The 57,671-nt window shown below is 59.0% G+C and carries 50 protein-coding genes and 1 pseudogene (1 of these 51 cut by a window edge); 26 read left to right on the plus strand and 25 right to left on the minus strand.

Going from position 1 to position 57,671, the window contains the following annotated elements; all coding sequences use genetic code 11:
- Positions 1–134, minus strand: the beginning of a protein-coding gene (locus ACYSTU_RS13845) for a MurR/RpiR family transcriptional regulator (RefSeq protein ID WP_016775096.1). 775 nt of this gene lie to the left of the window's left edge; only the first 134 of its 909 coding nucleotides appear in the window; it begins with the start codon at positions 132–134; its stop codon lies beyond the left edge, outside the window.
- A 405-nt stretch (positions 135–539) separates the two neighbouring features.
- On the opposite strand from ACYSTU_RS13845, the gene ACYSTU_RS13850 reads away from it, so the two are divergent.
- From ACYSTU_RS13850 to ACYSTU_RS13860, 3 genes are all read left to right on the plus strand, one after another.
- A complete protein-coding gene (locus ACYSTU_RS13850; RefSeq protein ID WP_016775095.1) occupies positions 540–944 on the plus strand; it encodes a TraR/DksA family transcriptional regulator in 405 nt (134 codons plus the stop codon).
- Between the two features lie 609 nt (positions 945–1,553).
- On the plus strand, positions 1,554–2,777 hold the full coding sequence (locus ACYSTU_RS13855; protein ID WP_498999767.1) for a methyl-accepting chemotaxis protein: 1,224 nt from the start codon (positions 1,554–1,556) through the stop codon (positions 2,775–2,777).
- A gap of 109 nt (positions 2,778–2,886) precedes the next feature.
- Positions 2,887–3,090 (plus strand): hypothetical protein, encoded by a 204-nt coding sequence (locus ACYSTU_RS13860; protein ID WP_016775093.1) that lies wholly within the window; start codon positions 2,887–2,889, stop codon positions 3,088–3,090.
- A gap of 6 nt (positions 3,091–3,096) precedes the next feature.
- On the opposite strand, the gene ACYSTU_RS13865 is transcribed toward ACYSTU_RS13860, so the two are convergent.
- Both ACYSTU_RS13865 and ACYSTU_RS13870 read right to left on the minus strand, forming a co-directional pair.
- Positions 3,097–3,336 (minus strand): DUF2789 family protein, encoded by a 240-nt coding sequence (locus tag ACYSTU_RS13865; RefSeq protein ID WP_016775092.1) that lies wholly within the window; start codon positions 3,334–3,336, stop codon positions 3,097–3,099.
- Positions 3,337–3,386: 50 nt separating this feature from the next.
- Positions 3,387–3,599, minus strand: a complete 213-nt coding sequence (locus ACYSTU_RS13870) for a hypothetical protein (protein WP_498999770.1) — start codon at positions 3,597–3,599, stop codon at positions 3,387–3,389.
- 457 nt (positions 3,600–4,056) lie between these two features.
- Here ACYSTU_RS13870 and ACYSTU_RS13875 point away from each other — a divergent pair, with 457 nt between their 5' ends.
- From ACYSTU_RS13875 to ACYSTU_RS13890, 4 genes are all read left to right on the plus strand, one after another.
- Positions 4,057–4,527 (plus strand): hypothetical protein, encoded by a 471-nt coding sequence (locus tag ACYSTU_RS13875; RefSeq protein WP_125926955.1) that lies wholly within the window; start codon positions 4,057–4,059, stop codon positions 4,525–4,527.
- A complete protein-coding gene (locus ACYSTU_RS13880; protein WP_016775089.1) occupies positions 4,524–4,721 on the plus strand; it encodes a hypothetical protein in 198 nt (65 codons plus the stop codon). The genes ACYSTU_RS13875 and ACYSTU_RS13880 overlap by 4 nt, the downstream gene beginning before the upstream one ends.
- 125 nt (positions 4,722–4,846) lie before the next feature.
- Positions 4,847–5,863, plus strand: a complete 1,017-nt coding sequence (locus tag ACYSTU_RS13885; RefSeq protein ID WP_024013250.1) for an ABC transporter substrate-binding protein — start codon at positions 4,847–4,849, stop codon at positions 5,861–5,863.
- A gap of 92 nt (positions 5,864–5,955) precedes the next feature.
- A complete protein-coding gene (locus tag ACYSTU_RS13890) occupies positions 5,956–6,396 on the plus strand; it encodes a DUF3995 domain-containing protein (protein ID WP_016775087.1) in 441 nt (146 codons plus the stop codon).
- 115 nt (positions 6,397–6,511) lie between these two features.
- Here ACYSTU_RS13890 and ACYSTU_RS13895 read toward each other — a convergent pair whose 3' ends face one another.
- The 7 genes from ACYSTU_RS13895 to ACYSTU_RS13925 form a co-directional block, all read right to left on the minus strand.
- The gene (locus ACYSTU_RS13895; RefSeq protein WP_071172758.1) at positions 6,512–6,874 is read right to left on the minus strand and encodes a Na+/H+ antiporter subunit G; all 363 of its coding nucleotides are present in this window, start codon (positions 6,872–6,874) and stop codon (positions 6,512–6,514) included.
- Positions 6,871–7,149, minus strand: a complete 279-nt coding sequence (locus tag ACYSTU_RS13900) for a K+/H+ antiporter subunit F (protein WP_016775085.1) — start codon at positions 7,147–7,149, stop codon at positions 6,871–6,873. The genes ACYSTU_RS13895 and ACYSTU_RS13900 overlap by 4 nt, the downstream gene beginning before the upstream one ends.
- On the minus strand, positions 7,146–7,634 hold the full coding sequence (locus ACYSTU_RS13905) for a Na+/H+ antiporter subunit E (protein ID WP_071172756.1): 489 nt from the start codon (positions 7,632–7,634) through the stop codon (positions 7,146–7,148). Before ACYSTU_RS13905 ends, ACYSTU_RS13900 begins: the two co-directional genes overlap by 4 nt.
- Complete coding sequence (locus ACYSTU_RS13910) at positions 7,631–9,310, minus strand: monovalent cation/H+ antiporter subunit D (protein ID WP_498999366.1); 1,680 nt, start codon at positions 9,308–9,310, stop codon at positions 7,631–7,633. Before ACYSTU_RS13910 ends, ACYSTU_RS13905 begins: the two co-directional genes overlap by 4 nt.
- Positions 9,307–9,651, minus strand: a complete 345-nt coding sequence (locus ACYSTU_RS13915; protein ID WP_016775082.1) for a Na+/H+ antiporter subunit C — start codon at positions 9,649–9,651, stop codon at positions 9,307–9,309. Before ACYSTU_RS13915 ends, ACYSTU_RS13910 begins: the two co-directional genes overlap by 4 nt.
- A complete protein-coding gene (locus tag ACYSTU_RS13920) occupies positions 9,651–12,569 on the minus strand; it encodes a monovalent cation/H+ antiporter subunit A (RefSeq protein ID WP_498999370.1) in 2,919 nt (972 codons plus the stop codon). The genes ACYSTU_RS13915 and ACYSTU_RS13920 overlap by 1 nt, the downstream gene beginning before the upstream one ends.
- 170 nt (positions 12,570–12,739) lie before the next feature.
- Positions 12,740–13,675, minus strand: a complete 936-nt coding sequence (locus tag ACYSTU_RS13925) for a DMT family transporter (protein ID WP_110601058.1) — start codon at positions 13,673–13,675, stop codon at positions 12,740–12,742.
- 85 nt (positions 13,676–13,760) lie between these two features.
- Between ACYSTU_RS13925 and ACYSTU_RS13930 the strand changes: the two genes are divergently transcribed.
- Both ACYSTU_RS13930 and ACYSTU_RS13935 read left to right on the plus strand, forming a co-directional pair.
- Positions 13,761–14,324, plus strand: coding sequence for a helix-turn-helix domain-containing protein (locus ACYSTU_RS13930; protein ID WP_024013243.1), 564 nt, complete (start codon positions 13,761–13,763; stop codon positions 14,322–14,324).
- Positions 14,325–15,728, plus strand: coding sequence for an FAD/NAD(P)-binding protein (locus ACYSTU_RS13935; RefSeq protein ID WP_498999375.1), 1,404 nt, complete (start codon positions 14,325–14,327; stop codon positions 15,726–15,728).
- Positions 15,729–15,930: 202 nt separating this feature from the next.
- On the opposite strand, the gene ppnN is transcribed toward ACYSTU_RS13935, so the two are convergent.
- Complete coding sequence (ppnN, locus tag ACYSTU_RS13940) at positions 15,931–17,304, minus strand: nucleotide 5'-monophosphate nucleosidase PpnN (RefSeq protein WP_073471165.1); 1,374 nt, start codon at positions 17,302–17,304, stop codon at positions 15,931–15,933.
- A gap of 222 nt (positions 17,305–17,526) precedes the next feature.
- On the opposite strand from ppnN, the gene ACYSTU_RS13945 reads away from it, so the two are divergent.
- The gene (locus ACYSTU_RS13945; RefSeq protein ID WP_498999378.1) at positions 17,527–18,054 is read left to right on the plus strand and encodes a DUF3087 domain-containing protein; all 528 of its coding nucleotides are present in this window, start codon (positions 17,527–17,529) and stop codon (positions 18,052–18,054) included.
- Here ACYSTU_RS13945 and ACYSTU_RS13950 read toward each other — a convergent pair.
- Entirely contained in the window at positions 18,051–18,437 is a 387-nt protein-coding gene (locus tag ACYSTU_RS13950; RefSeq protein ID WP_041480792.1) for a DUF2784 domain-containing protein, read from the minus strand. The genes ACYSTU_RS13945 and ACYSTU_RS13950 overlap by 4 nt on opposite strands.
- Before the next feature lie 129 nt (positions 18,438–18,566).
- Between ACYSTU_RS13950 and ACYSTU_RS13955 the strand changes: the two genes are divergently transcribed.
- A complete protein-coding gene (locus tag ACYSTU_RS13955) occupies positions 18,567–18,710 on the plus strand; it encodes a hypothetical protein (protein ID WP_164488351.1) in 144 nt (47 codons plus the stop codon).
- Positions 18,711–18,754: 44 nt separating this feature from the next.
- On the opposite strand, the gene ACYSTU_RS13960 is transcribed toward ACYSTU_RS13955, so the two are convergent.
- Both ACYSTU_RS13960 and ACYSTU_RS13965 read right to left on the minus strand, forming a co-directional pair.
- Positions 18,755–19,027, minus strand: a complete 273-nt coding sequence (locus ACYSTU_RS13960; protein ID WP_016775076.1) for a hypothetical protein — start codon at positions 19,025–19,027, stop codon at positions 18,755–18,757.
- A 263-nt stretch (positions 19,028–19,290) separates the two neighbouring features.
- Entirely contained in the window at positions 19,291–19,971 is a 681-nt protein-coding gene (locus ACYSTU_RS13965; protein ID WP_498999384.1) for an SOS response-associated peptidase, read from the minus strand.
- A 197-nt stretch (positions 19,972–20,168) separates the two neighbouring features.
- Here ACYSTU_RS13965 and ACYSTU_RS13970 point away from each other — a divergent pair, with 197 nt between their 5' ends.
- Entirely contained in the window at positions 20,169–21,068 is a 900-nt protein-coding gene (locus tag ACYSTU_RS13970) for a polysaccharide deacetylase family protein (protein ID WP_498999386.1), read from the plus strand.
- A gap of 105 nt (positions 21,069–21,173) precedes the next feature.
- Positions 21,174–21,416, plus strand: coding sequence for a DUF1652 domain-containing protein (locus tag ACYSTU_RS13975; protein WP_016775073.1), 243 nt, complete (start codon positions 21,174–21,176; stop codon positions 21,414–21,416).
- Positions 21,417–21,419: 3 nt separating this feature from the next.
- Here ACYSTU_RS13975 and ACYSTU_RS13980 read toward each other — a convergent pair whose 3' ends face one another.
- Positions 21,420–21,782, minus strand: a complete 363-nt coding sequence (locus ACYSTU_RS13980) for an NUDIX hydrolase (RefSeq protein WP_498999773.1) — start codon at positions 21,780–21,782, stop codon at positions 21,420–21,422.
- A 218-nt stretch (positions 21,783–22,000) separates the two neighbouring features.
- Between ACYSTU_RS13980 and ACYSTU_RS13985 the strand changes: the two genes are divergently transcribed.
- The gene (locus ACYSTU_RS13985) at positions 22,001–22,198 is read left to right on the plus strand and encodes a hypothetical protein (RefSeq protein ID WP_016775071.1); all 198 of its coding nucleotides are present in this window, start codon (positions 22,001–22,003) and stop codon (positions 22,196–22,198) included.
- Between the two features lie 56 nt (positions 22,199–22,254).
- On the opposite strand, the gene ACYSTU_RS13990 is transcribed toward ACYSTU_RS13985, so the two are convergent.
- Positions 22,255–22,494 (minus strand): hypothetical protein, encoded by a 240-nt coding sequence (locus tag ACYSTU_RS13990; protein WP_038862200.1) that lies wholly within the window; start codon positions 22,492–22,494, stop codon positions 22,255–22,257.
- A gap of 184 nt (positions 22,495–22,678) precedes the next feature.
- Between ACYSTU_RS13990 and ACYSTU_RS13995 the strand changes: the two genes are divergently transcribed.
- Entirely contained in the window at positions 22,679–23,014 is a 336-nt protein-coding gene (locus tag ACYSTU_RS13995) for a hypothetical protein (protein ID WP_024013232.1), read from the plus strand.
- Between the two features lie 189 nt (positions 23,015–23,203).
- Positions 23,204–23,809, plus strand: a complete 606-nt coding sequence (locus tag ACYSTU_RS14000; RefSeq protein WP_498999391.1) for a DUF6338 family protein — start codon at positions 23,204–23,206, stop codon at positions 23,807–23,809.
- Positions 23,810–23,949: 140 nt separating this feature from the next.
- Here the strand turns inward: ACYSTU_RS14000 and ACYSTU_RS14005 are convergent, their stop codons facing one another.
- Positions 23,950–24,849: a LysR family transcriptional regulator gene (locus ACYSTU_RS14005; protein WP_016775066.1), complete on the minus strand. Its 900-nt coding sequence runs from the start codon at positions 24,847–24,849 to the stop codon at positions 23,950–23,952.
- 119 nt (positions 24,850–24,968) lie between these two features.
- Between ACYSTU_RS14005 and ACYSTU_RS14010 the strand changes: the two genes are divergently transcribed.
- Positions 24,969–26,336, plus strand: a complete 1,368-nt coding sequence (locus tag ACYSTU_RS14010; RefSeq protein ID WP_016775065.1) for an MFS transporter — start codon at positions 24,969–24,971, stop codon at positions 26,334–26,336.
- 30 nt (positions 26,337–26,366) lie between these two features.
- Positions 26,367–27,641, plus strand: a complete 1,275-nt coding sequence (locus ACYSTU_RS14015; RefSeq protein WP_122700333.1) for a glucarate dehydratase family protein — start codon at positions 26,367–26,369, stop codon at positions 27,639–27,641.
- Positions 27,642–27,680: 39 nt separating this feature from the next.
- On the opposite strand, the gene ACYSTU_RS14020 is transcribed toward ACYSTU_RS14015, so the two are convergent.
- Positions 27,681–28,565, minus strand: coding sequence for a LysR substrate-binding domain-containing protein (locus tag ACYSTU_RS14020; RefSeq protein ID WP_498999396.1), 885 nt, complete (start codon positions 28,563–28,565; stop codon positions 27,681–27,683).
- Positions 28,566–28,722: 157 nt separating this feature from the next.
- Here ACYSTU_RS14020 and ydiJ point away from each other — a divergent pair, with 157 nt between their 5' ends.
- Positions 28,723–31,749 carry a D-2-hydroxyglutarate dehydrogenase YdiJ gene (ydiJ, locus tag ACYSTU_RS14025; RefSeq protein WP_498999776.1) on the plus strand — a complete coding sequence of 1,009 codons (3,027 nt, stop codon included), beginning with the start codon at positions 28,723–28,725 and terminating at the stop codon, positions 31,747–31,749.
- Here ydiJ and ACYSTU_RS14030 read toward each other — a convergent pair.
- Positions 31,682–32,368: a paraquat-inducible protein A gene (locus ACYSTU_RS14030; RefSeq protein WP_016775061.1), complete on the minus strand. Its 687-nt coding sequence runs from the start codon at positions 32,366–32,368 to the stop codon at positions 31,682–31,684. The two genes, ydiJ and ACYSTU_RS14030, sit on opposite strands and share 68 nt — an antisense overlap.
- Positions 32,365–32,961 (minus strand): paraquat-inducible protein A, encoded by a 597-nt coding sequence (locus tag ACYSTU_RS14035; protein ID WP_476309122.1) that lies wholly within the window; start codon positions 32,959–32,961, stop codon positions 32,365–32,367. Before ACYSTU_RS14035 ends, ACYSTU_RS14030 begins: the two co-directional genes overlap by 4 nt.
- Before the next feature lie 170 nt (positions 32,962–33,131).
- On the opposite strand from ACYSTU_RS14035, the gene ACYSTU_RS14040 reads away from it, so the two are divergent.
- Positions 33,132–34,301 carry an acetyltransferase domain-containing protein gene (locus ACYSTU_RS14040; protein WP_476309125.1) on the plus strand — a complete coding sequence of 390 codons (1,170 nt, stop codon included), beginning with the start codon at positions 33,132–33,134 and terminating at the stop codon, positions 34,299–34,301.
- 250 nt (positions 34,302–34,551) lie between these two features.
- Here ACYSTU_RS14040 and ACYSTU_RS14045 read toward each other — a convergent pair whose 3' ends face one another.
- Positions 34,552–35,943 carry an aldehyde dehydrogenase family protein gene (locus ACYSTU_RS14045; RefSeq protein WP_498999400.1) on the minus strand — a complete coding sequence of 464 codons (1,392 nt, stop codon included), beginning with the start codon at positions 35,941–35,943 and terminating at the stop codon, positions 34,552–34,554.
- Positions 35,944–36,046: 103 nt separating this feature from the next.
- Here ACYSTU_RS14045 and ptrR point away from each other — a divergent pair, with 103 nt between their 5' ends.
- A complete protein-coding gene (gene ptrR, locus ACYSTU_RS14050; protein WP_130887855.1) occupies positions 36,047–36,925 on the plus strand; it encodes a putrescine utilization regulator PtrR in 879 nt (292 codons plus the stop codon).
- Positions 36,926–36,937: 12 nt separating this feature from the next.
- Here the strand turns inward: ptrR and ACYSTU_RS14055 are convergent, their stop codons facing one another.
- Together ACYSTU_RS14055 and ACYSTU_RS14060 are read right to left on the minus strand one after the other, a co-directional pair.
- Entirely contained in the window at positions 36,938–37,561 is a 624-nt protein-coding gene (locus ACYSTU_RS14055; protein ID WP_498999403.1) for a glutathione S-transferase family protein, read from the minus strand.
- 116 nt (positions 37,562–37,677) lie between these two features.
- Positions 37,678–38,496 (minus strand): alpha/beta fold hydrolase, encoded by an 819-nt coding sequence (locus ACYSTU_RS14060; RefSeq protein ID WP_476309133.1) that lies wholly within the window; start codon positions 38,494–38,496, stop codon positions 37,678–37,680.
- 223 nt (positions 38,497–38,719) lie between these two features.
- Here ACYSTU_RS14060 and ACYSTU_RS14065 point away from each other — a divergent pair, with 223 nt between their 5' ends.
- The 3 genes from ACYSTU_RS14065 to ACYSTU_RS14075 are packed head-to-tail and all read left to right on the plus strand — an operon-like array spanning position 38,720 to position 53,781.
- Entirely contained in the window at positions 38,720–40,426 is a 1,707-nt protein-coding gene (locus tag ACYSTU_RS14065) for a ShlB/FhaC/HecB family hemolysin secretion/activation protein (protein ID WP_498999406.1), read from the plus strand.
- Positions 40,427–40,450: 24 nt separating this feature from the next.
- On the plus strand, positions 40,451–53,290 hold the full coding sequence (locus ACYSTU_RS14070; RefSeq protein WP_498999409.1) for a two-partner secretion domain-containing protein: 12,840 nt from the start codon (positions 40,451–40,453) through the stop codon (positions 53,288–53,290).
- On the plus strand, positions 53,287–53,781 hold the full coding sequence (locus tag ACYSTU_RS14075) for a hypothetical protein (protein ID WP_133336492.1): 495 nt from the start codon (positions 53,287–53,289) through the stop codon (positions 53,779–53,781). The genes ACYSTU_RS14070 and ACYSTU_RS14075 overlap by 4 nt, the downstream gene beginning before the upstream one ends.
- Positions 53,782–53,789: 8 nt before the next feature.
- Here ACYSTU_RS14075 and ACYSTU_RS14080 read toward each other — a convergent pair whose 3' ends face one another.
- Positions 53,790–54,398: a DUF4291 domain-containing protein gene (locus tag ACYSTU_RS14080; protein ID WP_498999412.1), complete on the minus strand. Its 609-nt coding sequence runs from the start codon at positions 54,396–54,398 to the stop codon at positions 53,790–53,792.
- An 84-nt stretch (positions 54,399–54,482) separates the two neighbouring features.
- Between ACYSTU_RS14080 and ACYSTU_RS14085 the strand changes: the two genes are divergently transcribed.
- A complete protein-coding gene (locus tag ACYSTU_RS14085; protein WP_498999414.1) occupies positions 54,483–55,034 on the plus strand; it encodes a hypothetical protein in 552 nt (183 codons plus the stop codon).
- Positions 55,035–55,088: 54 nt separating this feature from the next.
- Here ACYSTU_RS14085 and ACYSTU_RS14090 read toward each other — a convergent pair whose 3' ends face one another.
- The gene (locus ACYSTU_RS14090; RefSeq protein ID WP_498999417.1) at positions 55,089–56,132 is read right to left on the minus strand and encodes an LLM class flavin-dependent oxidoreductase; all 1,044 of its coding nucleotides are present in this window, start codon (positions 56,130–56,132) and stop codon (positions 55,089–55,091) included.
- A 359-nt stretch (positions 56,133–56,491) separates the two neighbouring features.
- Here ACYSTU_RS14090 and ACYSTU_RS14095 point away from each other — a divergent pair.
- A pseudogene (locus ACYSTU_RS14095) lies at positions 56,492–57,376 on the plus strand (cache domain-containing protein); the annotation flags it as partial.
- Between the last annotated feature and the right edge of the window lie 295 nt (positions 57,377–57,671).

Here is a 57,671-nt window from a genome sequence, read left to right on the forward strand (position 1 = left end):
TAGCTGGCTACGCGTTTGAGCTGGCGCGGCAGCGCGTCGTACTCTTCGCTGATCATTTGCAGCAGGCGCTCGGCGTTGACCGGCGGGCCGGCGAAGGAAATTTCGTCTGTGGCCGGCAGAGCGGGGCGGGGCATGGGCAGCATCCTTCAGGCGAGTTGAGCACGCGGTGGGCCTGATAATAGAAGGGCTGCGTAAGCTCTGCCGGGCTGAAACGATGCACCTTGCGAGAATAATCCCGGCTGTCGCTGGCGGGATGGTTAGCCGTTTGTCTTCTATATACAGCCGCTGGACTGAATTTCTTGCTATAAACGCACTCCGATGGCCGTGTGAAGCCTGTGTCAGAGCAGTTTCCAGGTCCTGTCGGACAAATTCCCTGTATTTACAGTTGCTGAGGTCTTGATCGGGCCTTAGACTGCCGCCCCTCGTAAATTGAGTGCCGGGTGGCGTTTGCAATAAAACGATGCCTTTTCGACGGCCGACACGGTTCGCCGAAACGCTCCCTTATTCGCCTTAATGCACGTTTTTTTATAGAGATATCAATGACAAAGGACAAGTTGCTGGCTATGCCGGCAGATGACTACATGAATGCAGAGCAACACGCTTTCTTCACTGAGCTGTTGCAGAACATGAAAGTCGAAACCCACGAGCGCATTGAGCAAAATCGTATCGCCATCGAAAGCCTGGATACCCCGGCTGACCCGGCGGACGCGGCTTCGGTTGAAGAAGAGCGCACTTGGCTGGTCAACGCGATCGATCGCGACCAGCGCATGCTGCCGCAACTGGAACAAGCCCTTGAGCGCATCAAGGACGACAGCTTTGGCTGGTGCGACGACAGCGGCGAGGCCATCGGCCTGAAGCGCCTGCTGATCAGCCCCACCACCAAGTACTGCATCGAAGCTCAAGAGCGTCACGAGCAGATCGACAAGCACCAGCGTCAGGCCTGATTCCATGGCGGCCCCTTGAATAGGGGGCGCCTGCAAGAGATCGCAGCCTTCGGCAGCTTCTACATGGAGTTGCGGGAGGCTGCGATCTTTGTTTTTGCTCGTCTGCGCTATTTCCCCCGTTGTTCCATTGACCTGCCACAGACCCCACGACTAACGGACCATGGATAATGGCGTTGTAGTGGCGTTTAATGCAGTCACAACAATGAGAACAAACGTGGGGTGATCAAGATGACGAGAGATGGATCTCTGGTTGCGGCGCTGCCCGCACCAGTGCTTTTGCCGAAAAACCGCTGGATCGCGCCGACCCTGCAAAGCATCGCCCTGATGCTGTTGCTGGCCGGCATGGCTATGGCCGAGTGGTCGCTCTACCTCGGCATGCCGCTGGCGGTGCTGATTGTCTGGCTGCCGCGCCTGCGTTCGCGCAACGTTCCTGTTGCTGTCCCGGTCGATAGTGCGAGCGCATTGTCCGCACTGACTCGCGATCTCTCCTACACCACCAGTCACAACGCACTGTCTGCCGCCGGCGTGGCGTTTTCGGTCAAAGCGCTCGCCAGCAAACTTGAATCGCAACTCGACGCGGCAGCGCAGATCGTCAGCAATGCCGAAGTGATGATCGCCACCGAACAGGCGACTTCACAGCTCAGTCGCGACGCGCTGGACGCCGCCAGCCAAGCGCATCACAGCAGCGCGGCGGGGCGCAGCGAACTGCTCGACTCGATTTCGCGCATGCAGCAACTCAGTCAGCGCGCCAACGCCAGCCGCGAATTGATCGAGGCCCTGAGTGTGCGCAGCGACGACATTCAACGGGTGACGCTGGTGATCCAGTCGATTGCCAGCCAGACCAATCTGTTGGCCTTGAATGCTGCGATTGAAGCAGCCCGGGCCGGTGAGCATGGTCGCGGTTTCGCTGTGGTCGCCGACGAGGTGCGCGGATTGGCGGCGCGGACGGCGGCGGCCACGGGCGAAGTCGGTGAGATGGTTGCAGACATTCAGCAACGCACCGCGCAAGTGGTGGCGCAGATTCGCGAGTTGTCGAGCGATCTGCACACCGGCGTCGAACAGGTCGAGCATACCGGTCAGCATCTGGAAAACATCGCGCGACTTGCCGCTGGAGTGGAAACCCAGGTCAGCGAAATCGCCCGTGGCGCGCAAACCAATCGCGAGCAGCTTGACGCGCTGTTTATCGCTATCGAGCAAATGCGCAGCGATCTGGCAATCAGCGATCAGCAGACCCGCCGCCTCGCCGAGGCCGCTGTGCAGATGGAAGGACAGGCGGAAACCATCAGCGAACGCCTGGCCGAGGTCGGCCTGGATGACTATCACCAGCGCATTTATGACTTGGCGCGCGAAGGTGCGAGCCAGATCGCGGCGCGCTTCGAGGCGGATGTCGAGCAGGGGCGGATCAGCCTGGATGACCTGTTCGATCGCAGCTACCAGCTGATTTCGGGCACCGAACCAGCCAAATTTCAAACCCGCTTTGATCGATACACCGATCAGGTCTTGCCGGCGATTCAAGAACCTTTATTGGCGCGTCATGAAGGGCTGGTTTTTGCGATTGCCTGCACGCAGCAGGGTTATGTACCGACGCACAACCAGGCATTCAGCCAGCCATTGACCGGCGATGTGCAGGTCGACACGGTAAATAACCGCACCAAACGCAAATTCGCTGACCGCACCGGTATCCGCTGCGGCAGCCATCAGCAACCGGTGCTGTTGCAGACTTACATGCGCGATACGGGTGAGCTGATGCATGATTTATCGGTGCCGATCATGATCAATGGCCGACACTGGGGCGGGTTGCGTCTGGGCTATAAACCTGAGAATCCGCGCTGAAATTATTACCGGTGACGCAATGAATCTGTGCACGGCGGTTGCTGTTTACTCTCGACGGAAAGCATTAATCTGACGACTTAGTTAGGTAGCTAATTATTTCGGAGGGCACATGCAGTGCAGGGTAGACGTGGCAGTGATGATCGGCAGCGGTGTTCCGGCCGGCTTACGCGCGATGGGGCGCAGTGTTTGCTGGGTAGTTTTGCTCAACGGTGAGCGACGCGGCACAGCCTTCGCCAGTCGCGATGAAGCGGAGGAGTGCAAGGCTGCCTGGCTCGAACAATTGAACATCGAGCCCGGCGACAGCCTGCACTGATCGTACTTACTTGCCGCGATGCAAACGTACGTTCAGCTCATCGACGATCGGCGCTTCTTCGCCATCGGCCCGCAGCCATTCCTTGAGTAATTGCGCCTGCTGGGGTGACCAGAAGTCGGCATCGATGAGTTTAGTGTCCGGATCCAGCGGATGTGCTTCGACAAAGTCATTGATCGACGCCTCATCCGAGGGCAGGCCCAGCTGTTCGAAAAGGGTGGTCAGGTTAAGCTCGGTTGGCAGTTCCATCATCTACTCCTGGGTCGGTGCCGGTGCGGCTTGTTCGTTCACTCCCCTTATCAGAGGCAGGCGCTGGCGCGGAGTTCGATTTTTGATTCAAGCGAGCGGGCAAGGGCGCAGGCTTCGTTGTGATTGCCGCGGAAACCTCTGACACGTCCCGTGGATATCTCCTTGATGTGAAAGAACGCAATACCCGCTGGCACCACTTGAAAGTGTGTGGTTCGATGATTGTTAGAAGATGTCGGAAGGTTGTCGAGGTCGGCAACCTTCATCGTCAGAGGTGTGTTGATTCGCGCGTCGGCCGACGTGGCAAAATGAGTCAAAGTGCACATATGAAGTCCTTTTCATCAGTCGGCCGGGATTTAACGGCCGTTGCGGGTAGTCGTAATGAGCATCGCTGCTCTAGAATCGCCAGTACCTGTTGACGACCGGGCTTATCTAAAGCAATTTTTCGCCAGCGATATGTCGGAAAAGTGCTTTTTTTCGTGAGAAATTTCCCTGAAGTTCGTAGTCAGATTTGCTCCAGTCGCACTTGAGGCTTTTTCCTTCAAGGTTTGCCGATTTCGGAGCGGGTTTCACTAATGACAATCCAGTAGTCTACGAACCTTGCGATCAAGAGCGCTTCGCTCGCTCCGGGTTTTTGAGTGATTTTGCAGTTTTCATCGGCATTGCCGTTTTTTGCCGTGCGTGTTTTCCGCTGCACGGTTTTTCAAATGTGGGGATGTTTCTTTGGCAGTCAGTAACCTCGATATGCATGCTTTGTTCGTGCTGGGTGATTTGCGTGCAAAGCTGGTCAAGCAATTCCAATCACGTTTTGTTTACATCACCGAGCAAAACGCCGAAGGCATTTACATTGCCGAAATCGACACCGAAAGTGCATTGGTGGTCGATGACAAACCGGGGCTCAAGCTCAAGGTCGGCGACCATTTCATCGCGTCAGTGTTGCCCAGCCGTGAAGGCGGCAAGATGGACATTCGTTTTCGCGACATCAAACTCACGGTTTACGGCTTGGGCGACTACGCATTTGTCAGTACGGCCGACGGTCACGCGATTCTGTTCAAGGAAGGTCATAGCGTCGTCACGGTGTTCGCCGCCAGTGAACAATTGCAGGAAGGCCTGACCAAAACCTTGAAAGCCGTCACCGCCAAGGCTGCCAAATGGCGCAAAGGTGAACTGATTTCCTTCAAGGCCAGCGAGTGAGCCGCGCGCACTTCCATTCGCAAAATCTCGACAGCGCACGCGAAGACGCTCAGCGCCTGTTCGCCCGCAAGGCCGAACTGCAAGGTGCCTGGCTGAGTTGGGTGGCGTCGCAGCTCTACGCATTGCAACCGGCGGCATACGCCAGCATGGTCAGACGTGAGCTGCAAAGCCTGCAGGAAAAGTCTGAAACGTAACCTCGCGCACGGTAGACCCCGGAAAAAGCAGGAACCTCGGCTAAAGTCAGTTGACTGAGTCATTCAGAGGCTTGCGTTTCTGTCAGGCCAACTGCCATTGCTGTGAACAGCACGAGGTGTGATGCATGAACGGATTTCGACGGTTACTGGCCGCCAGCGTGGCCACCTTTGGTTTGCTGACGTCAGCGCAATCGCTGCAGGCGGCACAGGCGCCGATCCACTTTGCCGACCTGAACTGGGAAAGCGGCAGCCTGATCACCGAGGTGCTGCGGGTGATCGTCGAGAAAGGCTACGGCTTGCCGACCGATACCTTGCCGGGTACCACTATCACCCTTGAGACCGCGCTGGCCAACAATGACATCCAGGTGATTGGCGAGGAGTGGGCCGGGCGCAGTCCGGTCTGGGTCAAGGCCGAAGCCGAGGGCAAGGTCGTCGGTCTGGGCGATACGGTAAAGGGTGCCACTGAAGGCTGGTGGGTGCCGGAATACGTGATCAAGGGCGATCCGGCCAAAGGCATCAAGCCACTGGCGCCGGATCTGCGCAGTGTCACTGATCTGAAGAAATACAAGGACGTGTTCAAGGACCCGGAAAGCCCGGGCAAAGGGCGTTTCCTCAACAGCCCGATCGGCTGGACGTCGGAAGTGGTCAACAAGCAGAAGCTCACGGCGTATGGCTTGCAGGACGACTACACCAACTTCCGCAGCGGTTCCGGCGCTGCGCTGGATGCCGAGATCAGCTCTTCGATTCGTCGCGGCAAACCAGTGCTGTTCTATTACTGGTCGCCGACGCCACTGCTTGGCAAATTCAAACTGGTGCAACTGGAAGAGCCGCCGTTCGATGCCGAGGCGTGGAAGACGCTGACAGACGCCGATAATCCCAATCCGAAACCAACCCGCTCGCTGGCATCGAAACTGTCGATTGGCGTGTCTACGCCGTTTCAAAAGCAGAACCCGCAAATTGCCGAGTTCTTCAGCAAGGTCGATTTTCCCATCGAGCCGCTGAACAAGGCACTGGCGGATATGAGTGACAAGCACACCGCGCCTCGTGAGGCGGCGGTCGCGTTCATGAAGACGCATCCGGATGTGTGGCAGGCGTGGCTGCCCAAGGATGTGGCCGACAAGGTGACGGCTGATCTGAAATAACGCGGTCAATGCCGTGCACCGCCGACCGGTCGTGCACGGCCAAAAAATCCGACTACGATGGTTTGTTCAAATCCCTTTGAAGGATTTCAACCATGACCTTTGTGTTGGCTCAATGGCTGGTGACTGTGTTCGCGGCAATCGGCCTGATGCATGTGTATTGGGCGTTGGGTGGGCAATGGGCGGCGGCGGTGGTGGTGCCGCAGGTGCCGGTGTCAGGCTTCGTCGCCACGGTACGCCCGGCCTTCAAGCCCTCAGGCTGGCTGACGCTGGCAGTGGCGGCTGTGCTGCTGATAATTGCGGCGCTGGTTTGTATGCGGGTCGGTTGGGGCGTGCCGGCGGTGCAGCACAAGGCACTGCAATGGGTGATCAGCGCGATCGCGTTGCTGATGTTCGCTCGGGCGATCGGTGATTCGAATCTGGTCGGGTTCTTCAAGGAAGTGAAGGATTCGCGATTTGCGCGGCTGGATACCTGGGTGTATTCGCCGTTGTGTGCGCTGCTGGGCGCGGGGCTGTTGGCGGTGGCTTGGGTTTGAGCTGATCCGGAGTTTGCGACGCCCCGAGAGGCCTCTTCGCGAGCAGGCTCGCTCCCCACATGGGAGAGCGCATTCCTACTGTAGCGATGGCGCCATCACGGGCGCCACATGATCATCAGTTACCACTTTCAGTCTGACGACTGCTCACCTCGGCCGGCACATCATCCCCGGCCATCCGCTTGCGGAACAACGCCGCCCGCGCCAGCAGCAGGGTGGTCACCGGCACGGTGATAGCCAACAGGACCGGAATCAACCAGGCATGCACCACTGGTGCGGATTTCAATGCCGAAAAGCAGATGATCGACGCCAGTGCCACACACCAGGCACCGAGTGTCGAGGCCAGCGCCGGCGGGTGCATGCGCTGGAAGTAATCCTTCATGCGCAGCAATCCGGTTGCGCCCAGCAGGGTAAACACGCCGCTGAGCACCAGCAGCACCGCCACCGGAATCTCGACCCACAAAGACAATTCGGCATTCATTCGATCACCTCGCCACGCAGCAGGAATTTCGCCAGGGCAAAGGAGCCGACGAAGCCGAACAGCGCGATCAGCAGCGCCGCTTCGAAGTAGGTATCGCTGGCGTAACGAATGCCCAGGGTCAGCATCATCAGCATCGCGACGATATAAAGGTAATCCAGCGCCAGAACCCGATCCTGAGCTGACGGGCCTTTGAACAGGCGCACCAGGGTCAGCGCCATCGCCACGCAGTACAGAAACAGCGTCAGCAGAATCGCATTCGACAGCAATGGGCTCATTCGAAAATCTCCATCAACGGTCGCTCGTAAGTGCTTTTGAAGTGCTCGATGAACTGCGCTTCGTCGTGCAGATCCCAGACGTGCAGCAACAGAACGCTGCGGTCCAGCGCCAGCTCCGACCATACCGTGCCGGGCACCACGGTGCAGATCATTGCCAGTGCCGCCAGACCATGAGCATCGCGCAGATCCAGAGGCACTTTGATAAAGCATGAGTTGGGCGGACGACGTCCGGCGTTGACTACGCCCCAGGCGACGATCAGGTTTGACATGATGACGTCGCGGCCGACCAGGAAGAACAGACGCAGGATGGCGATGGGGTTGCGGATGCGCGCACGTTTCGGCCGCAATTTGCGCATCATCAGCGGCGCAGCGAAACCCAGCGCGGCACCGAGCAGCAGATTGCCCGGGCTGACGGACAGGTTCAGGGTCAGCCACAGAATCCACAGGGCCAGCGATAACCACGGAGCCGGGAACAGTCGATTCATGGCTGCACCTCGAGCATGTCGGCTCTGGCTTGCGGGCTCGGCACCGCCCGAGTGCCTAGAACTGCGAACACATATTGCTGCGGATTGTTCAGCGCATCGGCCGTGGCCTGGGTGTAGCGCAGCAGCGGTTCAGCCTTGAACGTAAGGGCAATGCCCAGCCCGAGCAGCAGGAAAATCGGCGCGCATTCGAGTTTGCGCAGCAATGGTGACGGGCGCTCTTCCGGCGTCCAGAAGCGCTGAATGCCGAGGCGCGAGAAGGCCATCAGCGAGGCCAGACCGGTCAGGATCAACAGGGCCAGCAATCCCCATGCGCCGGGAGACAGCGGCGCCGCAGTGCCAAGTCCCAACGGGTTGAGCAATGCCCCGATCAGGCTGAGCTTGCCGATGAACCCGGACAGCGGTGGCATGCCGATGATCAACAGCGCGCAGGCAATGAAGCTCAAACCGAGAAAGGCCATGGTCCAGGGGATGACTTGGCCGACCACGGCTTTCTGCTCGTCGTCGAGGTTGATGCCCTTGGGCGGTTGCAGCGATTCCTGTGGACGCGGCAGCAGTTCGCTTTCGTCTTCCAGCGGAATTTCGTTGGCCGAGCGCGAGCGCTCGATCAGTTCGGCGAGCATGAACAATGCGCTCAGCGCCAGGGTCGAGCTGACCAGATAGAACAGCGCAGCGCCGATCAGGTTCGGCTGGGCGAAGCCGATCGCCGAGAGCAGGATCCCCGCCGACACCAGAATGCTCAGGCTGGCCATGCGCTCCAGGCGTTGCGCGGCGATAATCGCCAGCCCTGCGCAAGCCATGGTCGCCATGCCGCCGTAAATCAGCCAGTCGCCGCCGAAGAATGCCGAGGCGCCGGCCTGGCCGGAAAACAACAGGGTCCACAAGCGCAGCAGGGTGTAGATGCCGACCTTGGTCATGATGGCAAACATCGCCGCCACCGGCGCGCTGGCCGAGGAATAGGCCGGCACCAGCCAGAAATTCAGCGGCCACATGCCAGCCTTGGCCAGAAACGCTACCGCTAGAATCCCTGCCCCAGCGTGCAGCAAGCCACGGTCGGCTTCCGGCACCAGCGGGATCTTCATCGCCAGATCGGCCATGTTCAGCGTGCCGGTCACCCCGTAGATCAACGCAGCGCCGATCAAAAACAGTGACGATGCCAGCAGGTTGATCGAAATGTAATGCAACCCCGACGACACCCGCGCCCGGCCTGAGCCGTGCAGCAATAAACCGTAGGACGCGGCGAGCAACACTTCGAAGAACACGAACAGGTTGAACAGATCCGCGGTCAGGAACGCGCCATACAGGCCCATCAGCTGGATCTGGAACAGAGCGTGAAAGCTTGAGCCGGCGCCGTCCCAGCGGGCCATGGCAAACAGCAACGCGCTGACGCCGATAATGCCGGTCAGCACCAGCATCAGTGCCGACAGGCGATCTACCACCAGGACGATGCCAAACGGTGCCTGCCAGTTGCCCGGCAGATACACGCCGATGGAGCCGGGTACGCCGGTGGTCTGCGTCCATTGCAGCAGCATCACTGAAATGAACAGGCCGAGGAGGCTGGAGAACAAGTTGATTTTCGCCTTCAGCGGCCGGTGCTTCTCGCCCAGCATCAGCATGATCGCGGCGGTCAGCAGCGGCAGCAGGATCGGTGCGGCGATCAGGTGAGTCATCGCCATCATTCTTTAGGCTCCCGGCCGTCGACGTGGTCGGTGCCGGTCAGGCCGCGCGAGGCGAGCAATACGACGAGGAACAGTGCGGTCATGGCGAAGCTGATGACGATCGCCGTCAGTACCAGCGCCTGGGGCAGCGGGTCGGTGTAATGCAGCAAGTCCTGGGTCACGCCGTCCTTGATCACCGGTTCCTTGCCGATGAACAGGCTTCCCATGCTGAAAATGAACAGGTTGACTGCATATGACAGCAGGCACAGGCCCATGACCACCTGAAAGGTTCGCGGGCGCAGGATCAGCCAGACCCCGGACGCGGCAAGGATGCCGATGGCGATTGCGATGACTTCTTCCATCAGACGGCTCCTTTGCTGGCGACGGACTTGGGCAGCGAGGCCGTCTTGTGGCCGCGCACCGATTGGTGGGCGAGGGCGGTGAGGATCAACAACGTCGATCCGACCACCACGGCGTACACGCCGACGTCGAAGAACAGCGCACTGGCAATATGGATATCACCGAGCAACGGCACGCTGATGTGCCAGGTATGAGTGGTCAGGAACGGATAACCGGCGACTAGCGCACCGAGACCGGTGGCAATGGCGAACAGCAGCCCGGTGCCCATCCAGCGCAATGGCCGCAGGCTCATTTGTGCTTCGACCCACTGCGTGCCGGCAACCATGTATTGCAGGATAAAGGCCACCGACATCACCAGCCCGGCGACAAATCCGCCGCCCGGCTGATTGTGCCCGCGCATGAACAGATAAAACGACACCACCAGAGCGACAGGCAGCAGCAGGCGAACCAGTACCGCCGGCACCATCATGAAGCCGAGCGCGGTGTCGCTGGCCGATCGCGGGTTGACCAGATCGGTGACCACGTCGGGCGCGAGCAGGCGTTGCTGGGCCGGCAATTGCAGGCTTTCCTTCGGCGGACGGAAGCGCCGCAGCAGGGCGAATACGGTGAGCGCCACGGCGGCCAGCACGGTGATTTCGCCGAGGGTATCGAAACCACGGAAGTCCACCAGCATCACGTTGACCACGTTGCTGCCGCCGCCCTCGGGCAGGGCGCGGCTGAGGTAGAAAGAGGAAATGTGGTTCGGCGTCTGCCGGGTGAGCATGGCGTAGGACAGCAGGGCCATGCCGGCGCCGACGGCAATCGACAGCAGCAAGTCGCGCAGACGACGAATACGCGCCTTGCGCAGGCTGCTCGGCAATGGTGAGACTTCTTCGATACGTCGCGGCAACCAGCGCAGGCCAAGCAGGATCAACACCGTGGTCACCACTTCGACTGCCAGTTGCGTCAGCGCCAGATCCGGCGCGGAGAACCAGACGAAGGTCACGCAGGTCATCAAGCCACAGACGCTGACCATCGTCAGGGCGGCGAGACGGTGATATTTCGCCTGCCAAGCGGCGCCAAGCGCACAGGCTATCGCCAGCAGCCACAGGGTCACGAAGACAATGGATCCTGGGATTTTCGGCCGGTCGCCCCAGGTCAGCGTGCTGTGCAGCATCGGGATCAGACCGGCGAGCACGGCGGCCGAAACCATCAGGAACAACTGCATCTGCAAACGCTTGGTGCCCAGGCGCCGCTCGACGCGCCGGGCGATGCGCATCATTACGACCAGACTGCGCTCGAACAAACGCTTGCCGTTGAAGCGGCCCACCAGCGGCGGGTACTTGAAACGGCCCAGCTTGAACTGCTTGCGCAGCAGCAGATAGAGGAGGATGCCGCCGGACATGGCGATCAGGCTCATGATCATCGGCGCGTTCAAGCCGTGCCAGATGGCCAGGCTGTATTCCGGCAACTCCCCGCCAACTACCGGCAGCGCTGCAGCGGCGAGCAGTGGCCCGACGATCTGCGCCGGAAAAATCCCCACCAGCAGGCAAGTGAAGACCAGCAACTCGACGGGTGCGCGCATCCAGCGTGGCGGCTCGTGCGGCGTATGCGGCAGGTCAGTGGCGGTGGGGCCGAAGAACACATCGACGGTGAAACGCAGGGAGTAGGCCACGCTGAACATGCCGGCGATGGTCGCGACGATCGGCAGACTGGTTTCGACCCACGCGGTGGCGTTGATGAACACGGTTTCGGCGAAGAACATTTCTTTCGACAGGAAACCGTTGAGCAGCGGTACGCCGGCCATTGAGGCGCTGGCGACCATGGCCAGCGTTGCCGTATAGGGAATCAGCTTGATCAGGCCGCTGAGTTTGCGAATGTCACGGGTACCGCTTTCGTGGTCAATGATGCCGGCGGCCATGAACAGCGAAGCTTTGAACGTCGCGTGATTGAGAATGTGAAACACCGCCGCCACCGCGGCCAGTGAACTGTTCAGGCCCAGGAGCAAAGTGATCAGACCGAGATGGCTGATGGTCGAGTAGGCCAGCAAACCTTTGAGATCGTTCTGGAACATGGCGCAGTACGCGCCGAGCAACAGCGTACAGGCGCCCGCTCCGCTGACGATGTAGAACCATTCCTCACTGCCGGACAGCGACGGCCACAGACGTGCCAAAAGGAAAACCCCGGCCTTGACCATGGTCGCCGAGTGCAGATAGGCCGACACGGGCGTCGGTGCCGCCATGGCGTGGGGCAGCCAGAAGTGAAGCGGGAATTGCGCGCTTTTGCTCAGCGCGCCGATCAGGATGAGTGGCAGAAGAACGGGGTAGAGGGCATGTGCGCGAATCAGATCGCCGGCGGCCAGGACCTTGTCCAGGTCATAGCTGCCGACGACATGGCCGAGAATCATGACCCCCGCCAGCAGACATAATCCGCCGGCACCGGTGACCATCAGCGCCATATAAGCACCGCGCCGCGCATCGGCGCGGTGGTGCCAGTAGCCGATCAGCAGAAACGAGAAGAGGCTGGTCAATTCCCAGAAGAACACGATCTGAATCAGGTTGCCGGAGATCACCAGCCCGAGCATGGCGCCCATGAACGCCAGGAAAAATGCGAAAAAGCGCGGCACCGGGTCGTCCGGCGACATGTAATAACGGGCATATAAAGAGACAAGTGTACCGATGCCGAGCACCAGCATCGAGAACAGCCAGGAGAAGCCGTCCATGCGCAGAACGAAGTTCAGCCCCAGACTCGGCAACCACATGAATTCTTCGCGGATCACGCCACCGTGGGCGATTTGCGGGTACAGCATCGCGACCTGAACGGTGCCGATCAGAGCGACCAGGCCCGCCAGCAGGGATTCGGCATTACGCGCATTGTGCGGCAGCACCGCTGCCAGACAGCTGCCAATGAACGGCAGAAGCAGTAGAACTATCAGGGACATAGGCTTCTAATCTGCGGAAGTTTGTGAAGCATCATACGTGCCAGCTCCCTGATCACCAAACGCGAGGATGTCTCAGAATCCTACAAAGTAGTCTGGAATTGTGTGTTTGGCGCTGTTTCAGGGGCAACGATGGTGCGGCGCTTTCGCGAGCAGCCAGAAGAGATTGCGGGTCACCCCTGCGTTTCCCGCTCCAGCTCAGCTTCTGCCTCGGTGGACCTTCCCTTGGTCTTCAGCTCACTGATAATCACCGCCGCAACAATCAATCCTGCGCCCACCAGCGCAATTGCCGGCAAGCGCTCCCCGGCAATCCGTCCGACAATCCCGGCCCACACCGGTTCACCGGCATAGATCAACGTCGCCCGAGTCGGCGAAACACTCTTCTGTGCCCAGTTCATCGCTACCTGAATCGCCGCACTCGCTGCGCCCAGGCCCAAAGCCGTCGCCAGCAACAACCAGGAAAAATCCGGAATCACTTCACCGGTCGGGACTACCAGCAAGAACGACAACACCGCCGTCACCGCCAGTTGCACCACCGTCACTCGCCGCACATCCACCTGCCCGGCGAAAGTGCTGATCAAAATGATTTCAGCAGCAATCGCAACGGCGCTGATCAATGTCGCAATTTCTCCGGGACTGAAATTCAGCGCCGCCCCTGAAGGACCCGACAACAACATCAAACCGGTAAACGCCAGCATGATCCCGATACTTGGCATCAACCCCGGACGCCGTCCCAGCACCAGCCATTGCAGCAGCGGCACAAACGGCACGTACAGCGCGGTAATGAACGCCGACTGACTGCTCGGAATGCTTTGCAGCCCGACCGTCTGCAAGCCATAACCAAGCATGATCGCTACACCGATGAACGACCCTGCCTTGACTTCGAACAAGGTCAACTCGCGCAAGTGCCGCCAGGAAAACATCGCCACGATCGCCGCCGCTGCGGCGAAGCGCAGGCCGACGAAAAACATCGGGCCGCTGACCGTCATGGCATGTTGCACAATCAGAAATGTGCCGCCCCAGATCATGGTGATCAGCACCAGCACGCACTCGGCTTTGCTGAAGCGGGAGAAGCGGATTCGGGACGCAGAATTGTTTGGCGACATCATGACCTTGCGCACATTAAAAGGGAGGCCGCACAATGCCGCCAATGTTGCGCAGTATACTGCCCAACCCCACTGAGTGAGCAATATAGTGCACAAAGATTTGACTCAGCGAGCCTCCGTTCTGCAACACGTCAGCCAGAACGTTCGACGCTTGCGCCATGCTGCGGATATGAGCCAGACCGCACTGGCGGAAAAATCCGGGGTGAGCCGACGGATGCTGGTAGCAATCGAGGCAGGCGAAAAGAATGTCAGCCTGACCACGCTTGATCGCGTTGCCGAAGCGCTCGACGTTGCCTTCAGTGATCTGATCCAAGCGCACGATGCGCGCGACCCGAGCCGGATCAATGAGGTTGCCTGGGCGGGCACGATTCCCGGCAGCAGAGCCGTGCTACTGTCCAAAGCCACCGCGAGCCGCGAAGTCGAACAATGGGAATGGTGTCTGCAACCGGGCGAGGTCTACCCGTCGCAACCGGACGCCGATGGCTGGAGCGAGCAGATTTACGTATTTGAAGGATGCCTGACACTGATGCTCGGCGATCAGGCGCAGCACATCAATAAAGGAGAGTTTTTCATGTTCGCCAGCAATCAACCGCATGCCTACCGCAACGATGGCGATGTGGCTGCGCGGTTCGTGCGTAATGTGGTGATCTGAATGGAGCAGCCTGCGGACATCCTGATCATCGGCGGCGGCCTCAGTGGCACCATGCTGGCGGTGCAATTGTTACGCCTGCCTGGGCAACGAAGAATTGCGATTATCGAGCCGCGTGCTGAACTGGGACGTGGTGAGGCTTACAGCGCAGTTGAGTTGGGACATACGCTGAACGGCAACGCGGCGCGGATGAGCGTCGACCCGGATAATCCTGATGATCTGACGCAGTGGCTGACCGCGCATATTGCCGGCGGCGGCTGGCCGGAATCGGCTGAGCAGGACGTGCCGGTCAGTGAGCTGTTTCCGCCGCGTGGCCTGTTCGGGGTCTATGTGCAACAGCGTCTGGCTGAGGCCAGGGCAGTGGGTACGCTGCAAGGTTCGACCGTTGAACATTTCTGTGCTGAGGTCGTCGACCTGCAAGTTGATGCTGGTTCAGTGCAGCTCACCTTGAGCGATGGCCAGACTCTGCGTGGATCGCAGGCGGTGCTGGCCACCGGCATGTTTCCCGCCGCTCGCACGCCGCAGACGCAGTCCAGTGGCCTTAACGCCGCAGCGCTCGATCCCTGGGATGCGGCGGCCATGCGCGAACTCGACCCGCAGTCCACCGTGCTGATCATCGGCTCCGGTCTGACCATGGTTGATGCCGTGGTATCGCTGGAGCAGGCCGGGCATCGCGGGCCGATTGAGGTGTTCTCCCGGCATGGCCTGCTGCCGCACGTGCGCCGTCAACCGCCGGCGTGGGTGGATTTTCTGGCAGCAGATCACAACATTCGTACGCCCCGCCAGTTGCTGCGCGAGTTGCGTCGACATTGTCGCGACGCAGTCGCCCAAGGCATCGACTGGCAGGCGCCGCTGGATACGGTTCGCGCGCACATCGCGCGGTTGTGGAGTCAGGCGACTGACGTGCAGCGTCGACAATTCGTACGGCATGTACGGCCATGGTGGGAGAGTCATCACCATCGTTCGCCGCCACTGAGTGCCGAATTGATCAAACGGCTGCACAATGAAGGGCGCTTGCGCATTCATGCAGCGTCGTTCAAGGGCATTGAGCCCGGCGCGGGCGATGCTCTGACCATTCGCATCCGTCCGCGGGGTGAGACTGAAACAGGCGTCGTCAGCGGTGCGGCGCTGATCAATTCCAGCGGTATTGAATACGACTGGCGGCGCGTTGCTCGGCCGTTGCCGCAGCAATTGCTGGCGCGGGGACTGGTGCAACCGGGGCCGCTGGCGCTGGGGATCACCGCAAAGGACGGCGCAGTGGTGGATGCCGAGGGGCAGGTGAGCGCTCGGTTGTTCGCCATGGGCCCGCCGTTGCGCGGGATGTGGTGGGAAAGTACGGCGGTGACGGACGTCGCTGCGCAGGCTAAAGCGTTGGCTCGGCGGTTGGTAGATAGCCCGAAAGATTGATGTGTTCTTTCGGGCTTCTTCGCGAGCAGGCTCGCTCCCACAGGGGGATTGAGGTTGTGACTCCAATTTGCGCCACACCATAAATCCTGTGGGAGCGAGCTTGCTCGCGAAAAGCGTCATCTGATTCAACGTCTCTGTTGAATGAAAGACCGCTATCGCTGGCAAGCCAGCTCCCACATTGGGTGTGCGTTACGACTTGAAATTACGCGACGACGCGATAGCACGGCACATACGCCGCGCCACCCGGCAACTTCATCCGGTGCTGGGCGACGAAGGCCTTTAGCAGCGCATCAAGCGGCTGCATGATCGCCGCATCACCACGGATCTGATACGGCCCGTGCTCTTCGATCAGGCGAATGCCTTTGTCCTTGACGTTACCGGCGACGATCCCGGAAAACGCCCGACGCAGATTGGCCGCCAGTTCATGCGGTGGCTGGTCGCGATGCAGTTTCAGATTGGCCATGTTTTCGTGGGTTGGATCGAACGGGCGCTGGAAGCCCTCATCGATCTTCAACAGCCAATTGAAATGGAACGCATCGTTACGCTCGCGGCGGAACTGCTTCACCGCTTTCAGGCCTTGAGTCATCTGCCGCGCCACTTCGGCCGGGTCGTCGATGATGATCTCGTAATGCTGCTTCGCCGCTTCGCCGAGGGTCGCGATGACGAACGCATCCAGCTGTTCCAGATACGGCGCGGCATGCTTCGGCCCGGTGAGGATGACCGGGAAGGGCAGGCCTGCGTTGTCCGGGTGCATCAGGATGCCGAGCAGGTACAGGAACTCTTCGGCCGTACCGGCGCCGCCCGGGAAAATGATGATGCCGTGGCCGACACGGACGAAGGCTTCCAGACGCTTTTCGATGTCCGGCAGAATCACCAGCTCATTGACGATCGGGTTCGGCGCCTCGGCGGCGATGATGCCTGGCTCGGTCAGGCCGAGGTAGCGACCGCCGTGAATGCGTTGTTTGGCATGGGCAATGGTCGCGCCTTTCATCGGGCCTTTCATCACGCCAGGGCCGCAACCGGTGCAGATGTCGAGGCTGCGCAGGCCCAGTTCGTGGCCGACTTTCTTGGTGTATTTGTATTCTTCGGTGTTGATCGAGTGGCCGCCCCAGCACACCACGATTTTCGGCTCGACGCCCGGGCGCAGGGTGCGCGCGTTGCGCAGCAGATGGAACACGTAGTCGCTGATGCCTTGGGAATTGCTCAGGTCGATGCGCTGGCTATCGAGTTCGTTCTCGGTGTAGACGATGTCGCGCAGGGCGCTGAAAAGCATTTCGCGGGTGCTGGCGATCATCTCGCCGTCGACGAACGCGTCGGCCGGAGCGTTCAGCAGCTCCAGGCGTACGCCGCGATCCTGCTGGTGAATACGGATTTCGAAGTCCTTGTAGGCTTCGAGGATGGTCTTGGCATTGTCGACATGCGCGCCGGTGTTGAGGATGGCCAGGGCGCACTGGCGGAAGAGGGTATAGGTGCTGCCGGATCCGGCTTCGCTCAGTTGCTGAACTTCACGTTGAGAAAGGGTTTCCAGACTGCCTTTCGGGCTGACCGAGGCATTGATTACGTGTCGTTGGGTCATGCAGTGATCCTTAAAACGATGTCATCCACAACGCAGCGGATGGCATCCGAATAGTGTGTATCCATGAATGAAGATGGCACGATCTGCCTTATACCGCCATGTCCCGTTGGACTTTGAAAAGATGAAAAGGAGCCCCAGCATAGCTAAAACCCGGTGCGATGCGATAATGCGCTGGCGAGTTTTTTCCGTTGCGCGTTTTGTCACTCAAGGAAGTCATTTTCGATGTTCGAGATTCAGCCGATGGACCCCGCTACCTTTCGTCAGCAGACCCGCCGCAGCACGATCATCATCGCCGTGCTGTTTCTGCTGCTGGCCATGCTGTTTTCGTCGGTTGCGGTGGCAGTGTTCGGTGAACCCGACGGGGATAACCTGCGTTTCAATGTCGGCGGCGTATTCGTGGCGTTTCTGCTGACGGCGGCGCTGTTGCGCGGGCGTTTCTGGCATCAGACCTGGATGGCCCCGGCGGTGTACAGCTGGCGCCTCAAGCGCAATCTGATGAGCATCACCAATGTCATGCATCAGGTGACAGCGGCGGTGCAGAACAACGATCCGACGGCGATGAAGGTGTTGCGTTTCTATCACCTCGGATTGCTGCAAATGCATGAGCTGGACGGCAACTCCAGCGATCATGGACTACTGCGTGACGAAGTCGAACAGCACAAGGCGCGGATGCAGGCGCAGGGACTTGATTCTGACCAGCCACGCTTCGATCCGCAGTGGCTGGAAACGTTGAAACCGGCCTCGCGTTAAAACGGAATGCGCCGGGCCCGGCGCAGTTTCCATGAGCGCAGCAGTCGTGCGTACACCAACAGGTTGACCGCCAGCACCACGCTGCCGAGGGCCAGTTGAATCTGCGGCGTCAGACCGGCCGGGTAGATGATCGGCCAGATGTAATGCTCAATGAAGCCGCCGGCGTATTCGGTCTGCCCGGCCGCGTGGCGCATGAGGTTTTCCCAGTAGGTCAATGGACAGGTCAGGTGCAATACCTCGACCGCCACGCCCCATGCGGCCGCCGGCAAGTGCAGCCACATCAAACGTGGCCAGCGCAGCACCAGCAGCCCGCCGAACAGCACGAACAAGATGAAACACAAGTGAAACAACACCAGCCCGTCGGCGGCGATTCGGTAGAGCATGGCGTCTTCCTGACGTAAGGGTGGATGGCGCTATGGTACGCCGCGCGGGATAAAATTCCTTGGTGAATTCGGGCGCGCAAAAGTGTTCTACCCTTTAACGATCATCAACTGTTCTGAGGTGAGGTGCACATGGCAACTGAGCAAACGCGTGCGGAAGATGATGAGCCAACAGAAGAAGAAATCGAGCAGCAGAAGAGGCAGGAAAAAACCTGGAAGCACGATGACAGCCGCGAGCTGTCGGACCGCGATCAGGAGCGTCCGCTGAAACCTTGAACAACGCATACGAAGAGCCCCGCAGCAGCGGGGCTCTTCGCGTTTCAGAGGTCTGCCAACTGCGTGAAATCCGGGTAGGTCGCGCGATACCCCAACGTTCGATCGATCCACGCATTGAGCTCATTGACCATCACCGGCGGATGGCCGGGATAACCCTCGAGGGTGCTGCGCAGGGTGCGTTCGATATCGGGCACGCTGTGCAGGTTTCGGGTCTTGATGTAATGGCCGATAAAACAGTCGAGTTCCAGGCGTTCTGTCTTGGACAGATGGACACACTTCAGGCCGCTGACCTGTTTGATTGCAAAATCGTCGCTCACTTATTTCTCTGCAAGGCTTGAAAGTTGTTGATGGATTCCTGATTTCTTTGACTCTTTGGTCAACTGGTATACCAATCGGAAAGGCGGCGCGCATGCTATCCGCAGCGCGGGAAAATGTATGTATGACTGTCGAAATGTCTGACAGGCGGTTGATTCGCTCAAACGGCTGTTTTACGGGCGTTGTATCGCGGTTGAAACACTTTTTGTAACGCAGGGGACTCAGTGGCGGCGTTGCTTGATTAACGCAAGGATGGACGGATTATTTAGTCGACTCGTTCTATCAATTGCGCACCTTGATTACGCGTATTGCCGACCGCTTTGCCGACTTTGTACCATTCGAAGGCATCACTGGGCTCGCCTTCAAACAGCAGCATCTGCTCGGCGCGCTCCACTGGCGTAGCCGGATCAAGCCATTCCCGAGCTCGCGCCGAATCGAAGACCACCGGGCGGCGGTCGTGAATATCGAGCAGGCCGCCCAGGCTGTCAGCGGTGATGATGACGAACCCGTCGTCCTCCCTCGGCGCAACCCCCGGTGCCGGAAACTGGCCGATACCGGCACAGAAGACCGGAGCCTGATCCGCCCGACGGATCAACCAGGGCTGTCGGGATTTTTCCCCGCTATCAACCCACTCAAACCAATTGTCGACCGGAACGATCAGCCGCTGCCGCCAGATCGCCCGGAAGAACGCGCCGTGGGCGACTTTCTCTACCCGAGCGTTGATAGGCGGGGCACGATCCTTGGCCCAATGCGGCCGCCAGCCCCAACGCAAATTATCGGCATGAATGGCCTGTTCGTGCTGGTGCAGAACCGCCAGCGTAGTGGTGGGCGCTGCGTTGTAGCGATTGAGCGGCGCATCGCCAACGTGATTGATCAACGCATCGGGGATGCTCAGCACCGCAACGAAATCGTGAATCCCACGGTACTGCGTGAGTCTTCCGCACATGGCTGAAATCTCCTTGAGGAAATTTGAGTCTAGTCGGACCTGCCAATGTGCCGGCCGATGACGCACTGAAACCAGCACCGGAACCAAACCCTGTGTACCTTATCCAACCTGCGCTCGCGGATAGCCGCGCATGGATGGACAAAGGCGATGGAGTTTTGCCATTCGACAACACGACGGCCTCGGCCTCAGGGCAAGACATGACATCCGGATGCAAACTTCTTTGTGTTGCGCTCATCGCGCTCGGTCTGGCCGGTTGCATCGCCGCGCCGATTGAAATGACCACGCAAACCGAAACGCGCCTGATGGCCCAGGCCCCCGTACGTTTTTTGCTGACGTTCGATGATGGCCCAAGTGCTTCAGGGTTGTGGAATCCAACGGCGACGGTGCTCGACAGCCTCAAAAGCAATCCGCTGCAGGCAAATATCAAAGCCGTGTTTTTCGTGCAGACCCGAGCACCCAGGGCAGGCAATAGCGAGATCGGTCGCAGCCTGATGCGGCGTGAACACGCCGAGGGACATATTCTCGCTTTCCACACTGCGACTCACTGGCACACCAACCATCGTTCGCTTGATCCGCAAGAACTGGAGCAATCGCTGACCGATGGCAGCGCTGACATCGCCGCTATCACCGGGGTGCAGCCCAAGCTGTTGCGCCCGCCGTTCTGGAACTACGACAAGCGCACATTTGCGGCCTATCAAAAACACGGCTTGCATGTCTTGCTCACGGACATGAGTGCCAACGACGGCAAGATCTGGGGCTTCAACGCCAGCCCTCGGCGTCGGGCGAACATGCTGCGGCAGTTATCGGAAGTGCGCGAGCGTATCGCCGTGGGTCAATTGCCGACGGTGGATGGCGTTATTCCGGTCGTGGTGACGTTCCATGACCTCAATCGCTACACTGCGCGCCACACTCGCGAATATCTGCAGATTCTGCTCGATAGCGCGGCGGCGACCGGGGTCAGACTGGCGGACAAGCCGTTCTACGACAATCAGGCCGCACTGGAAAAAGCTGCGTTGGCGCGTACGGTTCAGCAAAGCGCTGAGCCGGTGAATCTGCCCGGAATGTGGAACTGGATCTGGGATCACGACGCGCATTGAATGGCATGAGTGAGTTGTGATCGGCTTGGCATTCTCGAGCGGGCAGTAAACACACCGTGGGTCTATGCTCGATGGATCGATTCTCCGCCTGCGAGGCGCCCGTCCATGCTTGCCATTGCCGATATTTGCCGGATCGTCGAGTCAGGCTTCCCCACGTTCAAGTGTGATTGCACACCGACCGGGCAAGGTCTGTTGCGGATCAAGGTGTATGAGCCGGGCAGTGGGCGTGTCGAGTTGTTGCTTGACGGCGTTTCTCCCGAGCATCTGGTGACGATTCGCGATATTTCCAATTTCATCGGTGAGTTGCGAACGGAAATCAGCGCCGGTCGCCGGGCGTTCGCCGGCTGATTGTCATAAACGGCGCTGAAAGGCCTGCACGATGCGCCGTGTCGCGTCATTGGTTTCAAGATTGCGCACGGCATCGAGCGGGTACCAGATGCAATCGACGATTTCGTTCTGCGGGCGCACATCGTCGAGGTTGACCACCGAAGCCTCGTACACATGATGCCGCGTACTGCCCGCCTGAAAATCCATCAGGTACAGGACGTCCTCCGCATTGAGCCCGGTTTCCTCCTGCAACTCGCGCACGGCTGCCGCCGCACGGGTTTCCCCGGGTTCGACCTTGCCGCCGGGTAATGACCAGTGATGGCGGGGTTTGCGTACCAGGAGGATATGGCGATCCTGCTCGCAAATGACGGTGGCGCGTACTTTCATGATTGCCCTGTTGATGCGTGTCATAAATCTGTAATCAATCTGCAATATTCGAGCCGCAAGCGGATTTAAAGGTTCCCTCTTGATTCGGAGCCATTTGCGTAGCAAAAAGTGCCAGTGAATTGACATGTGCCAGGGCGAATCCGGTTTACACCGCAGCGGGGAGCGGGTGTAAGGTAAGCCCGTACACCGAAAACACCGTTGACGAAATGGAGGTGCTCATGAGCATTCCAATGCTGAACAAGCTGCACATGAACGGTTATGACGTGCTTAGCGTGAACAACGGCCCATGGCGGGTTTGCACTCAGGGCGACCGGTTGGCGTCATTCACCAGCAGGGAGGAAGCGATGGCCTATGCGGCGGCGCTTCCTGGTTACAAGCAACGCGCCAAGCGGGTGCAAAGCCAGAACGTGAATTGACGCGTTATAACGAAAGAGCCCCGGTTTCGACCGGGGCTTCTTGTTTGGATCAGGAGTCAGTGCACCTTGATTCGGCTGATGGTCCGGGCTTTTACCTCCCTGGCATAGATCTGCAATCTCTCCTCGTCGTTTTGCAGGATTGTGCAAGACCGCAACACAGTCTGGGCGTCTGCCTCGTTACCTGATTTGCGCAATTGTTCGGCAATGCGCTTGAGGTCGACCGCCGACCACCTCAGGTCCGACGCCACGCTTTGCAAATCCCGTTGAAGTTCGTGTTCGTATTCATTGAGCCGCATGATCACCTCCAGAACATTCTCGGTAGAAAAGAGTAGTCGCATTTTTCCACCTGGGGCCAGGCCATCTGACGCCCGGCTGAACCGATGTAAAAAATTGTCCAAACCCCGGTAACGGCGGGGTGCCACGATGGATGTGCACGCAGTTAAACGGTACATTCACGTTTTTTCGGAACAGGTAAACAGCATGCGCGTATGGATCGGCACTTTGGCACTGGCCCTGTTGACGGGTTGCTCGTTACCAGCATCGTTGGTGCCGGGCGAGCCAAACCTCAGCAAGACCAGTGACAAGCCTCCCAAGGAATATGCCGCGTGTTTGTTACCGCTGTGGCAGAAGGACGTGGCCAAGACTTCGCAGACGTCGATTTCCAACGGCTACCGGATTACCGCGCCGAGCATTATCACGGCGGATGAGATTCTCGATATCGTCAAATACAAGGACGGCAGCAAAGTGTCCCTCTATCAGGGGCCGCCTTGGGCCAAGTCCGGATCGCTGCGCCAATCGGTGCGTGACTGCCTGTAACCGGGCGCCCGGATCTCAAAAAAGGCAGACACCGAAGTTCGATGTCTGCCTTTTTTCATTGGATGAAGACTCCAGCCAAACGCTCGCAATGAGCTGTGACAGTTGCCCGCGAGGCGCAGCAGGATCCTTGACTAGGCTTTGAATGTCGGCCCGTGACGGGATCGGCATGACTGAAAGGAGTCTCGGATCATGGATGATCTGGTCAAGGACATCATTCCGCTGTTGCAGTATCTCATCCCGGGTTTTCTATCGACCTGGATCTTCTATTCACTTACGGCATTCAAGCGACCGGATACGTTCGGCCAGATCGTGCAGGCGCTGATATTTACTTTTGTGATTCAGGGCGCGGTGTTGGCGGTGGGCAACCTCTGTTTGTGGGTTGGCTCGAAGGGTTTTTCATTAGGAAGCTGGGATGATCGGGCGCAAACGCTCTGGGCATTTGTGTTTTCGCTGATGCTGGGTTTGTTTGCCTGTTACCTGGCTACGAATGACAAATTGCACGGCTGGTTACGTAAGCGAAACGTCACGAAACAATCTTCTTTCCCCAGTGAATGGTTCTGCGCTTTCGCCCAGTTCGACCGGTTCATAACCCTGCATTTACATGACGAGAGGCGCGTGTTTGGCTGGCCTGTCGAGTGGCCGTCCGAATCCAGTTGTGGGCAATTCGTGATGCAGAATCCACGTTGGGTTAATGACGATGGCAAGTCGACGCCTTTTGGTGCCGAAATTTTGCTGATAGATTCCGCGCAAGTTAAGTGGGTTGAATTCAGCCCGGTATCAGAGGGTTCATCATGACGACTGCAAGAGCACCGCGACCAATGCCAAAGCAATACGAACGCCTGTTCACTGGGCCTGACGGCAAGCCGCTGGAGGAGCCGTTGATCAAAGCCCCGAGCGCTCCGCCTCCGCTCAAATACAGGTTGCCACAATAATTTTCAGCCCCAACCCTGCACCACCGCCCGGCGAATCGCCTCCAGCAACATTGCGAACGCCGGGTTGTCATTGTTCTCACGCCAGATCAGATGCAGCTCGCTCTGCACCCCTTCGCCCAGATCGATCTCGCGAAACACCACATTCCTGAACACCACGCTGGTCGCGCAACGTGGTACCAGCGCCAGACCCATGCCAGCGTTGACCAGCGCCAGAATGGTCAGCGACGAGCCCAGCCACTGCACGTAATCCGGCGCCACCCGCGCTGAGCGCAGCGTGCCGGTCAACAGTTCGTTGAACGGCGGATAGGCTTCATGGGAGTACATCAGGAACGGTTGTTTATCCAGATCAGCCACTGATACCTCAGCTGCATTGGCCAACCGATGCCCGCTCGGCACTGCCAGCACAAATGGTTCGCGCACCAGGCATTCGGTGGCATAGCCCGGTTCCTGCAATGGCGCTCGGGCAATGCCCAGGTCGATACGGCGAGCTCGCAACGCCTCGTGCTGTTGATAGGTGTTCATCTCTGCCAGATCGATTTTCACCTGGGGCTGCTTAAGTCGCGCTTCGGCGATCACCTTGGGCAGAAACTCATACACCGCGCTGCCGACAAACGCGATGTTCACCGAGCCAATGTCGCCCTCGGCAAACCGGCGTGCGGTGATCGCTGCTTGCTGGGCGCGTTCCAGCAGATTCTGCGCTTCAACGAAAAACGCCCGGCCCGCCGCCGTCAGCGCAACGCTTCGGGTGCTGCGGGTAAACAATTCGACGCCAAGGTGATGCTCCAGCAGCTGAATCTGCCGACTCAGCGGCGGCTGGGTCATGTTCAGGCGCTCGGCGGCGCGGCGAAAGTTGAGTTCGGTGGCGACCGTGGTGAAACAGCGCAGTTGGGTGAGCTCGAACATTGATCTAATCCGGGTATCAATCGAATGCCTGTTTAGATTAGACGGGATCAATGCGCGACGTCCATGATCGGCTCATCGCTTCAAGTCATCCCTAAAAAAACAAGATCGGGAGTTGCCCCTTGAAAACCCTCCAGAGTCCGCCGGACATCACGGTGCTCGCCCGCGCCGCCGCCAAGGTCAAACGCCACGTCCTGCCGCTGTTCGTGGTGATGTTCATCGTCAATTACATCGACCGGGTGAATATCGGTTTCGTGCGCAGCCATCTGGAAACCGATCTGGGTATCGGCGCAGCGGCGTACGGACTTGGCGCCGGGCTGTTTTTCATCGGTTACGCACTGTTCGAAGTGCCGTCCAACATGCTGCTGCAGCGCTACGGCGCACGGGTCTGGCTGACGCGGATCATGTTCACCTGGGGTGCCGCAGCCATGGCCATGGCCTTCGTTCAAGGTGAAACCAGTTTCTACGTGCTGCGCTTTATCCTCGGTGCGGCTGAGGCCGGGTTCTTCCCGGGGATCATTTACTACTTCACCCAGTGGCTGCCGGCGTCCGAGCGCGGCAAAACCATGGCGGTGTTTCTCAGCGGCTCAGCGATTGCCTCGGTGATTTCCGGCCCGGTGTCCGGTGCGCTGTTGCATATCAGCGGATTGGGCATGCACGGCTGGCAGTGGATGTTTCTCATCGAAGGCGCAGCGTCGGTGGTGCTGTGTGCTTTCGTCTGGTTCTGGCTGCAATCGCACCCGCGCCAAGCCAAGTGGCTGAGCGAGGAAGAGCGAGACGCACTGGTCGCGGCGATTGCCGAGGAGCAGCGCGCTCGCGAAGCGGTACAAGTCGCCAAGCCGTCGATGTTCAAGCTGTTGGCTGACCGACAGATCGCGCTGTTCTGCTTCATCTATTTCTCCATTGCCCTGACCATTTATGGCGCGACGTTCTGGCTGCCGAGCATGATCAAGAAGATGGGCAACCTCGGGGATTTCCAGGTCGGGCTGCTCAACTCCATTCCGTGGATCATTTCGATTGTCGCCATGTATGGCTTCGCAGCGATGGCCGGCAAATGGAAATTCCAGCAGGCCTGGGTCGCGCTGACCCTGGTGATCGCGGCGGTCGGCATGTTCATGTCGACCACTGGCGGGCCGGTGTTTGCCTTCGTCGCCATCTGCTTCGCCGCTATCGGTTTCAAAGCAGCGTCGGCGCTGTTCTGGCCGATTCCGCAAAGCTATCTGGACGCGCGCATCGCTGCGGCGGTGATCGCGCTGATCAACTCCATCGGCAACCTTGGCGGCTTCGTCGCGCCGACCGCGTTCGGCATTCTCGAACAAACCACCGGCTCCATCGAGGGCGGCCTGTATGGCCTGGCGGCGACATCGCTGATCGCCGCCGTGGTGATCTTCTTCGCCCGCACGGCGCCTGGCGCCAAAGGTAAAACCCCGGCAAAGCCAAGTGACGAAGCCGCCGCTGTGGCGCCGGCTCGTCCGGCTGCGAGCCACTGAATCGATTGTTGATCTGTCAGGAGCGTTATCTTGAAAATCACCCGTGTCAGCGTCACCCCGATTGCCTTCCGCGATCCGCCACTGCTCAACGCCAGTGGCATCCACGAACCCTTTGCCCTGCGCTCGATCATCGAGATTGAAAGTGACAACGGCTACATCGGCCTCGGCGAAAGCTACGGCGATGCCCCGGCGCTGGCGATCCAGCAACAATTGCAGAGCCAGTTGATCGGCCTCGATCCGTTCAACCTCAATCAATTGCGCGCGATCGTGCAGGCCACCGTGGCGGCGAATAAACCCGCCAGCGTCGCTGGCGCCGAACTGGCCCCCGGTTCCCACGCCAGCAAAGCGGTGAGCAATGCCTACTCGGCATTCGAAGTAGCGTTTCTTGATTTGCAGGCGCACTACCTGAACGTGCCGCTGGTGGACCTGCTCGGCGGGGCGATCCGCGATGAAGTGCCGTTCAGCGCTTACCTGTTCTTCAAATACGCCGAACATATCGACTCGCCCTACAAACCGGACAACTGGGGCGAGGCGCTGAGCGAGCAGCAGATCGTCGCGCAGGCAGCGCGGATGATCGAAGCGTACGGATTCAAGAGCATCAAGCTCAAGGCCGGCACCTTGCCGCCGGAGCATGAAGTGGCTTGCATCAAGGCATTGAAAAAAGCCTTTCCGGGATTGCCGCTGCGCATCGACCCGAACGGCAACTGGTCGCTGGAGACGGCGATTCGCATGGCCGAACTGCTCGGCGATGACCTGCAGTATTACGAAGATCCGACCCCGGGCCTTGAAGGCATGGCCGAACTGCACAAGCGCACCGGTCTGCCCCTGGCGACCAATATGGTCGTCACTGATTTCGACGAGTTCCGCCGCAGCGTTGCGCTCAACAGTGTGCAGATCGTCCTCGCCGACCACCATTACTGGGGTGGCCTGCGGGATACGCAGACACTGGCGAAAATGTGCGACGTGTTCGGCCTCGGCGTGTCGATGCATTCCAATTCGCACCTGGGCATCAGCCTGATGGCCATGGCGCACGTTGCGGCGGCAGTGCCGAATCTGGATTACGCCTGCGACACCCACTACCCGTGGCAGGAGCCGGACGAGGAAGTGATCAAGGGCGGCAAGCTGCCGATTGTCGATGGCTGCGTGAAGATCACCCGTGCGCCGGGGTTGGGGCTGGAACTGGACCATGAGCAACTGGCCAAGCTGCATGATCAGTACCTGACGTGCGGGATTCGCCAGAGGGATGATGTGCGGCAGATGCAGCGGTACAAGGCGGATTGGCGGGCGGTCAAGCCGAGGTTTTAAGGTCGTTGCGACTGGCCCCATCGCGGGCAAGCCCACGAGTCAGAGCGTATGAACCAGCCAATCCCTGAACGCCTTCAACGAAGGCAGATTCTCATTGCGCGGCGGATACACCAGGTAATAGCTGCGTCGGCTGGTAATCGGCTCGCCCAGTTGCAGCAATTCGCCCTTGAGCAATTCGTCTTCGACCAGAATCCGCGGCACCAGGCCGACGCCGATATTGGCGCGTACTGCCTGAATCAAGTGCGAGGTCATTTCGAAGCTTGGCCCGATTCGCATGCTGCGATGCGGCAGTTGATGATGGCTGAACCATTCCGCCCACGCCTGGGCATTGCTGCTGACGTTTAGCAGCAACTGCCCGGCCATGTGTCGCTCGGCCTCGTCGCGTTCAGTCGCCGACAGCTGCGCGCTGGCAATCGCCACCAGTTCTTCGGTGTGCAGGGGCAGGGCGGTCAGGCCTGGCCACTCACCGCCGCCGACACAGATGGCGGCGTCGATTTCGCTGGTGTCGAAATCGATGGTTTCGATCCGCGAATGCAGGTGCACGGTCATGCCCGGGTGCGCCGTGTAGAAATCCTTCAGCCGTGGCAGCAGCCATTTCGAACCGAAGGTCGGCAGCGTCGCCAGACGCAGGCTATGGATGCCCGAACCAAACGCCATCGCCTGCAAGGTTGCGCTGCGAATCTGTCCGAGGGCTTCGCTGAGCTCGCGCTGATACATGCGCCCGACATCCGTCAGCACCACCTGCCGGCCTTCGCGGCTGAACAGGCGCATGCCGAGCATCTTCTCGAGAATCTGCACCTGGCGGCTGACCGCGCTCTGCGTCAGTGACAGTTCAAGGGCGGCGCGGGTGTAGCTCTCGTGGCGAGCGGCGGCCTCGAAAGCCAACAGCAGCGACATGGACGGTGTGAGGGTGCGCGGATTCATTCGTAAAACTCATCGATAGCGGGTCGAAATTACGCTTGTTCCATGGCTGGCCAGCAATGAACATTGGCGCAATCAGATGGCGGAGCCTGACGCAATCATTCCTTGCGCACAACTGTTCACCGCCACACAGCCCGATTTGACCGAGATGCCCCGACCGATGATTGCCCAGCTGTCGCCTGCCAAAGCCCTGACCGGCGATTACCAACAATTCCTCGCCGCCCTGAAAGACAGCGGCTTTCGCGGGGAAATCAGCGCTGATTACGCCAGCCGCGTGGTGCTTGCGACCGACAACTCGATCTATCAGCGCCTGCCGCAAGCGGCGGTGTTTCCGCTGGACGCCGAAGACGTTGCACGGGTGGCGCGGCTGATTGCCGAACCGGCGTACGAAAAAGTGGTGATCACCCCGCGAGGCGGTGGCACCGGCACCAACGGTCAATCGCTGACGGACGGCATCGTCGTCGACCTGTCACGGCACATGAATCGCATTCTGGAAATCAACGTTGAACAGCGCTGGGTGCGCGTGCAGGCCGGTGTGGTCAAGGACCAGCTCAACGCCGCGCTGAAGTCCGCCGGGCTGTTTTTTGCTCCGGAACTGTCGACCTCGAACCGCGCCACGGTCGGTGGCATGATCAACACCGACGCCAGCGGCCAGGGCAGTTGCACCTACGGTAAGACCCGCGACCATGTGCTGGAACTTGAAATGATCCTGCGCGGCGGCGAGCGTTTGCGCGGTCTGCCGCTGGCCGAGGATGAGCTTGCAGCGCAGTGCGCCCGCGATGATCGCGTCGGCGAAGTCTATCGTTGTGCGCGGCAGATCATTGATGAACAGGGCGAGCTGATCAAGGCACGCTTTCCCGATCTCAACCGCTGCCTGACCGGTTATGACCTGGCGCATCTGCGTGAGGCCGACCAGCGCTTCAACCTCAACAGCGTGCTGTGTGGCGCTGAGGGCTCGCTGGGCTTCGTCGTCGAAGCGCGGTTGAACGTATTGCCGATTCCCAAGCACACGATGCTGGTCAACATCCGCTACGCCGGGTTCATGGATGCCTTGCGTGATGCGCGGGCGTTGATGGCGCTCAAGCCGTTGTCGATTGAAACCGTCGACTCCAAGGTCTTGCTGCTGGCGATGCAGGACATCGTTTGGCACGGCGTTGCCGAATATTTTCCGGAAAACGCTGAGCGGCCGACTCTGGGCATCAATCTGGTCGAGTTCTGCGGTGACGATCCCGAAGATCTGCAACGCCGCGTCGAAGCGTTCCTCGAACATCTGCAAAACGACCGCACCGTGGAGCGCCTGGGCCATACGCTGGCGGTTGGTCAGGCAGCGGTGAACAAGGTCTATGGCATGCGCAAACGGGCGGTGGGCCTGCTCGGCAACGTCGCCGGTGAAGCCCGCCCGCAGCCGTTCGTTGAAGACACCGCCGTGCCGCCGCAGCATTTGGCCGAATACATCGCCGAACTGCGCGACCTGCTCGACAGCCACAGTTTGCAGTACGGCATGTTCGGCCATGTCGACGCCGGCGTACTGCATGTGCGGCCGATCCTCGACATGAAAGACCCGCAGCAAGCGGCGCTGGTACGCCCGGTGTCCGATGGCGTAGCGGCGTTGACTCAGCGCTACGGCGGCCTGCTCTGGGGCGAGCATGGCAAGGGCCTGCGTTCGGAGTACGCGCCGGCATTCTTCGGCGAGTTGTACCCGGCGCTGCAAGCCTTGAAAGCCGCGTTCGACCCATTCAACCAGTTCAACCCGGGCAAAATCGCTACGCCGGCCAACAGCGGCGCAGCACTGCTGAAGATCGACGAAGTGACCCTGCGCGGCGAGCTGGATCGGCAGATCGACGAAAAAGTCTGGCAAAGCTACGGCGCGGCCATGCATTGCAATGGCAACGGCGCCTGCTACAACTTCGATCCTGATGACGCCATGTGCCCGTCGTGGAAAGCCACCCGCGAACGCGCGCAATCGCCCAAGGGCCGCGCTTCGCTGATTCGCGAATGGCTGCGGTTGCAGGGCGAGGCGGGCGTCGATGTGCTCTCGGACGCAATCCGTAAACCGGCGTTTTTCAGCACGCTGTGGCAGCGCTGGCGCAACAGTCGCGATCCGTCGGCAGACTTCTCTCATGAAGTGTATGACGCCATGGCCGGTTGTCTGGCCTGCAAATCCTGCGCGGGGCAGTGCCCGGTGAAGGTCAACGTGCCGGAATTCCGCTCGCGTTTTCTCGAGCTGTATCACAGTCGTTATCTGCGTCCGGCCCGGGATTACCTGATTGCCTCGCTGGAATACACCATTCCGTACATGGCGCGTATTCCGGCGCTGTACAACGGCTTGATGGGCGCGGGCTGGGTGCGCAGTGCGCTGTCGCGGATCGGTGGCATGGTCGATGTGCCGTTGCTCAGCCGTTTCGATTTCCAAGCGGCGATGCGCCGTTGGCAGGTGCAGCCAGCAACGGTTGCAAAGCTGTCGGCACTGACCTCAGAGCAACGCGAACGCAGCGTGGTGATCGTGCAGGATGCCTTCACCCGCTACTTCGAAGCGCCGCTGCTGGCTGATCTGGTCGAGCTGATTTCGCGCCTGGGTTATCAGGTCTATCTCGCGCCGTTCAGCGCCAACGGTAAACCGCTGCATGTGCAGGGCTTTCTCTCGGCGTTCAATCGCGCGGCGTTGCGTAACGCTGAGCAGTTGCAGGCGCTGGCGCAGACCGGCGTGCCGCTGCTGGGGCTGGATCCGGCGATGACTCTGGTCTATCGCCAGGAATACCTGAAAGTACCGGGCCTGAATGAGTGCCCAGAAGTAGCGCTGGTTCAGGAATGGTTACTCAAGGTCATGCCGGAGCAGGCGCCTGAGGCTCAGCCCAAAGCGTTCCGTCTGCTCGCCCATTGCACGGAGAAAACCAACGCGCCGGCCGCGACCCGCCAGTGGGAACAGGTCTTCGAACGTGCCGGTCTGAAGCTGGCCACGCAGGCTACCGGTTGCTGCGGCATGTCCGGTACCTACGGCCACGAAGCACGAAATCGCCAGACCTCAGCCGTCATTTACGAGCAATCGTGGGCGCGTCAGGTGCAGGCTCCGGCGGAGCAGGGCGAGGCGTTGGCGACCGGCTACTCCTGCCGCAGCCAGGTCAAGCGCCAGTCGGATCAGGCGCTGCGCCATCCGTTGCAGGTGCTGCTCCAGACGCTGCGTCGCTGACCGTGTCGCTGGTGTCCCTGTCCCAGATCAGGCGCGGGTCGAAACTCATCGCCGCGAGCATGGTGAACACCACGACCAGGCCGAAGAACAGGATGCCCGGTCGTGGCTCGATATCGCCCAGCGCCTGGAACTTCACCAGCGCCGCGACCAGCGCGACCACCAGCACATCGAGCATCGACCAGTAGCCGATCAGTTCGACGAATCGGTACAGCTTCGAACGCTCCCTGCGCGCCCAATCGCTGTTGCGCTGCACGGTGACCAGCAGCAAGGTCAGGGCGACGAATTTGACCCCCGGGACCGCGATGCTGGCGATGAAAATGATCAGGGCAATGTCCCACGCTCCGGCCTCCCAGAACTCCAGCACACCACTCATGATCGTGCTGTCGGCGCCGTTGCCGAGCATCACCGTATTCATCACCGGCAGCAGATTGGCCGGGATATAAAACGCGAGGGCGGCGAGCATGTACGCCCAGGTTCGCGCCAGCGAATTGGTCTTGCGCCGATGCAAAGGCGCATCACAGCGTGGGCATTCGTGTGGCTCGTCGGTCATGTCGCAGGCCAGGCCACAGCTGTGGCACAGGCATAAATTGAGTTCACTGGCGGTCGGTGGACGCTTCATAAAATGTCCCAGAGTTCGCGGATGTCACGGCCGGCAATGCGGATCATCATCAGGCTCAGCACCGCCAGGGCGAACAGGCCGATCCCCGGCAGCACATCGAGCAGGCCGGCGAGTTTGAACACCGCGACCATCGCCCCCAGCAGACACACCTCAAGCATGCTCCACGGGCGCAGGGTTTCCAGCCAGCGCATGCACAGATTGAACCCCGGTGCCCGCCTCAGGCCGAGGGCAAAACTCAACACCCAGATCAACAACACCAACTGAAATGCCGGGGCGATGATGATCGCAATCGCCGCGACCATTGCAATGAACGTAATCGGCCCCTGACTCAGAGCAAGCACCGAATCCCAAAGGGTTGCGCTGTTTTTCATGCCTTTGAGGCTGATGCTCATCACCGGATAGAAATTGGCGAACAGCCACAGCATCGCGGCCGTGAACGTCAGGGCCAGACGCTGCTCGATGGTCAGGCCATTGAAGCGCTGCAGCACGCCACCGCAGCGCACGCACAGGGTTTTCTGGTGTTTGGCGAGCACGACTTTCTCGTACACGCAATCACAGTGCTCGCAGATGATCAGGTGTGCGGTGTTGACCATGGACAGCGCTCAAGGACAGGGCAGACCTGTTCACTATAGAAGGCTGGCGCTGAGGGGCAACCTCGATGGTGGATGTTTGGGTTTTGTTTTTTTGATGTTATAAGGTAACGCAAAATTTGCGGGCGGCGTTGTGGCTGTCCGGTGTTATTCCTCTCGATTGCGAAAGACCCATGCCCCCTGTACTTCCCCGTTCTGCCCCATTGACGACTGGCCGGCTGCTGTCCATTGATGCGCTCAGAGGCCTGGTGATCCTGTTCATGCTGCTCGATCACGTACGCGAAACCTTCCTGTTGCACCGACAGGTCTCCGATCCGATGGACATCGCCAGCACCGAGCCGGCGCTGTTTTTCAGCCGCACATTGGCGCATTTGTGTGCGCCGGTATTTGTCTTGCTGACCGGCCTGTCGGCATGGCTCTACGGCGAAAAATACGCCGGCAAAGCCGATGTCAGCGCGTTTCTGTTCAAGCGCGGATTGTTCCTCGTGGCGCTGGAATTCACTTTGGTCAACTTCGCCTGGACCTTCCAGTTGCCGCCGAGCGTGATTTACCTGCAAGTGATCTGGGCGATCGGCCTGAGCATGATCGCGCTGGCATTACTGGTCTGGTTGCCACGTGCGCTGCTGCTGACGCTGAGCGTGGCGATCATCGCCGGGCACAACCTGCTCGACGCGGTGCATTTCCCGGTCGAGTCGGCGCTGCATGTGCCTTGGGCGATTCTGCATGATCGAGGCTGGATCGAGATCAGCGAAACCCTGCGCCTGCGCACCTCGTACCCGCTGCTGCCGTGGATTGGTGTAATCGGCCTGGGCTATGTGCTGGGGCCGTGGTTTGCTCGCAGCATGGACGCGGCGGTGCGTCAGCGTCGTTTGCTGATTGCCGGGGTCGGTGGATTGCTGGGCTTTGTGGCGCTGCGCTTGTTCAACGGCTACGGCGAAAAACCGTGGGCGATCAGCGATTCGCTGGTGCAGACACTGATGAGCTTTTTCAACATCACCAAATACCCGCCGTCGCTGCTGTTCATCGCGCTGACTGTGAGCGTAGGGCTGTTGCTGTTGCTCGCCTTTGAGCGCGTGCAGAGTCGCCGCTGGATTGGCTGGCTGACCGTGTTCGGCTCGGCGCCGATGTTTTTCTATCTGCTGCACTTGTACGTGTTGAAGGTGTTGTACCTGATTGGCGTGGCGCTGTTTGGCCTGAATCAGGGCAGCTATTTCGGCTTTTCGACGGTGACGGCGGTGTGGCTGGCGGCGGTGGTTCTTGCGGTGATGCTGTTCCCGGCAGTGCGCTGGTTTTCTGCATTGAAAGCGCGGCGGCGGGACATCAGCTGGCTGAAATATCTATAAATTGCGTGGACTTGTGGGAGTGAGCTTGCTCACGAAAGCGGTGAATCAGCCGGTATAAATGCTGGCTGATGCACCGCCATCGCTGGCAAGCCAGCTCCCACAGGGTTCTATGGTGTTTGCTGTATCAGTTCCCACCGCAGTATTTGTGGGAGCTGGCTTGCCAGCGATAGCGCCGATGCATTCGGCATTTTCATCGCTTGACACACCGCTTTCGCGAGCAGGCTCGCTCCCACAGGTTTACAGCCCTGGCTTATTTACGATCCAGCCACACGGTCTGCGCGTTGCAGAATTCCCGTACGCCAAAGTGCGACAGCTCACGACCGAAGCCGCTCTTCTTCACGCCGCCGAAGGTTACACGAGGATCGCTCGCCGAGTAGCCGTTGATGAACACGCCACCGGTTTCCAGTTCACTGGTCAGTTGCTCAGCCAGCGCCACGTTCGCGGTGTAGATAGTCGCGGTCAGGCCGAAATCGCTGTCGTTAGCCAAGGCTACGGCGTGTGCGCAATCGCGGGCGGTGATGATCGAAGCGACCGGGCCGAACAGCTCTTGCTTGAACGACGTCATGCGGTCGGTGACATCGGCCAGTACCGTCGGCTCATAGTAGTTGCCCGAACCCTCAACCTTGCTGCCGCCGAGCAGCAGCGTCGCGCCTTCCTCCAGCGTGTCACGCACTTGCTGATCAAGTTCATCACGCAGATCGAAGCGCGCCATCGGCCCGACGTAAGTGTCAGCGTTGAGCGGGTCGCCCATCTTCAACTGGCGTGTCGCTTCAACGAACTTGCGGGTGAATTCCTCGACCACGCCTTGTTCGATGATCAGACGCTTGGCAGCCGCGCAAACCTGGCCGGAGTTCTGATAACGACCGACCACCGCCGCGTGCACCGCCTCATCCAGATCAGCATCGTTGAGCACGATGAACGGATCGGAGCCGCCGAGTTCCAGCACGCATTTCTTCAATGCCGCACCGGCCTGAGCGCCGATGGCCATGCCGGCGCGGACGCTGCCAGTCAGGGTCACAGCGGCGATGCGCGAATCGGCGATGGCGCTGGAAACGCCTTCCGGGGTGACGTTGATCACTTCAAACACGCCATCGGGAAAACCGGCGCGGACGAACGCATCGCGCAGCAGATAAGCGCTGCCCATCACGTTCGGCGCATGCTTGAGCACGTAAGTGTTGCCAGCGATCAACGTCGGCACCGCGCCGCGCAGCACTTGCCAGATCGGGAAATTCCACGGCATCACCGCCAGAATCGGCCCCAGCGGACGGTATTCGATACGCGCCTTGCCGCCTTCAACCTGAGTGGCTTCGGCGTCGAGCATGGCCGGGCCGTGTTCCGCGTACCACTCGCAGAGCTTGGCGCATTTCTCGATTTCGCCACGGGCCTGGGCGATCGGCTTGCCCATTTCCTGGGTGATCATGGTTGCCATCGCTTCTGAGGTTTCACGCAGCGCGCCGGCGAGGGCGGTCAAAAGGCGCGAACGATCCTGCAGCGGCTTGCGCTTCCACTTGCCAAAAGCAAAGGCAGCGCGAGTCAGTGCCGCATCAAGGGCAGCGGCGGATTCAAAAGCGTAATGCCCGATCTGCTCGCCGGTGGCCGGGTTGATCGAGATGGCGTGGGTCTGGCTGGAAATCTGGCTCATGACGTTGTCCTGTAGGTTCGTCGGATGGGCCTAGAGTAGGGTGGCGTTAGTTTTCTGGAAACTGAATAATAGAGATCGTTTCTTTCACGATCGGAGAATGACTGTGGATCTGGTGCAACTGGAAATCTTCAAGGCCGTGGCCGAGCACGGCAGCATCAGCGCCGCCGCCACGCAGATTCATCGCGTGCCGTCGAACCTGACCACGCGGATCAAACAGCTGGAGCAGGATCTCGGCGTCGATCTGTTTATCCGCGAGAAAAGCCGTCTGCGCCTGTCGCCGGCCGGGTGGAGTTTTCTCGAATACACGCGGCGTATTCTCGATCTGGTGCAGGAAGCTCGAGCCACTGTGGCGGGTGAGGAACCCCAGGGCGCGTTCCCCTTGGGTTCGCTGGAAAGTACCGCAGCAGTGCGTATTCCCGAACTGCTGGCGGCGTACAACCAGCAGCACCCAAAGGTCGACCTCGATCTTTCAACCGGGCCATCGGGGACGATGATCGATGGTGTGCTCTCCGGGCGTCTCGCCGCCGCATTTGTCGACGGCCCGGTGCTGCATCCGGCCCTGGAAGGTGTGCCGGCGTTCGAGGAGGAAATGGTCATCATCGCGCCGCTCCATCATTCACCGGTCGAACGTGCGGCGGACGTGAATGGCGAGAATATCTACGCCTTCCGTTCCAACTGTTCCTACCGTCACCATTTTGAAAAATGGTTCAGCACCGACGCTGCCGTACCCGGCAAGATCTTCGAAATGGAGTCCTACCACGGCATGCTCGCCTGCGTCAGCGCCGGTGCCGGCCTGGCGCTGATGCCGCGCAAAATGCTGCAGAGCATGCCCGGCAGCGCGACGGTCAGCGTCTGGCCGCTGACCGCGGACTTCCGCTATCTGACTACATGGCTGGTGTGGCGCCGGGGCACGGTGTCGCGCAGTCTGAGCATGTTCGTGCGTTTGCTTGAAGAGCGGGGCGTGGTGCGTGAGCAAGCCTGATCGAGCGCATCTTTATGGCGTGCCATTGCGCCCGTACAAACGATAACCGTCGCGCTGATTCAAGCGATCGTAATAGGCGCGCACCGCAGCCAGGTCCCCGTGATCGAGCGGCGTTTCGAACCAGCGATTGACCGACAGCCCGATCGGAATGTCCGCCAGGGAAAACTGCTCGCCACTGACGTAAGCGCCAGTCTTCTCCAGTTGGCGGTCGAGGGTTTGCATGTTGCGCATCCAGTCCCGGCAGCCGGCGGCCAGGGCATCGCCGTCCTGATAATCCGGCGACTTGCGCACCAGCGCCATCAGCGGGTACGACCAAGAGCGATTCAGCTCCGAGGCCTGCCAGTCGATCCACTGATCGACCCGCGCGCGGGCGATGGGCTCGGCCGGATACAAGTGAGCGCCGCCGTAACGCGTCGCCAGATAACGAATGATGGTGTTGGATTCCCAGAGAGTGAAATCGCCGTCCTGGATCACCGGCACCATGGCGCAGGGATTGAGCGCGAGAAACTCCGGTGTGTTCGGCGACTTGAAGCCCGAACCCCAGTCTTCGCGCTCGAACGGGATGTCCAGTTCGGCACAGGTCCACAGCACTTTACGCACGTTGATCGATGAGGCTTTGCCGAGTATTCGCAGCATGGGATTTCCTTTTCCGGGTAGTGGACGCAGAAAAAATACCATGGCGCAAAACACAAGGCCCGCATCGCGCGGGCCTTGGTTCATCAGCATCTGACTGCGGCTTTTGCCGGGCGGGATTACCGGTTGAGGAACGCCAGCAGATCCTCATTCAACGCCTGTGCATGTGTCACGGCGAACCCGTGCGGCGCGCCTGCGTAGACCTTCAACTCGGCGCCTTTGATTTGCGCGGCCGCCTGCTTGCCGGTGGTTTCGAATGGCACGATCTGGTCGCCGTCGCCATGGATCACCAGAGTCGGCACATCGATCTTGGCCATGTCCGGGCGGAAGTCGGTTTCCGAGAACGCGGTCACGCAGTCGACGGTGCCCTTGAGCGATGCCAGCAGCGCGATGTTCAGGGTTTGCGTGAGCACGCCGTCAGAGACTTTCTGGCCCTGATTGGTGCCGTAGAACGGCGCGTTGAAATCAGCGATGAATTGCGCACGATCCTTCAGCAGGCCGGCCTTGATGCCGTCGAACACCGATTTGTCGACGCCGTCGGCGAAGTCGGCTTTCTTGCCGAACAGCGGCGTGACCGCACCGAGCAATACCAGGCCGGCAACGCGCTCGCTGCCGTGGCGGGCGATGTAGCGGCTGACGTCGCCGCCACCCATGGAGAAGCCGACCAGGGTTACGTCGTGCAAGTCCAGATGGTTGATCAAACCGGCGATGTCATCGGCGAATGTGTCGTAGTCATAACCGGTCCATGGTTGATCGGAGCGACCAAAACCACGGCGGTCGAAGGCGATGGTGCGGTAGCCGCGACTGCTCAGGTATTCCATCTGGTATTCCCACATGTCGGCATCCAGCGGCCAGCCGTGGCTGAACAGCACGGGCTTGCCGCTGCCCCAGTCCTTGTAATAGATCTCGGTGCCGTCTTGGGTTTTGAAGGTGCTCATGCAAACTCCTTGTGATCGTGTGTGGCAAGAATAGATGCCGAATGGGCAACGGCCACTATCCGCGCAAAACGCGCCCACCACTTGTACGCAGGTGCTGGTTTCACCCGTATGAAAGCGCGGCAAATCCTGATGAGCGGATCAAACATAAGTTTGACGTCAAAATGATGGCCATCTAATATCGCGCCACTATTTTGATGTCGCTTTTTGTATCGAGGGATCGAACATGTTTTCACCCGCCTTCACGGCGCGGTTGTGCCTGGCGCTGCTCTGCCTTTCTCCGCTTGAATCTGCCTGGGCCGCGCCCACTCCCGGTGAAACCGACCTGATCCGCGAACGTCAGAACCGTTTGCTCGAAGAGCAGCAGCGGCGCCTCGAAGAACTCAAGGATCTGCCCGGCAAAGACGCCAAACCCGTACAGCCGACATCCCCCGTCGACACTCGCTGCTTCACCATCAAGGACATCGAGCTCAAGGGCGCCGACAGCCTCTCGGAGCGCGAGAAGACGCGTCTGCTCAAGCCTTATATCGGCGAATGCCTCGGCGTGCCGCAGCTCAACGAGCTGCTCAAAGTCATCACCGATCACTACATCGAAAAAGGTCTGGTCACCAGCCGCGCTTATCTGCCGCAACAGGATCTGTCCGCCGGGCACCTGAAAGTGCTGGTGGTCGAAGGCAAGCTCGAAGGCATGAAGGGCGCAGAAAACAGCCGGCTCTCGGATCGCGAACTGGCCATGGCCTTTCCCGGCAAAAGCGGTGAACTGGTCAACCTGCGCGAGATCGAGCAGATGGTCGATCAGCTCAATCGCCTGCCGTCCAACCAGGCCAAAATGGAGCTGGCGCCGGGGCAGAATGTCGGCGGCAGCGAGGTGCGCGTGACCAACACGCCGCAGAAGCCATGGCGCGCCGGCCTGTCGCGCAGCAACGATGGCCAACGCAGCACCGGCGAGCAGCAGTGGGGCACGTCGTTCGACTGGGACAGCCCGCTGGGTCTGGCTGACCAACTGAGCCTGCGCGGCGGTCACGATGCGATGACCGATCATCAGCACACCTCCAACAACGCCATGCTCAATTACAGTCTGCCGTGGGGCTGGTGGACGTTCAGTTACACCTACAGCCAGAGCGAGTACCGCTCGCAGATCGCCGCCAACGGCTACAACTTCAAGCAGACCGGTGACAGCGAAAACCATCAGTTGCGCGCCGAGCGCGTGATCCATCGCGACGCGGTCAGCAAGACCTCCCTCAGTGCGGGACTTTCGTACCTGCGCAGCAACAACTTCATCGAAGACAGCAAACTCAAACTGAGCAGCAATCGCATCAGCGAAGCGCAATTCGGCTTCAACCACGGCCGTCGTGTCGGCAGCGCGTTCGTCAACTTCGATGCTGGCGTGCAGGAGGGCATTGGTGCTTTCGATGCGCAGGGCAGTCACGATCCCGGCCCCGGCGAACCGGACGCACGCTATCGCAAATACACCGCAACCCTGAGCTATTTGCAGCCGTTCAAAATGCTCGGTGAGTCCTTCAGCTTCAGCAGCCTGATGACCGGCCAGCGCAGCGAAGACGTGCTGTTCAGCCCACAGCGCACCAGCCTCGGCGGCTCGGCGTCGATCCGCGGCTACAAGGATCAATCGCTGTCCGGCGACAGTGGTGGCTACTGGCGCAACGACCTGCGCTGGAGCCGCCCGGTGACGGCCGAATGGCTGCAACCGGTGTTCGCCGAATACGGCACCAGCCTCGGTTACGACCAGGGCGTAATTCGCGGCGATCGCTACAACGGCGATCAGCACGGACGCATGTCGAGCAACTCGCTGGAGTTGTTCGCCCGTGGTCAGCATGTGGCCGCCAGCGTGACTTTCGCGCATTCCCTGGAACGACCGGACGCGCTGACCGAGCGCGAAGCGCCGATCTATTTCCGCCTGGACTTTTTCATCTAAACGCTAGTAATCGGGGTCATTGACATGGACGTTCGCCAGTTTGCCTTCCTCGCAGATCAGCCGAGTGCGGTCGTTAAAAACCGTGAGTTGTTCCTTGGCATGCCCAAGCGCGGACTGGCCTTCCTGCTGGCCAACGTCATGTTCTGGCAACCGGTCTGGGCGCAGGCCGACGGCATCGTCGTTGCCAACCCGAATACCACGCTGGACCGTGCCGGCAACGGCGTGCCGATCGTCAACATCGCCACGCCCAACGCCAGTGGCCTGTCGCACAACCAGTTCCACGATTACAACGTCGGCGCACAGGGCGTCATCCTCAACAACGGCGCGACTCAAACTTCGAACACGCAACTGGGCGGTCACGTCATCGGTAACCCGAACCTGAAAAACAGCGGTTCGGCGCAGGCGATTCTCAACGAAGTCATCAGCGGCAACCCGAGTCAGTTGCGCGGTTACACCGAAGTGGCCGGGCAGTCTGCGCGAGTGATTGTCGCCAACCCGTATGGCATTACCTGCAATGGCTGCGGTTTCATCAACGCACCACGGGTGACGTTGACTACCGGTAAACCAGTGCTGGAAAACGGTCGGCTGGATCGCTTTCAGGTCGATCAAGGCAGCGTGGCTATCGAAGGCGCGGGCATCAACGCAACCAATATCGACCGCTTCGAAATCATCACCCGCAGCGCCAAAATCAATGCGCAGATCCAGGCACAGAACCTGACCATCGTCGCCGGTCGCAACGACGTCAACGCCGACACCCTTAACGCCACTGCCCGCGCCGATGACGGTAGCGCCAAACCCCAATTGGCCATCGACTCCTCGGCACTCGGCGGCATGTACGCCGGGGCGATCAAGCTGGTCGGCACCGAGGCCGGCGTCGGGGTGAAACTCGACGGCAAACTGATCGCCAGCGGCGGCGATATTCAGCTCGATGCGAACGGGCAACTGAGCCTGGCCGACACCTCGGCCACCGGCGCGGTCAACGTCAAAGCTGCCAGCCTCGACGCGCAAGCTCCGGTCTATGCAGGCACGTCGCTCAACGTGCAAACCCAAGGCAACCTGACCAACCGCCAGACCTTGGCCGCCCGCGACAGCGTGGTGCTCACCGCCGGTGGGCAACTGACCAACGCCGGCGCTATTGAAGCTGGCGTCAACGCAGACGGCAGCCGTAACAACAGCGGTGATCTGAGCCTGAGCGCACAGGCCATCAACAACAGCGGCAAAGACCTCACCGCCAGCCGCAACCTGACGGTCAATGCAACGCAGATTCTGAACAATCAAAGCGGCACGCTCAGCGCGCAAAACATCAACATCAGCGGCGGCATGCTCAACAACCGTAGCGGGCAGATGCTCGGTGATCTGGGCCTGAACATCGACCTGAGCGGGGCGCTGGACAACCGTGATGGCGTTCTTGGTTCGGGGCGTTTGGTCAATCTCAAAGCCGCGAGTCTGGATAACCGCGAGGCCGGTGCGGTGGTCAGCGATGGCAGCCTGACGGCGCGCATCAGTGGCACCCTCGACAACCGCAACAAAGGTGACATCTCGGCCAAAGGCGCCCTTGATCTGCAGGCCGGCACGCTGCTCAACAGCGACGGCAAAGTCATCGGTAAAAACACGCTGGCCGTGCGCGGCGACGCGGTCGACAACCGGGGCGGTGTGATCCAGGCTGACCAGCAACTGAACCTTAACGTCGCGCAACTGGATAACCGCGAAAAGGGTGTGATCAGCGGCAAACAAGGCCTTACCTATGTGGGCACTCGTCTGGACAACAGCGGTGGTCTGCTCAGCGCAGCCGGCGCGGTCAACCTTACCGCCGCAGAGATCCAAAACGCTGCCGGGCGCATTGCCAGCCAAAGCGACTTGCTGGCAACCATCGGCCTGCTGCAGCAACAGGGCGGCGAACTGGTCGCGCAAGGCAATCTGAGCCTGAGCGGCAAGTCCCTCGATAACCGTAACGGCGGACTGGTTGGCACCACCAAAGCGCTGAAACTGAAGGTCGACGATGTGGATAACCGTGCTGGCGAAATCTCCAGCGCGGTCGATGTCGCGGTTGAAGGGCAAAGCCTGAACAACAGTGACAGCGGTAAGATTCTCGCCGGGACCACTTTGGGCCTGACCGTGACCCGCGTCATCAACCAGGCAAAGGGACAGTTGTTCAGCCAGGGCGCCACAACGCTGCTCGGGCTGACACTGGACAACAGCGGTGGCAGCCTCGTCAGCCAGCAGAGTCTGGATATTCGTCTCGACAATGCCCTGAGCAACATCGAAGGCCTGATCAGCAGTGAAGGCAAACTGACGGTCAATTCGGCCAGTCTCGACAACACACGCGGTCATGTGTCGAGTGCCGGTGCACTGACGCTGACCACCACGGGCAGCCTGAACAATCAGGCCGGCTCGATCGCAACCGACAAAGGTCTGGTCCTCAACTCGCAAAGTATTGATAGCAGCCAGAAGGGCTTGATCAGCGGCAAAAACGCCACCGCTGTCACCACCGGTGTTTTCGACAATACTTCGGGCGGCAGCTTGATCAGCGGCGACACTCTGGACCTTAATGCCACGCAAGTGAGCAACGGCGTCGGCAGCCGAATCGCCAGCGAGAAGGCACTGACCGCCACGGTCACCGGGTTCGATCAGCAGGGTGGCCAGTTGTTCAGCAAAACCGCGCTGAGCCTCGACCTCAGTCACGGCCAGTTGAACAACCAGAACGGTCTGATCAACGCCCCCGTGCTCGTGCTGAAAAACCTCAAGGACATCAACAATCAGGGCGGTGAAATCTCCAGCGCCCAAGCCTTCACACTGGCTGCGCAGAACCTTGATAACAGCAACAACGGCAAGCTGATCAGCAATCAGGGCCTGACCCTGCGCATCGAGCAACTGCTGGCCAGCGTCAAGGGCCTGATCTCCGCGCAAACCGTCGATATCAGCGGTGCCCGCCTGGATAATGGCTCTGGCATGATCTCCAGCCGTGGCACCCTCGGGGTGACGGTGGACGGTCAACTGCTCAACCAGAGCGGCACTTTGATCGCTGACGGCGAGCTGAATCTGAGCGCTGACAGCGTGGACAATAGCGAGGGCCACATCGCCGGTAAAACCGATGTCATCGCCAACGTCGCCACCCTCAACAACCAGCACGGTGAACTGGTCGCCACCGCCGGCCTGACGCTGACCGGCGCCAGCCTTGACAACCGCAACGGCGGCCTCGTCGGTGCGAACGATGCGTTGCAACTGAAAGTCGACGCCGTCGATAACCGTGGCGGCGAATTGTCCAGCCAGGCCGACGTGACGCTGGTGGGCAGCCGTCTGGACAACAGTGACGGCGGCAAACTGGTTGCACAGGGCACATTGAGCCTGACCGTCGATGAAGTGCTCAACCGGGCCAAAGGCCTGTTGTCGGGCAAGACCGACCTGACGTTGACCGGGCACAGCCTCGACAGCAGCGCGGGTACGCTGTTGAGCCAGCGCAATCTGCAGCTCGACCTCACCGGTGATCTGAACAACAGCCAGGGCCTGATCAGCGCCGAAGGCACGCTTGTCGTCAACGCCGCTAGCCTGATCAACAACCTTGGCAGCCTGTCCGTGGGCGGGCCGCTGACGTTGACCACCACCGGCGTGGTACTCAACCGGGAAGGCAAGATCGTCACCGACGCCAGCCTGACCCTCAACAGTGCCAGCCTCGACAACAGCACAAGCGGCGTCATCAGCGGCAAAGGCCCGGTGCGGGTGCAGACCGGTGCGCTGGATAACAGCCACAACGGCAAGTTGAACAGCGGCAACACGCTGGACCTGAAAACCGCCCAACTGACCAACCAGGACGGCGGCCGGATTGCCAGCAGCGCTGCCCTGACTGCCAACGTCAGCGGTCTGGATCAGCAGGGCGGCCAGTTGTTCAGCAATACCTCACTGGAGCTGGACCTCAATCACGGTCAACTGAATAACCAGAACGGCCTGATCGGCGCACCGTTGCTGATGCTGAAAAATCTTCAGGACGTCGATAACGACGGCGGCGAAATCTCGAGTACTCAAGCGTTCACCGTGGAGGCGCGAAGCGTCGATAACAGCAACGGCAAGTTGCTCAGCAATCAGGCGGTGACGTTGCGCATCGACCAGGCGCTAAGCAATCTCAAGGGCTTGATCGCCGCCGCCGCGCTGGACATCAAAGCCGCCAGTCTGAACAACAGCGGCGGTACTTTGACCAGCCGCGCAAACCTTGATCTGAATCTCGACGGCTTGCTCACTAACCAGAGCTTGGGATTGATCAGCGCCACCACTGGCCTGACCATCAACAGCAATGGCCTGAACAACCAGAACGGCTCGCTGTTGGGCAGCGCAATCGCCATCGATTTTGGTGCGGCGACTGCTGACCTGAACAACGACGGCGGCCTGATCACCACCGAAGGCCAGCTGAGCCTTCAGCATCTGCGCGACCTGAGCAACCGCAACGGCAAGATCTCCAGCAGCCGAAGCATCGACCTGAATACTCGCAGCTTCGATAACAGCGGCGGCAAGCTGATCAGCAATAATCTGCTCAGCGTCAACGCCGGCGCCGTGATCAACCAGAACGGCCTGATTTCCGGTTTGCAAGGCCTGACCGTCAACGCGGCCAGCCTCGACAACCGTAACGTGGGCACACTCTCAAGCGCTGACGGCAACCTCAGCGTGACCTTGAGCGGGGACTTGCTCAACAGCGGCAAGGGGGCCCTGGTCACCCAGAAAACCCTTAGTGTCAATGCCGCGAATCTGGACAACAGCAACGGCGGCTTACTCTCCAGCGGTGGTGCGCAAACCCTCACCGTCGGTGGTCTGCTGAATAACGCTGCGGGTGGTTTGATCGCCACCGATGCGACCCTGGCGCTGCAAGCCATCACCCTCGGCAACGCTGGCGGCATCGTCAACGCCAAACAAGACCTGAGCTTCACCGGAACCACGCTGGATAACACCGGCGGCAGTCTTGTCGGTAGCGCCGCGGTGACCCTTGATCTGCTCGGTGCCCTGACCAACACCAACGGCAAACTGGCCAGTGGCGGCGCGCTGTTGCTGCAGCGCTCGACCCAGGTCAACAACCAGGGCGGACAATTGGCCAGTCAGGGTCTGATGACTCTGCTCAGCGGCGGCCTCGACAACCGTAATCGCGGCACTGTCGCCGCCAATGGCCTGCTGACGATCACCACACCGGGCGCCGTCCAGAACAGCGCCGATGGCTTGATTTACAGCCAGACTGATGATGTGCAACTGCACGCCGCCAGCCTCGCCAACGGCAAAGGCACCGTGCAAAGCCAGGGCGCGCTGAGCGTTGTCACCGCTGGCGACATCGATAACCAGAGCGGTCGGATCATCGCCACCAACGGCGACCTGACCATTGATGCCGGCCATCTCGATAGCCGTGGCGGTGTTCTCGCCAGCCTGCAAGCTGCGTTCACTGCACGCCTGAGCGGTGTGCTGAAAAATGGCTACGACCTGAACAACAACCGTCAGGGCGGCGTTATCCAGGCCAAGCGCCTGAACCTCAATGCCTTGATGTCAATCGACAACTACGGCGGACGGATCTCCGCGCAAAACGGCGACGCCATCGTCGTCACCGGCAACTTCGATAACCGCAATGGCGGGCTCTACGCCAAAGGCAAAATCAACGTCACCGGCAACAATTTCGACAACAGCGGCGACAACGACGGGCAGATTGCCGGCCAGCAGATCGACCTTAATCTGACTGGTGCGCTGAACAACCGTCTGGGCATCATCGAGAGCGACAGCACTTTGGCGATCAAGGCCGCGAGCCTCGACAACCAGACGGGCCAGTTGCGTGCGTTGGGCACCAGCGGCAAAACCGCCTTTCAGATCGGCGGCCTGTTTGACAACCGCAACGGTACGCTGGAAACCGCCAACACCGACCTCACGCTCGGCGCCGCTGGTTTCCTCAATGCCGGGGGCAGCCTGTTGCATGTCGGTACTGGTACCTTCGACATCTCCACCAACAACGTGATCAACGCTGGCGGCACGCTGGTGACCCGTGGCGGTTTGACCATCAGCACTGACACCTGGACCAACAGCAGCTCGATTCAGGCCGGACGCCTGACCGTCAACGTCAACAACCTGACCCAGACCGCCAGCGGGCAGTTGCTGGCCTCCAACAGCTTCATCGGCAACGGCGTCAACTGGAACAACGAAGGGTTGCTGGCCAGTGATGGCAGCCTGAATGTCGGCTTGAGCTCGGCTTATTGGGGCACCGGTCGTCTCACTAGCCAGGGCGACTTCGGTCTGAATGCTGCGCAAGTCAGCTTGACTACCGCCACTTCCAGCATCGCCGGTGGCGGCCAGACCACGATCAATGTCGGTGGCCAACTGGATAACGCCGGTCGACTGACCTCCGGCGCGGGCCTGACCATCAATGCCAGCGGCGTGCGCAATTACGGCACCACCGCTGCCGCCGGTGACCTGACCCTCACCACCGGTAACCTGGTCAACGCCAGCGGGCTGATCTTCAGCGGCAAGAACATGTCGCTGCGGGTCGCCGATTTGAACAACAGCTACGGCAACGTTTACAGCCTCGGCAACCTGACGATTGATCGCGACGGCAGGGGCGGGTGGGCCAACTCCATCGTCAACCGTTCTGCGTCGATGCAAAGCGACGGCAGCATGACCATCGCGGCGAGTTCGATCCAGAACATCCGTGACGTGCTCACGGTCGACAACGCCGGCATTTACACCGCGCGCATCGGTGAAATCACCTGCATTGAAGGAGTCAACGCCGGTGACTGCAGCGGCAAGCAGAACCACGTATGGGAGATCGTGCAACGCGAAAAACTCGAGGTCACCGCAACGAGTGCCGCGTCCAGCATCACCGCTGGGAGCGACCTCACTTTCAATGGCGGCGATCTGTTCAACCAGAGCAGCACTATCGCCACCGCAGGTAACCTCACTGCAAACGTTGCTAACCTGACTAACAGTGGCGTGGAAACCGGTGAAACCGAAGACACCCGCGTCTTCATTTCCGAGCGCACCAGCAACGCGGGCGGGTTGTACAGAGCCGCCAGCGCCTTCACCAATCAGTTTTGGTATGAAAGCAACGGCTACGATGCCAGTAACCTGGGAGGGCTTCAGGGTGGCATCGCCCATTTCATCGGCATGACTGAGTCGGAACTGACGGGACTGGGCAGCACTCGTAAAATCGCCGGCAGCGACCAGAGCTACGCGGCGGTGATCCAGGCCGCAGGCGCGGTCAACATCACCGCGCAAAACAACATTGATAACAGCGTGGTGCGCCCGGGTTACACCTATATCGGCAGCGGCCCGCGCACCGGCACCGGGGCGGGTGGCAGCCAGTTTTCCACGCGGGTAACGGTTAATCAGCAATTGCCTCCAAACCTGGCGCAGCAGCAGGTCAACCCGGTGGTGTTGCCTGGCTTTGCGCTGCCAACCGGGCAGAACGGTTTGTTCCGTCTCAGCGGCCAGGAAAACACCGCGCCGGCCGCGACCGGCCCGCAGAGCTGGACCATGGGCGGTGCAGTCGTCAATCCGAGCCAGCGTGATCAAGTGTTGCCGAACGTGCAGACGCGCAACATTCTGCTAACCAATAATGCTTCGGCCTCGGCCAGTAGCGTCAATCTGAGCCCCGTCGATCGTCAGGCCCAACAACAGGGTGCCGGTGCCAGCGTAATCGACGTCAGCGCCCCGGCTACGGACACTGTCGGCGCGACACTGCCGGGTCGTTCCACAGCGTTTACGACCAATCGCGTGCAGGGCGTGCCGCTCAGCAGTGGCCAGTCCAAACCGCAAAAATACCTGGTTGAGACCAACCCGGTGCTGACCGACCTCAAGCAGTTCATGAGCTCGGACTACCTGCTGGCCAACCTCGGTTACGACCCCGATCAAAGCGCCAAGCGTCTCGGCGACGGCTTTTACGAACAGACCTTGATCCAGCAAGCCGTGGTCGCTCGTACCGGCCAGCGGTTCATCGATGGTCAGACGTCCAACGACGGCCTGTTCAAGTACCTGATGGACAACGCGCTCGCCAGCAAAAACGAGCTCAATCTGGCGGTGGGCGTCAGCCTGACCTCTGAACAAGTCGCGGCGCTGACCCACGACATCGTCTGGATGGAAACCGCCGAAGTGAACGGCGAACAAGTGCTGGTGCCAGTGCTGTATCTGGCCAACGCAAACAATCGCCTGGCCCCTAACGGCGCCCTGATCCAGGGCAGTGATGTGACCCTGATCGCCGGGAAGGATCTGAACAACGTCGGCACCTTGAAGGCCAACAACAACCTATCGGTCACCGCCACAAACGATCTGGTCAACAGCGGCCTGATCGAGGCCGGCAATCGCCTCGATCTGCTGGCCGGCAATAACCTGGTCAATAAATCCGGCGGCGTCATTGCCGGTAAAGAAGTGTCGTTGACGGCCACTCGTGGCGACATCATCAACGAACGCACCGTCACCACCCACGAAAGCGATAGCGGCTACCGCAGTGAGCGTAGCGACTTTGTCGACAGTGCTGCGCGTATCGAGGCCGCCAACAATCTGACCATCAAGGCTGGACAGGACTTCAACAACACCGGTGGCGTGCTGAAAAGCGGCCTGGACACCACGATCAGTGCCGGGCGCGACGTCAACCTCGTGTCGGCGGAGCAAGTCTCCGGCGGCCAACGTGGTTTGCACACGGAACAGACGATTACTCAATATGGTTCGCCCATTAATGCCGGTCAGGATCTGAAGGTGAACGCCGGCCGGGATATCTCTGCCGTTGCGAGCCAGATCGAGGCCAAGCGCGATGTCAGCATGAGCGCCGTGGGTGACCTGACCCTGGCCTCGGCGGCGGATGAAGAGCATTCCTACACCAAGACCAAAAAGGTGAAGAGTCAGGAGGATCATGTCAGCCAGGTATCCACGATGCTGGCAGCGGGTGGTGTTGTTTCACTTAATGCTGGCAAAGATTTAAGCCTTATTGCCAGTCGAGTAAACGCGGGGGGTGAGGCCTACTTGACTGCTGGCGCCAATTTGGCGCTCCAGTCGGCGGAGGATAGCGATTACAGCTTTTACAGCAAGACCAAGAAAAGCTCTTCCGGTAAGAAAAGTCGCCTCGACGAAGTAGCGAGCACCACCAATATCGCCAGTTCGGTGACTTCAGGTGGCGACATTACGCTGCTCGCTAACAATGACATGCTCATTAAAGGTAGCGAAGTTGCGTCTGATAAAGGTGGCGTAAAACTGGTTGCAAGCAACGACATACAAATCGTTGCAGTCAGTGATTCACAAAGTGTCCGTCACGAAAGCAGTTCCAGCAAGAGTAGCTGGGGTGGCTTGAAGTCAAGCAAGGTCAAGGATCAGGTTTCCGAACAGCAAACTACTGCAGTGGGCAGCATGATCTCCGGTAATACCGTAGATGTGGTTGCCAACCGCGACGTGACGATCACTGGTTCAGCTCTGGTGAGTACAGGAGATCTTGCAGTTCAGGCTGGTCGTGACCTGACTATCAACGCTGCAGAAAATACGTTCACCCGTAACGAATTGCATAAGGAAAAGAATCGTGACCTGACCGGTGTACTCACCGCAAATAATTTGGGCGTTGATGACATCACCGGTAATCAGCATCTGTCCATCAGCAGCCAGAACCACACTGGGCAGTCATCCCAGACTACCTTGACTGGCAGCACTATTGGTTCCAGTACCGGTAACGTCAAACTTTCCAGTGGCCGTGAACTGAGCGTAATTGCAAGTGACTTGGTCAGCACCAAGAACATGAGTCTGGTTGGTTCTAAGGTGATCATTACGGCCGGGATGGAAAGTGCAAGTCAAAGCAGCACGGACAAATCCAACAGCCTTGGGGTCGGGCGGGTCATCGGTGGCATGATCGTTGATACCGTCAATACCATTCGGAATTCGGTCGAAGCTGCTAAAAACGCAGATGATCCAAGACTCAAAGCGGTGAAGCTGGCTCAGGCGGCTATGGCGCTCAATGATCTGGGAGGCATGGGCGCGGATGCCGAAGGTGCAGGCTCCGATTATGGGAAAAAACAGGGTACCGCCAGTAATGGTTCTCTGATCAAAATTGGCACTGAGCTGGCTAATACGCATAGTAAAAGCACCAGCGAATATAACAGTCAGACTGCTAAGCAAAGCACGATCAATGCGGGCCAAGGCCTTTTAATCCTTGCCGATGGCAGTACTCCAGGAACATCGGGTGATATTCATATCATCGGGAGCACGTTGAAGGCTGCTGATACTGTACTGCTGGCCAAGAACAACATCACGTTGGAAAGTGCGCAGAATACTGCAGACTGGTCCAATAACAATAGCAACAATAAAACCGCTATTGGTGCGAGTTTTAACTTGGGTGAACAGAACGGATTCACCCTCGATCTAGGCGCATCCATCGCCCAGAGCAAGGGGACCGGGAGTTCGGTTACTCAAGTCAATACGACTCTGGATACCGGTTCTTTAACTCTGCATAGTGGGAATGATACAACCCTGGCAGGCGCGCAGGTTCGAGCCGACGGTATCCGAGCGCTGGTTGAAGGCAATCTCAACATTACTTCACGGCAGGACACCGAAACTCAGCAGAGTAAGCAGGGTAGTGCCGGTATTGGCGGAAGTATCTGTATCCCTCCATTCTGTTATGGCGCACCTGTGACCGTTTCCGGAAACCTTGCTGCTGGCAATATGAACAGCGACTACAAGGCGGTAACAGATCAGAGCGGTCTTTTCGCCGGCAAGGATGGTTACGATATTTCTGTTGGTAAAAACACCACCCTGCAAGGTGCGGTCATTGCGAGCGAGGCAACGACGGACAAGAACCTACTTAGCACTGATCGGCTATTTGTAAGTGATATCAAAAATACCAGTGAGATCAGTGCGCAGTCAGCTGGAATTTCAGTGTCCTATGGCGGTAAGAACGGTACAACTGTTGGCGGAAGTGTCCCTCTATCGCTTGATGATTCTGACCATAGCAGCACTCGTAGCGCTGTAAGTGAAGGCACCATCATCGTGCGTAACGCGGCGGGTGCAAACGATCTAGTTGGCTTGAATCGCGACACTGTGAATGCAAATCAGATCCTGGATAAGCCAGATCAAAAAGCGATTCAAGAGCGGATTGATTTAATTCAAAGCACCGTTGCGCTATCGAAAAATATTATCGGCAAAGTAGCAAATGCTCAGCAGCAAGCAGCGATTGACAAAGCTAAGTTAGCGACCACTGAGGAGGAACGTCAAGCCGCTCTTGCTGATTACAACAGTTGGGGTGTGGGTGGTAACAAGCGCTTTATGGCAGATATCGCTGCTGGCGTGATCGCTGCCGGCCTGGGGAGTGTAGGGGGAGCGACAACACTGGGCCTTGTTGCCAATACAACCGCAGCAGATACCTACAAGAAGATCGGTGATTACGCCGATCAGCAATTAGCTGATGCAACGCGCAGCAAGGACAAAAACCTCCAGGCCGCATGGGCTGAAGGGGGGACTGCGCGCATCTTATTGCATAGTTTAGCGGGCGCTTTACAAGGCTTGTCCAGTGGCTCTGCGGTAAATGGTGCTCTTAGTGCAGGTGCATCGGCGGCAATCATGCCGGCATTGGATGAAGTGCTGAAAAGTTACGGTATCGGACTGGAAAGTCGTGATGCGTTCGACACATTGATTGCTGCGGGCTTGGGCGCGGCAATCGGAGGGGGCGGTACAATTGCCCAAATGGGTGGCGCAACCACTGCTGCCAATATTGAAAAATACAATCGTCAATTTCACCCTACCGAAGCAAGGTTAATTGAGAAAGAAGCGCCAAAACTTGCTGCTCAACTTGGTATCTCTGTATCTGAGGCTGAGCAACGGATGGCGCGTGCTTTTGCGTTTTATACGGATGCTCAGTGGCAAAAAACGATTGGTGGTGCCGACGGCCAATTTGACGCAGCTACATTAGAACATCTTGGAACTGCTCTCGCGCCGCTGGCGGGACGTTATGACACCGTCACCTCAGTGCTTGAGAACGGAATCAAGGCTTATACCGCCGATGAAACGCTGAATCTCATAAAGAACTACAACGTAGCTCATTCGGCAGACTTTAAAAACTCAGATATCAACATCGGCTATCTGGGGGATCCAGACAGGTTTGATACCAACAGCCTGGTCGATTTTTACAACCTGAATCTGGATTATCGCGAGAAAAAACCTGGCGCATTTGATTCTGTAACGGGTGGAGTTGTCGGCGGCGCCTTGAGTGTCTGGGACGGCTTACGATCAATGGCGTCAGTGGGTAATGAGCTTTTATCCGGCAATGCTTTAGGCGTCGCAAACAGTTTTCTAGATCCTTTTGTTGATCCAGACGACTCCATGGTTTCCAATTGGTTAACCACCAAAAGCGGTCAAGATTTTGTATTCGGTTTGCAGAACAACAGCTATCAGAAAGCTCTGCAATCAGGACAAAATGTTGTCGACCTTGCTACGCTCATCATCCCAGGCCCCGGTGAGGCTGTAGGTTTTGGAAAAATAACCAAAACCTCTCAGATAGGTGGGAAATTAGTAGATGAGGAGATTTTCTTTCGAGCTATGAGTCAAGAACATTACGACGACTTGATTTCGACTGGGAAGCTACCGGCGACCGGAGAAACCTTCATATCGCCGACGAAAGATTTTTCGCTCAATTATGATGGAGTGCTTGTGAAATTTGATCTCTGGCCAGGTGCAGTTGACGCGCTTTCTGGAATAGGGGTGCGAGACCAATCAAAAGTGGTTCGGAATATTTACCCCGACATGCCGTTGTCTACTTCCGGTTGGACGATGACTAATGCCTATTTTAAAGGTGAGGGGGGGCAGGTAAATATTGGCTTAGGTAAGGGGGCCGCGTTGGATATGTTTAACTATTATATAAAGTCATTCTCGGAGGCTAAACGATGAATCATGAGCAGCAGGATCTGATTATCGATTTGGTGTCAAAAAAAATTTCCAAGGAAAGATTGGTTCAGATATTTTTTGGGGGCGAAATTCCTGATGGATATCTCCGTCGTGAGTTGGAAGCTTCGCTCGAAATTAAAGATTCTGATAATGTTGAATGCCTGCTGATATTCGGTTCTGTTTTTGGATTTACACAGGATTGTGCTGATATTTTATGTCGCCTGTTAATTCAGGATTGGCACACCAGTCATGAAAATATTGCTAGGGAATTGAAGGTGTTTAAATACCCTGGCGCGGTTGATTATTTATTTAAAGCAGCACTGACTCACTACCAGTACATTGCTTCCGATTACGCGCTTGGAGTTAAATGCATTTACGCGCTATATGAAATAGGTACGGACAATGCACGGGAAAAACTACAGTTGTTGATCGAGGTCGACGTTCCTGAAATGTCCGAACTTGCAGCGCGATTGCTAAATTCCATGAAAAAGTAAGGTGTAGGTTAGAAGTCACTCGTTGCTGCATTATAGGGTTTTTCGATTGGGGTAAGCTCTTTGGCTTTTTCAATCTCTCCCTTTAGCAGCAACTCGTGAATGTCATGAGCAAGTGGAGTGACATCGCTTATGTTCTGGATCCATTCGTTGACATAAAGCTCGACGGCTTTTCCGCTCAGGCCTATCTGAATGGCGCGGCTTATCTGCGCTTTGAGATGTATGTCTCGATCTGGGTCCCACTGAATTCGGACGGGTGTATTTTTTTTCAGTTTTAGCCATTCTTCCTCACTCATGGAATCTTCCGGATGGCTGAGACAGCTATGGGCCAGTGCCCACTCAAACCCATCTCGTGAAATATCGATGGCCAAAATTCGAGACTGTCTTGTGTCCTTCAAGCCCCATCCCGACCGATACATCATCCACAGGAAGGATGGCTTTATCCATGTCATCCGCTCCATTTTGAAAGGCGGGGAAACAAAGGTGCCGTGATGTAGCGCGGCATCGGCAATGACATCAGAATAAGCTTGGTAAACACGGATGGTGTTCGCATTGTATAAGCCGCGAATTTGGCGGATTGGTGTGATATTTGAATTCGCTAGCTGATTCAGCATTTTCATACCCTAAGCTAAATGACGCGTAAATGTTCGATGTCCTAGCGTTTGGCTTTTATTACCTAGACATCCCTCGGAGGGCCTTCATACATGAAACTGTCTCGACTGCTGCTGTCTATTATTCTCACATTAACCGGCTGCCATTCCAACGTCAGGGACTCTTCCCCCAGTCTTTTAAAGGATGGCATCCAACTTCAGCAAAAAAAAGTCACCACGGATGAACAACACGCCAAAGTCATCATGAAAGCGACAGGTTACACGTACCCTGTCGAGTTCTCGGTCCGCCGTGCTGCAGATCCCGATCGGCGAATGGAAATGCTGGGTAATGTGGTGGATTCCGGGCGGGGCAAGGTGTTCGGCTGGATCGCCAAAGTTAGCGAAGCGGCCAATAGCGCCACGTTCAAACACTTCCCTCAGTTGGAAACGCAAGCCAATGCCGACGAACCCTTCGAGGTGTCGGGGCGTTCCAACGGCATGGGTACCGGCAACACTTATAGCTGCGGGCCGCTGAGCAGTACCTTTACGCCGGAGCGAAGCAAGGTCTACCTGGTCGAGTTTCAGTTTGTTGGGCGGGGTTGCGAGCAGCGTGTTTACGATGTCACCCAACCGGGCCACCGCACTCCTGTGATCTCTAAAAACTAAAGCCCCGGACAAGTCCGGGGCCTTTTAGTGGGTCAGAGACCGTCCGCCGAGTAATCAGCGAAACGCCGGCACCACATGCTTGATAAACAACTCCAGCGATTTCTTCTTCTCCTCATGCGGCAGGCTGTTGTCACACCAGAAGCTGAACTCATCCACCCCCAGTTCCTGGTAGTACTTGATCCGCGGAATGATCTCTTCCGGCGTGCCGATCATCGCGGTCTTGTGCAGGCTCTCCAGCTCAAACTCCGGACGTCCGGCAAACTTCTCTTCCGGGCTCGGCGCGAGGAAGCCATTGACTGGTGTTTGCTTGTTGCCAAACCACGCATCGAAGGTGCGATAGAAACGTGAGATGGCTTTCGCGCCGACCTTCCAGCCGTCCGAGTTATCAGCGGTGTGCACGTGGGTGTGGCGCAGCACCATCAATTGTGGGCGCGGTACGTCTGGGTTGTTGTCCAGTGCGGTCTGGAATTTGTTCTTCAGGTCAAGGACTTCTTCGTCGCCTTTCATCAATGGCGTGACCATGACGTTGCAGCCGTTGGCCACGGCGAAGTTGTGCGAGTCGGGGTCGCGGGCGGCGATCCACATGGGTGGGTTGGGCTTCTGGATCGGCTTCGGCACGCTGGTGGAGGTGGGGAATTTCCAGATGTCGCCTTCGTGGGCGTAGTCACCTTGCCACAGGGCGCGGACCACCGGGACCATTTCGCGCAGGGCCTGACCGCCGCTGGAGGCGGGCATGCCGCCGGCCATGCGGTCGAATTCAACTTGATAGGCGCCGCGCGCGAGACCGACTTCCATGCGGCCGTTGCTGATCACGTCGAGCAGGGCGCATTCGCCGGCGACGCGCAGCGGGTGCCAGAACGGCGCGATGATGGTGCCGGCGCCGAGGTGGATGGTCGTGGTTTTCGCTGCGAGGTAGGCCAGCAGCGGCATCGGGCTTGGGGAGATGGTGTATTCCATGGCGTGGTGTTCGCCGATCCACACGGTGCTGAAACCGCCGGCCTCGGCCATCAGGGTCAGTTCGGTCAGGTCTTCGAACAGTTGGCGGTGGCTGACGCTTTCGTCCCAGCGTTCCATGTGTACGAACAGGGAAAATTTCATGACGCTACCTCGAGTCTTTTGTAATTGGCCGGTCGTGTGCGGGCCTGTCGAACTGACGTGAACGCGTTGCGCTCGCGAGTCTTCTCACCATTCAAGCACGCCTTCGAGGACGGCTGTTCGGTTGATTGAATATTGGTATACCATAATACGGAATATCCGCAAAATATTTCTGACCGACACTTCGAACAAGGAAGGCGCAAGCAATGAACATAAAACAAAAACTGACTCTGGCGTTTGCGGTAATCGCCAGCCTGCCGGTGTTACTGGTGGCGGCGCTGATCATCCTCAATGTCCGCGAGGGCGCGCGCGACACCTTTACCGACAGCACCGGGCGCGAAGTGCGTCAGGTGGAGAACGCGATGCAGCTGTTTTTCGAGGGCATCAGCCAGAACGTTGCCTATCTAGCCGAGCATCCGCAACTGCAGAGCATCGACACCAGCCTCAAACGCTACCTGAGCAGCGACGCCGCGAAAGTGCCGATGGGGCCGCAGGATCAACAGCTGTTCAAGCTGTTCGACGGTCTGGCCAAGGCGCACCCGGCCTATACCTATCTGTCCGTCGGCACCGAGCAGGGCGGTTATCTGTTCTGGCCGGGCGATGCGAAGTTGGCGAACTACGATCCGCGCACCCGGCCCTGGTACAAAACCGCGATGGCCAATCCCGGCAAAACCCTGCGCACCGAGGCCTATTACTGGGCGGCGGATGCCGTGGTGCTGGTGAGCACTGTGCGCAGCTTCAACAACCAGTTGGGCAGCAATGCTGGCGTGGTCAATATCGATGTGTCGCTCAAGCAGTTGACCGACCTGGTCAAGCAGATTCGCCTCGGCGAGAGCGGTTATCTGATGCTGATGGAAGCCAACAACACCGTGCTGGTGGACCCGAGCGATCCGGCGCACAACTTCAAGAAACTCAGCGATCTCGGTGACGGTTATCAGCAACTGGCCGAGGCAGGCAAAGGGCTGGTCGAGGTGCAATTGGCCGGCGAGGATTACATGGCGTTGGTCTGGCCGTCGCAGGCGTTGGGCTGGCGGTTTGTCGGCTTGGTCAAGGCGAGCGAAGTTATGGCCGGGGCGACTCGTTTGACCTGGCTGATCGGCGCTATCGCTGTGGTTTGTGCGCTGCTGTTTGCGATGGCTGGCGCGTGGTTTGCCGGACTGATGGTCAAGCCGATTCGTGGTGTCGCCAGTGGTCTCGAAGGTATTGCTCAAGGCGAGGGCGATCTGACTGCGCGACTGGAAGTCCGTGGGCAAGACGAAACCGCGCAACTGGCCGGCTGGTTCAATCAGTTTCTTGAAGCTATTCGCACGTTGATTCAGCGTATCGGCCAGGCGGCAGGGCAGATTCACAGTAGCTCTGGCAGCGCCACTGAAGTCTCGGCGGAAATGGCCGACGTCGCTTCGCGTCAGCGTGAGGCGGTGGACATGGTGTCTACGGCGTTTCACGAAATGGTCGCCACTTCCAACGAGGTTGCGCGCTCGTGCAGTCAGGCGGCCGACTCGGCAGACAACGGTCAGCGTCAGGCTCACACCGGGCAGCAGC

The organism is Pseudomonas glycinis (assembly GCF_054871425.1).

Bases quoted from the DNA above. Each gene is read 5' to 3' on its own strand.
- ACYSTU_RS13855 (WP_498999767.1), top strand. From the start codon at position 1,554: ATGATCGCCACCGAACAGGCGACTTCACAGCTCAGTCGCGACGCGCTG.
- ACYSTU_RS13965 (WP_498999384.1), bottom strand. From the start codon at position 19,971: ATGTGCGGAAGACTCACGCAGTACCGTGGGATTCACGATTTCGTTGCG.
- ACYSTU_RS14090 (WP_498999417.1), bottom strand. From the start codon at position 56,132: ATGAAATTTTCCCTGTTCGTACACATGGAACGCTGGGACGAAAGCGTC.
- ACYSTU_RS14020 (WP_498999396.1), bottom strand. From the start codon at position 28,565: ATGAATCCGCGCACCCTCACACCGTCCATGTCGCTGCTGTTGGCTTTC.
- ACYSTU_RS13905 (WP_071172756.1), bottom strand. From the start codon at position 7,634: ATGAATCGACTGTTCCCGGCTCCGTGGTTATCGCTGGCCCTGTGGATT.
- ACYSTU_RS13995 (WP_024013232.1), top strand. From the start codon at position 22,679: ATGCGCGTATGGATCGGCACTTTGGCACTGGCCCTGTTGACGGGTTGC.
- ydiJ (WP_498999776.1), top strand. From the start codon at position 28,723: ATGATTGCCCAGCTGTCGCCTGCCAAAGCCCTGACCGGCGATTACCAA.
- ACYSTU_RS13945 (WP_498999378.1), top strand. From the start codon at position 17,527: ATGTTCGAGATTCAGCCGATGGACCCCGCTACCTTTCGTCAGCAGACC.
- ACYSTU_RS13850 (WP_016775095.1), top strand. From the start codon at position 540: ATGACAAAGGACAAGTTGCTGGCTATGCCGGCAGATGACTACATGAAT.
- ACYSTU_RS14045 (WP_498999400.1), bottom strand. From the start codon at position 35,943: ATGAGCCAGATTTCCAGCCAGACCCACGCCATCTCGATCAACCCGGCC.
- ACYSTU_RS13935 (WP_498999375.1), top strand. From the start codon at position 14,325: ATGGAGCAGCCTGCGGACATCCTGATCATCGGCGGCGGCCTCAGTGGC.
- ACYSTU_RS14070 (WP_498999409.1), top strand. From the start codon at position 40,451: ATGGACGTTCGCCAGTTTGCCTTCCTCGCAGATCAGCCGAGTGCGGTC.
- ACYSTU_RS13870 (WP_498999770.1), bottom strand. From the start codon at position 3,599: ATGAAGGTTGCCGACCTCGACAACCTTCCGACATCTTCTAACAATCAT.
- ACYSTU_RS14075 (WP_133336492.1), top strand. From the start codon at position 53,287: ATGAATCATGAGCAGCAGGATCTGATTATCGATTTGGTGTCAAAAAAA.
- ppnN (WP_073471165.1), bottom strand. From the start codon at position 17,304: ATGACCCAACGACACGTAATCAATGCCTCGGTCAGCCCGAAAGGCAGT.
- ACYSTU_RS13925 (WP_110601058.1), bottom strand. From the start codon at position 13,675: ATGATGTCGCCAAACAATTCTGCGTCCCGAATCCGCTTCTCCCGCTTC.
- ACYSTU_RS13970 (WP_498999386.1), top strand. From the start codon at position 20,169: ATGACATCCGGATGCAAACTTCTTTGTGTTGCGCTCATCGCGCTCGGT.
- ACYSTU_RS13860 (WP_016775093.1), top strand. From the start codon at position 2,887: ATGCAGTGCAGGGTAGACGTGGCAGTGATGATCGGCAGCGGTGTTCCG.
- ACYSTU_RS14065 (WP_498999406.1), top strand. From the start codon at position 38,720: ATGTTTTCACCCGCCTTCACGGCGCGGTTGTGCCTGGCGCTGCTCTGC.
- ACYSTU_RS14040 (WP_476309125.1), top strand. From the start codon at position 33,132: ATGCCCCCTGTACTTCCCCGTTCTGCCCCATTGACGACTGGCCGGCTG.
- ACYSTU_RS13910 (WP_498999366.1), bottom strand. From the start codon at position 9,310: ATGATGGCGATGACTCACCTGATCGCCGCACCGATCCTGCTGCCGCTG.
- ACYSTU_RS13890 (WP_016775087.1), top strand. From the start codon at position 5,956: ATGACCTTTGTGTTGGCTCAATGGCTGGTGACTGTGTTCGCGGCAATC.
- ACYSTU_RS14085 (WP_498999414.1), top strand. From the start codon at position 54,483: ATGAAACTGTCTCGACTGCTGCTGTCTATTATTCTCACATTAACCGGC.
- ACYSTU_RS14060 (WP_476309133.1), bottom strand. From the start codon at position 38,496: ATGAGCACCTTCAAAACCCAAGACGGCACCGAGATCTATTACAAGGAC.
- ACYSTU_RS13980 (WP_498999773.1), bottom strand. From the start codon at position 21,782: ATGAAAGTACGCGCCACCGTCATTTGCGAGCAGGATCGCCATATCCTC.
- ACYSTU_RS14035 (WP_476309122.1), bottom strand. From the start codon at position 32,961: ATGGTCAACACCGCACACCTGATCATCTGCGAGCACTGTGATTGCGTG.
- ACYSTU_RS14005 (WP_016775066.1), bottom strand. From the start codon at position 24,849: ATGTTCGAGCTCACCCAACTGCGCTGTTTCACCACGGTCGCCACCGAA.
- ACYSTU_RS13920 (WP_498999370.1), bottom strand. From the start codon at position 12,569: ATGTCCCTGATAGTTCTACTGCTTCTGCCGTTCATTGGCAGCTGTCTG.
- ACYSTU_RS13950 (WP_041480792.1), bottom strand. From the start codon at position 18,437: ATGCTCTACCGAATCGCCGCCGACGGGCTGGTGTTGTTTCACTTGTGT.
- ACYSTU_RS14000 (WP_498999391.1), top strand. From the start codon at position 23,204: ATGGATGATCTGGTCAAGGACATCATTCCGCTGTTGCAGTATCTCATC.
- ACYSTU_RS13885 (WP_024013250.1), top strand. From the start codon at position 4,847: ATGAACGGATTTCGACGGTTACTGGCCGCCAGCGTGGCCACCTTTGGT.
- ACYSTU_RS13990 (WP_038862200.1), bottom strand. From the start codon at position 22,494: ATGCGGCTCAATGAATACGAACACGAACTTCAACGGGATTTGCAAAGC.
- ACYSTU_RS13865 (WP_016775092.1), bottom strand. From the start codon at position 3,336: ATGGAACTGCCAACCGAGCTTAACCTGACCACCCTTTTCGAACAGCTG.
- ACYSTU_RS13915 (WP_016775082.1), bottom strand. From the start codon at position 9,651: ATGGAAGAAGTCATCGCAATCGCCATCGGCATCCTTGCCGCGTCCGGG.
- ACYSTU_RS14055 (WP_498999403.1), bottom strand. From the start codon at position 37,561: ATGCTGCGAATACTCGGCAAAGCCTCATCGATCAACGTGCGTAAAGTG.
- ACYSTU_RS13895 (WP_071172758.1), bottom strand. From the start codon at position 6,874: ATGAATGCCGAATTGTCTTTGTGGGTCGAGATTCCGGTGGCGGTGCTG.
- ACYSTU_RS14030 (WP_016775061.1), bottom strand. From the start codon at position 32,368: ATGAAGCGTCCACCGACCGCCAGTGAACTCAATTTATGCCTGTGCCAC.
- ACYSTU_RS13975 (WP_016775073.1), top strand. From the start codon at position 21,174: ATGCTTGCCATTGCCGATATTTGCCGGATCGTCGAGTCAGGCTTCCCC.
- ACYSTU_RS14080 (WP_498999412.1), bottom strand. From the start codon at position 54,398: ATGAAAATGCTGAATCAGCTAGCGAATTCAAATATCACACCAATCCGC.
- ACYSTU_RS13985 (WP_016775071.1), top strand. From the start codon at position 22,001: ATGAGCATTCCAATGCTGAACAAGCTGCACATGAACGGTTATGACGTG.
- ACYSTU_RS13900 (WP_016775085.1), bottom strand. From the start codon at position 7,149: ATGAGCCCATTGCTGTCGAATGCGATTCTGCTGACGCTGTTTCTGTAC.
- ACYSTU_RS13955 (WP_164488351.1), top strand. From the start codon at position 18,567: ATGGCAACTGAGCAAACGCGTGCGGAAGATGATGAGCCAACAGAAGAA.